Annotated in this window: 41 protein-coding genes, 2 pseudogenes and 1 riboswitch; of the genes and pseudogenes, 32 read left to right on the top strand and 11 right to left on the bottom strand. The window is 74.4% G+C overall.

All coding sequences use genetic code 11. The features are described from left to right. The first annotated feature begins 74 nt into the window (after positions 1-74). Both ACFT41_RS23280 and ACFT41_RS23275 read left to right on the top strand, forming a co-directional pair. The gene (locus tag ACFT41_RS23280) at positions 75-392 is read left to right on the top strand and encodes an antibiotic biosynthesis monooxygenase family protein (RefSeq protein ID WP_377589177.1); all 318 of its coding nucleotides are present in this window, start codon (positions 75-77) and stop codon (positions 390-392) included. Positions 393-773: 381 nt separating this feature from the next. Then, positions 774-2,168 carry a class I adenylate-forming enzyme family protein gene (locus tag ACFT41_RS23275; RefSeq protein WP_377589174.1) on the top strand — a complete coding sequence of 465 codons (1,395 nt, stop codon included), beginning with the start codon at positions 774-776 and terminating at the stop codon, positions 2,166-2,168. A gap of 50 nt (positions 2,169-2,218) precedes the next feature. Here ACFT41_RS23275 and ACFT41_RS23270 read toward each other — a convergent pair whose 3' ends face one another. Continuing rightward, a complete protein-coding gene (locus tag ACFT41_RS23270) occupies positions 2,219-2,827 on the bottom strand; it encodes a 4'-phosphopantetheinyl transferase family protein (protein ID WP_377589173.1) in 609 nt (202 codons plus the stop codon). Between the two features lie 15 nt (positions 2,828-2,842). On the opposite strand from ACFT41_RS23270, the gene ACFT41_RS23265 reads away from it, so the two are divergent. The 14 genes from ACFT41_RS23265 (at position 2,843) to ACFT41_RS23200 (ending at position 15,780) form a co-directional block, all read left to right on the top strand. Beyond that, a complete protein-coding gene (locus tag ACFT41_RS23265) occupies positions 2,843-3,109 on the top strand; it encodes an acyl carrier protein (protein ID WP_377589172.1) in 267 nt (88 codons plus the stop codon). Continuing rightward, on the top strand, positions 3,109-3,354 hold the full coding sequence (locus ACFT41_RS23260) for an acyl carrier protein (protein WP_377589171.1): 246 nt from the start codon (positions 3,109-3,111) through the stop codon (positions 3,352-3,354). The genes ACFT41_RS23265 and ACFT41_RS23260 overlap by 1 nt, the downstream gene beginning before the upstream one ends. After that, positions 3,347-4,441, top strand: coding sequence for a beta-ketoacyl-[acyl-carrier-protein] synthase family protein (locus ACFT41_RS23255; protein WP_377589170.1), 1,095 nt, complete (start codon positions 3,347-3,349; stop codon positions 4,439-4,441). The genes ACFT41_RS23260 and ACFT41_RS23255 overlap by 8 nt, the downstream gene beginning before the upstream one ends. A 68-nt stretch (positions 4,442-4,509) precedes the next feature. Next, a complete protein-coding gene (locus ACFT41_RS23250) occupies positions 4,510-5,052 on the top strand; it encodes a beta-ketoacyl synthase chain length factor (protein WP_377589176.1) in 543 nt (180 codons plus the stop codon). Further along, complete coding sequence (locus ACFT41_RS23245) at positions 5,049-6,665, top strand: class I adenylate-forming enzyme family protein (RefSeq protein WP_377589169.1); 1,617 nt, start codon at positions 5,049-5,051, stop codon at positions 6,663-6,665. The genes ACFT41_RS23250 and ACFT41_RS23245 overlap by 4 nt, the downstream gene beginning before the upstream one ends. Continuing rightward, positions 6,662-7,912, top strand: coding sequence for a beta-ketoacyl-[acyl-carrier-protein] synthase family protein (locus ACFT41_RS23240; RefSeq protein ID WP_377589168.1), 1,251 nt, complete (start codon positions 6,662-6,664; stop codon positions 7,910-7,912). The genes ACFT41_RS23245 and ACFT41_RS23240 overlap by 4 nt, the downstream gene beginning before the upstream one ends. A gap of 78 nt (positions 7,913-7,990) precedes the next feature. Next, positions 7,991-9,106: a 4-hydroxyphenylpyruvate dioxygenase gene (gene hppD, locus ACFT41_RS23235; protein ID WP_377589175.1), complete on the top strand. Its 1,116-nt coding sequence runs from the start codon at positions 7,991-7,993 to the stop codon at positions 9,104-9,106. Continuing rightward, on the top strand, positions 9,103-10,032 hold the full coding sequence (locus tag ACFT41_RS23230; protein WP_377589167.1) for a phytanoyl-CoA dioxygenase family protein: 930 nt from the start codon (positions 9,103-9,105) through the stop codon (positions 10,030-10,032). The genes hppD and ACFT41_RS23230 overlap by 4 nt, the downstream gene beginning before the upstream one ends. A 2-nt stretch (positions 10,033-10,034) precedes the next feature. Then, complete coding sequence (locus tag ACFT41_RS23225; RefSeq protein ID WP_377589166.1) at positions 10,035-10,853, top strand: DUF3050 domain-containing protein; 819 nt, start codon at positions 10,035-10,037, stop codon at positions 10,851-10,853. After that, positions 10,850-11,821: a thiamine pyrophosphate-dependent dehydrogenase E1 component subunit alpha gene (locus tag ACFT41_RS23220; RefSeq protein WP_377589165.1), complete on the top strand. Its 972-nt coding sequence runs from the start codon at positions 10,850-10,852 to the stop codon at positions 11,819-11,821. Before ACFT41_RS23225 ends, ACFT41_RS23220 begins: the two co-directional genes overlap by 4 nt. Continuing rightward, a complete protein-coding gene (locus tag ACFT41_RS23215; protein WP_377589164.1) occupies positions 11,821-12,792 on the top strand; it encodes an alpha-ketoacid dehydrogenase subunit beta in 972 nt (323 codons plus the stop codon). The genes ACFT41_RS23220 and ACFT41_RS23215 overlap by 1 nt, the downstream gene beginning before the upstream one ends. Then, positions 12,792-14,150 carry a hypothetical protein gene (locus tag ACFT41_RS23210; protein ID WP_377589163.1) on the top strand — a complete coding sequence of 453 codons (1,359 nt, stop codon included), beginning with the start codon at positions 12,792-12,794 and terminating at the stop codon, positions 14,148-14,150. The genes ACFT41_RS23215 and ACFT41_RS23210 overlap by 1 nt, the downstream gene beginning before the upstream one ends. A gap of 115 nt (positions 14,151-14,265) precedes the next feature. Further along, entirely contained in the window at positions 14,266-14,859 is a 594-nt protein-coding gene (locus ACFT41_RS23205; protein ID WP_377589162.1) for a TetR/AcrR family transcriptional regulator, read from the top strand. An 84-nt stretch (positions 14,860-14,943) separates the two neighbouring features. After that, positions 14,944-15,780 (top strand): TlpA family protein disulfide reductase, encoded by an 837-nt coding sequence (locus ACFT41_RS23200; RefSeq protein ID WP_377589161.1) that lies wholly within the window; start codon positions 14,944-14,946, stop codon positions 15,778-15,780. Positions 15,781-15,825: 45 nt separating this feature from the next. Here the strand turns inward: ACFT41_RS23200 and ACFT41_RS23195 are convergent, their stop codons facing one another. From ACFT41_RS23195 to ACFT41_RS23180, 4 genes are all read right to left on the bottom strand, one after another. Beyond that, complete coding sequence (locus ACFT41_RS23195) at positions 15,826-16,515, bottom strand: SGNH/GDSL hydrolase family protein (protein WP_377589160.1); 690 nt, start codon at positions 16,513-16,515, stop codon at positions 15,826-15,828. Positions 16,516-16,554: 39 nt separating this feature from the next. Beyond that, positions 16,555-17,538: an exo-alpha-sialidase gene (locus tag ACFT41_RS23190; protein ID WP_377589159.1), complete on the bottom strand. Its 984-nt coding sequence runs from the start codon at positions 17,536-17,538 to the stop codon at positions 16,555-16,557. Positions 17,539-17,765: 227 nt separating this feature from the next. Beyond that, positions 17,766-19,049, bottom strand: coding sequence for an MFS transporter (locus ACFT41_RS23185; RefSeq protein WP_377588783.1), 1,284 nt, complete (start codon positions 19,047-19,049; stop codon positions 17,766-17,768). Next, positions 19,046-20,635 (bottom strand): AMP-binding protein, encoded by a 1,590-nt coding sequence (locus tag ACFT41_RS23180; RefSeq protein WP_377588784.1) that lies wholly within the window; start codon positions 20,633-20,635, stop codon positions 19,046-19,048. Before ACFT41_RS23180 ends, ACFT41_RS23185 begins: the two co-directional genes overlap by 4 nt. Before the next feature lie 380 nt (positions 20,636-21,015). Here ACFT41_RS23180 and ACFT41_RS23175 point away from each other — a divergent pair, with 380 nt between their 5' ends. The 6 genes from ACFT41_RS23175 to ACFT41_RS23150 all read left to right on the top strand — a co-directional run bounded on the left by ACFT41_RS23175 (position 21,016) and on the right by ACFT41_RS23150 (position 27,442). Continuing rightward, positions 21,016-22,287, top strand: coding sequence for an SGNH/GDSL hydrolase family protein (locus ACFT41_RS23175; RefSeq protein ID WP_377588796.1), 1,272 nt, complete (start codon positions 21,016-21,018; stop codon positions 22,285-22,287). 69 nt (positions 22,288-22,356) lie between these two features. Continuing rightward, positions 22,357-23,574, top strand: coding sequence for a cytochrome P450 (locus ACFT41_RS23170; protein WP_377588785.1), 1,218 nt, complete (start codon positions 22,357-22,359; stop codon positions 23,572-23,574). A 12-nt stretch (positions 23,575-23,586) separates the two neighbouring features. Then, the gene (locus tag ACFT41_RS23165; protein ID WP_377588786.1) at positions 23,587-24,576 is read left to right on the top strand and encodes an alpha/beta hydrolase; all 990 of its coding nucleotides are present in this window, start codon (positions 23,587-23,589) and stop codon (positions 24,574-24,576) included. Beyond that, positions 24,569-25,741 (top strand): alpha-hydroxy acid oxidase, encoded by a 1,173-nt coding sequence (locus tag ACFT41_RS23160; RefSeq protein WP_377588787.1) that lies wholly within the window; start codon positions 24,569-24,571, stop codon positions 25,739-25,741. Before ACFT41_RS23165 ends, ACFT41_RS23160 begins: the two co-directional genes overlap by 8 nt. Positions 25,742-25,743: 2 nt before the next feature. After that, a complete protein-coding gene (locus ACFT41_RS23155; RefSeq protein ID WP_377588788.1) occupies positions 25,744-27,120 on the top strand; it encodes a PLP-dependent aminotransferase family protein in 1,377 nt (458 codons plus the stop codon). A 61-nt stretch (positions 27,121-27,181) separates the two neighbouring features. Beyond that, entirely contained in the window at positions 27,182-27,442 is a 261-nt protein-coding gene (locus ACFT41_RS23150) for a hypothetical protein (RefSeq protein WP_377588789.1), read from the top strand. A gap of 119 nt (positions 27,443-27,561) precedes the next feature. Here the strand turns inward: ACFT41_RS23150 and ACFT41_RS23145 are convergent, their stop codons facing one another. Next, positions 27,562-29,001, bottom strand: coding sequence for a glycine hydroxymethyltransferase (locus tag ACFT41_RS23145; RefSeq protein WP_377588790.1), 1,440 nt, complete (start codon positions 28,999-29,001; stop codon positions 27,562-27,564). An 18-nt stretch (positions 29,002-29,019) separates the two neighbouring features. Continuing rightward, a riboswitch (ZMP/ZTP riboswitch) is annotated at positions 29,020-29,109 on the bottom strand. 101 nt (positions 29,110-29,210) lie between these two features. Here ACFT41_RS23145 and ACFT41_RS23140 point away from each other — a divergent pair. Next, the gene (locus ACFT41_RS23140) at positions 29,211-30,062 is read left to right on the top strand and encodes a metallophosphoesterase family protein (RefSeq protein ID WP_377588797.1); all 852 of its coding nucleotides are present in this window, start codon (positions 29,211-29,213) and stop codon (positions 30,060-30,062) included. Between the two features lie 457 nt (positions 30,063-30,519). Here the strand turns inward: ACFT41_RS23140 and ACFT41_RS23135 are convergent. From ACFT41_RS23135 to ACFT41_RS23125, 3 genes and pseudogenes are all read right to left on the bottom strand, one after another. Next, positions 30,520-30,864, bottom strand: a pseudogene (locus ACFT41_RS23135) (transposase); the annotation flags it as partial. Positions 30,865-31,041: 177 nt separating this feature from the next. Then, positions 31,042-31,350, bottom strand: coding sequence for a S8 family serine peptidase (locus ACFT41_RS23130; protein WP_377613976.1), 309 nt, complete (start codon positions 31,348-31,350; stop codon positions 31,042-31,044). An 84-nt stretch (positions 31,351-31,434) separates the two neighbouring features. Further along, positions 31,435-33,480 carry an acyltransferase family protein gene (locus ACFT41_RS23125; RefSeq protein ID WP_377588791.1) on the bottom strand — a complete coding sequence of 682 codons (2,046 nt, stop codon included), beginning with the start codon at positions 33,478-33,480 and terminating at the stop codon, positions 31,435-31,437. A gap of 236 nt (positions 33,481-33,716) precedes the next feature. Here ACFT41_RS23125 and ACFT41_RS23120 point away from each other — a divergent pair, with 236 nt between their 5' ends. The 3 genes from ACFT41_RS23120 to ACFT41_RS23110 all read left to right on the top strand — a co-directional run bounded on the left by ACFT41_RS23120 (position 33,717) and on the right by ACFT41_RS23110 (position 35,337). Beyond that, positions 33,717-33,947 (top strand): hypothetical protein, encoded by a 231-nt coding sequence (locus ACFT41_RS23120; protein WP_377588799.1) that lies wholly within the window; start codon positions 33,717-33,719, stop codon positions 33,945-33,947. Positions 33,948-34,119: 172 nt separating this feature from the next. After that, positions 34,120-34,446: a hypothetical protein gene (locus ACFT41_RS23115; protein WP_377588792.1), complete on the top strand. Its 327-nt coding sequence runs from the start codon at positions 34,120-34,122 to the stop codon at positions 34,444-34,446. Between the two features lie 69 nt (positions 34,447-34,515). Then, positions 34,516-35,337, top strand: a complete 822-nt coding sequence (locus ACFT41_RS23110; RefSeq protein ID WP_377588793.1) for an SAM-dependent methyltransferase — start codon at positions 34,516-34,518, stop codon at positions 35,335-35,337. A gap of 67 nt (positions 35,338-35,404) precedes the next feature. Here the strand turns inward: ACFT41_RS23110 and ACFT41_RS23105 are convergent, their stop codons facing one another. Continuing rightward, the gene (locus tag ACFT41_RS23105) at positions 35,405-35,881 is read right to left on the bottom strand and encodes an Lrp/AsnC family transcriptional regulator (protein ID WP_377588800.1); all 477 of its coding nucleotides are present in this window, start codon (positions 35,879-35,881) and stop codon (positions 35,405-35,407) included. Positions 35,882-35,983: 102 nt separating this feature from the next. Here ACFT41_RS23105 and pdhA point away from each other — a divergent pair, with 102 nt between their 5' ends. The 5 genes from pdhA to ACFT41_RS23080 all read left to right on the top strand — a co-directional run bounded on the left by pdhA (position 35,984) and on the right by ACFT41_RS23080 (position 43,060). Further along, positions 35,984-37,216, top strand: coding sequence for a pyruvate dehydrogenase (acetyl-transferring) E1 component subunit alpha (gene pdhA / locus ACFT41_RS23100; RefSeq protein WP_377588801.1), 1,233 nt, complete (start codon positions 35,984-35,986; stop codon positions 37,214-37,216). Continuing rightward, positions 37,216-38,232 (top strand): alpha-ketoacid dehydrogenase subunit beta, encoded by a 1,017-nt coding sequence (locus ACFT41_RS23095; RefSeq protein WP_377588794.1) that lies wholly within the window; start codon positions 37,216-37,218, stop codon positions 38,230-38,232. The genes pdhA and ACFT41_RS23095 overlap by 1 nt, the downstream gene beginning before the upstream one ends. After that, the gene (locus tag ACFT41_RS23090) at positions 38,229-39,620 is read left to right on the top strand and encodes a dihydrolipoamide acetyltransferase family protein (protein ID WP_377613975.1); all 1,392 of its coding nucleotides are present in this window, start codon (positions 38,229-38,231) and stop codon (positions 39,618-39,620) included. The genes ACFT41_RS23095 and ACFT41_RS23090 overlap by 4 nt, the downstream gene beginning before the upstream one ends. 285 nt (positions 39,621-39,905) lie before the next feature. Continuing rightward, positions 39,906-41,585: a right-handed parallel beta-helix repeat-containing protein gene (locus ACFT41_RS23085; protein WP_377590252.1), complete on the top strand. Its 1,680-nt coding sequence runs from the start codon at positions 39,906-39,908 to the stop codon at positions 41,583-41,585. A 200-nt stretch (positions 41,586-41,785) separates the two neighbouring features. Continuing rightward, positions 41,786-43,060, top strand: a complete 1,275-nt coding sequence (locus ACFT41_RS23080) for an Ig-like domain-containing protein (protein WP_377590254.1) — start codon at positions 41,786-41,788, stop codon at positions 43,058-43,060. A 60-nt stretch (positions 43,061-43,120) separates the two neighbouring features. Here ACFT41_RS23080 and ACFT41_RS23075 read toward each other — a convergent pair whose 3' ends face one another. Then, positions 43,121-44,140: an SMP-30/gluconolactonase/LRE family protein gene (locus ACFT41_RS23075; protein ID WP_377590256.1), complete on the bottom strand. Its 1,020-nt coding sequence runs from the start codon at positions 44,138-44,140 to the stop codon at positions 43,121-43,123. A gap of 191 nt (positions 44,141-44,331) precedes the next feature. On the opposite strand from ACFT41_RS23075, the pseudogene ACFT41_RS23070 reads away from it, so the two are divergent. Continuing rightward, a pseudogene (locus tag ACFT41_RS23070) lies at positions 44,332-44,643 on the top strand (STAS domain-containing protein); the annotation flags it as partial. Between the last annotated feature and the right edge of the window lie 303 nt (positions 44,644-44,946).

Raw genomic sequence — 44,946 nt, 5'->3', positions numbered from 1 at the left:
CCGGGCGGCCGCGCCCGGCGCGACGAGAGGAGCGGCACGATGATCGAGCAACGGGCGACGAGAGCAGCGGCACGATGATCGAACAGCGGGCGCGGGTGGTCTTCCTGGTCCGGGTGCCCGAGCAGCGCACCGGGGACTTCCTGCGGGCGTACCAGGGGATCCGGCACCTGGTCGCCGAGGGGGTGCCGGGGCACCTGGTGGACCAGGTGTGCCGCTCGTCGGCCGACCCGGAGCAGTGGCTGATCACCAGCGAGTGGGTGAACCTGGCCGCGTTCGAGGCGTGGGAGCGCACCCCGGAGCACCGGGACCTGGTCAAGCCGATGCGGGAGTGCTTCACCGACGCCCGATCGCTGCGGTTCCTCGTCTACGCGCAGACGCCGGCCCTGGCCTGACTTGGCGGACGGGTCGCCCCGCCCGCTAAAAATCGTGTATCTTCGATGGGTGGTTGCCGGCGGGCAGCCACCCATCGGCCGTCAGGCCGAGTGCGGGTGGGCCGCCGGGCCGAATCAGGGCAGGCTGCCGCCCTGGTGTGCGGGCTCCACGGTGGGCAGGCTCACGCCCCGCGGCGGCGGCGTCGCCGACGGCCTCGCGGCCCCCGATCCTGCCCGGCGAACCGGCTGACCGGCAATCGGGCCGCACGACCTTTTTGATCTAGCCATTTGCATCTAGTAATGGTCTCGGCGGCTGTCGTAGTGTTCCGTCAGCACCCCGGAAGACGCACCACATTGGGCGGTTATGCCCTATTCGATGCTGGGCGGTAGAGCACAGTGACCATGGATCGTTCGGCAGCAGAATCTACAGTAGACCACCCTGGCTGGGTTGACGACCTTTTGTTGGCCGGTTCGGCGGCCGAAGTATGTCTGCGGCTGCCCGAGCCGGTGGACCGGGGCACCCTGCGTCGGCTCGTCGACGAGGCCCAGGCCCGGCTGGCCGGTGCCGGGCTGCGTCCCGGCGGCGCCGCCGCACTGCGTCTGCCGCCGTCGCTGTCGTACGTGGTGAACCTCCTCGCCACCTGGCGCAGCGGGGCCCAGGCGATCCTGCTCGACCACCGGCTCACCGACCACGAGGTGGAGCGCGCCCTCGCGCGGCTCACCCCGCAGGTCGTCGTCGCCCCGGTGCGCAGCGGCGGTGCCGCGCTGAAGATCTTCGTCGACGTCACCGAGGGCGTCACCGCCTACTCGGACCGCCCGGCCGGCAGCCCGCACGCGGTGATCCAGCTCAGCTCCGGCTCCACCGGGCCGTCCAAGGTGATCGGTCGCAGCGCGGCGTCCCTCGTCGCCGAGGTGCGCCGCTACACGCGCATCGACGGCGTGGCCCTGCCCGGCGAGCGGATCATCCTGCTGCCGTCCATGGTGCACGTGCTCGGCCTCGTCGGCGGGCTGCTCTACGGCCTGCACGCCCACGTGACGCTGGTGCCGCCGGCGCGGCTCAGCGGCGACGCCGTGCTGGCCGCCATCGCCGCCGACGACACCCCCGCCACCGTGCTCGGCGTGCCGTTCCACATCGGCCTGCTCGCCTCCACCCGCCCGACCGGCCCGCTGCCGCAGTTCAAGCGGATGACCACCGGCGGTGAGCTGGTCCCGCCGGCCGTCGTCACCGCGTTCGCCGACCGCTTCGGGGTGCCGCTGGGCAACATGTACGGGATGACCGAGGTCGGCGTCATCGGCACCGACCTGCACGGCTGGCACCGGCCCTCGATCGCCCCCGCTCCGGGCCTCACCGTCCGCGAATCGGCCACCGGCGAACTGTGGGTGAGCTGCCCGGACTCGCCGTACGTCGGGCTGTCCGACCCGGACCGCTGGGCCGACGGCTGGCTGCACACCCGTGACGCCGGCACCGTCGACCCCGACACCGGCCTGGTCACCGTGCGCGGCCGGCTCGACTCCCAGGTCTCCGTCGGCGGGATGAAGGTCGACCTCACCGAGGTCGAGGCCACCCTCGCCGGGCTGCCCGGCGTCGCCGCCGCCGTGGTCGTGCACGACGGCGACATCACCGCGTACGTGCAGCCGGACGGGCCCCTGTCGGAGGAGGTGCTGGAGAAGTTGCTCGCCGAGCGGCTCGCCCCCTACAAGCGGCCGCGCGTCCTGCACCTGCTCGACCGGCTGCCCCGCACCACCACCGGCAAGCTGGTCCGCTCGACCGAGGCGCTGCGGGCGGCCACGCCGTGACCGGCCCGCTCCGGCGGCCCGTCGTCGTGCCCGCCGCCCTGACTGATCGATCAGTCGACCACCAGCTCGACGCAGTCCACCGGCCCGTCCACCGCCACGGCCAGCACCAGGTCACCGGACAACGGGGGATGACCGACCCACAGCCCACCCGCCCCCGGGACGGGGCGCAGCAGCTCACCCGGCCCGCCGGGCACCGGCATCCGACGGCGCAGGCCGCCGTCGCGCAACCCGCGCCCGAGCGCCTTGCCCACCGCCTCCTTCGCCGTCCACAGCAGCAGGAACGCCTCGGCCCGCCGCTCGGCGGGGCGCCCGCCCAGCCAGGCGGCCTCCCCCGGGGCGTACCAGCGGCGGGCCAACGCCAGCGCGGGCAGCTCCCGGCGGCACTCGACGTCGACGCCGACCACGCCGGCGCGACGGGCCGCCACCACCACGACCCCGCCGGTGTGACTGACGCTCACCGGCAGCTCCACCGCGTCACCGGTGCCGACGAGCGGCCGCCCGGCCGCATCGCGTCCCAGCCGGATCTCCGCCTCCGCCCGGCCGAGCAGCGCGCCACCCGCGCGCCGCAGCAGCCGCCGGGCCGCCGCCGGCCGATCGCCGTCGGTACGGCCGAGGAACACGTACACGGTGTCCCGACCGGGCACCGCTGACTGGCTCACGGAAAGAGGTTAACCATGCGCGACGAGGTCCGTGCCTTCGTCATCTCCCAGCTCGACGACATGAACTACGACGTCGACGACATCGCCGACGACACCACCCTCGGCCCGGCCGGCGTCGACCTGGAGTCGCTGGCCCTGGCGGACCTGGCCGTCCGGGTCGAGGACCGCTACGGTCTGAAGTTCGCCGACGACGAGTCCGAGAAGCTGGCGCTGATGACGGTCGGCGAGTTCACCACGATGGTCGCCGACCGGGTCGCCGCGACGGCCGACGGCAACTCCTGATGGCCGGTCAGCCCGACCTGGGGCGAGCTGACCTGCTGACGATGCTCGCCGAGATGACCGCGAAGCCGGTCGACCAGATGTCCGACCGGGTGGGCTCGATGGAGCTCGCCTGGCTGGTGCACCTCGTCGAACAGCGCTACGAGCGCCGGCTCGACCTCACCGACGACCAGCTCGCCGGCATCCGTACGGTCGACGACGCCCTGGCGGTGTTCCACACCTGCCTGACCGCCCCCGCAGATGGCTGAGCGGGCCGAGGTACGGATCACCGGGGTCCACGCGCTCAGCGCCCTCGGCAGGGGCGCCGACGCCCAGCTCGCCGGGGTGCTCGCCGGTGCCCCCGCGTTCCGGCCCGTCGGCCGCTTCGACACCACCGCCCGCCGGGTCGGCGTGGCGGCCACGCTGCCGGACGCCGGGCCGCTGGCCGACGAACTGACCGAGGCGGTGCACGCCGCGTGCGCCGCCGCCCGGCTCGACACCGCCGGCCGGGCCGCCGCGCCGCTGCTGCTCGCCGCCCACGGCGGGGCGGGCGTGCCGGCGCTGGCCGGGGAGTTGGCCCGCCGGTGCGGGCTGGCCGGGGCGCCCCGCGTCTACACCAGCGCCTGCGTGTCGGCGTCCACGGCGGTCGCCGACGCCGCCGCGCTGATCGGCCGCGGCGACGTCGAACGGGTCGTCGTCGCCGCCGGGTACCTGGTCGAACCCGACCAGTACGCGCTCTTCGACGCCGGCCGGGCCCTCGCCACCGACGGCGCGGTCCGCCCGTTCAGCGCCGGGCGGCGCGGGCTGCTGCTCGGCGACGGCGTGGCCGCCGTGGTGCTGGAGTCCGCCGACGTGGCCTCCCGGCGGGGCGCCCCGGCGTTGGCCTCGGTGCTCGGCTGGGGCCGGGCCGGCGACGCCCACCACCCCTGCCAGCCCGACCCGCAGGGGCGCGGCCTGGCCCGCGCCCTCGGCGCTGCGCTGCGCCGCGCCGGCCTGCACCCCGAGCAGATCGGGTACGTCAACGCCAACGCCACCGGCACCGGCTACAGCGACGCGGCCGAGGCGGCGGCGCTGCGGCTGGCCTGGGGCGAGCACGCGCAGCGGGTACCGGTCAGCTCCACCAAGGCGCTGCACGGGCACGCGCTGGAGGCGTCCGGGCTGCTGGAGCTGGTGGTGACCGTGCTGGCCGTACGACACGGGAAGCTGCCGGTCAACGCCGGCTGGCTCGGCCCGGACGAGGCGTGCCCGCTCGACGTCATCCGCGACGCGCCCCGCCCGGCGGCCACCGGGTACGCGGTGAGCCTCAACGCCGCGTTCGGGGGCGCCAACACCGCCCTGCTGGTGGGTGCGGCGTGACCGGGGAAGCCGGCGTGTCCGGCACCACGGCGACGCCGGCAGCCGCCGGGACCGTGGCGGACGGCCGGCTGCGGGTACTCGCGCGGGCGCGCTGGCCCGAGCCGGGCGACGCCGCCCCGCCGACCCTGCCCGGGTTCGTGCACTCGCAGTTCAGCCCGGTCGTCGCGGCCGTCGCCGACCGGTGCCTCACCCGCCGGCACGGCGACCGGCCGGCCCCGGAGCCGGCCGGCGGGCGCACGGCGGTGGTGCTGGTCAGCGCCGCCGGGGACCGGGCCAGCGCCGACCATGTGCACGCCACGGTCGCCGCCGGTGGGCGACCCGGGCCGCTGTTCTTCTTCCAGTCGGTGCCCAACAGCGTGGCCGGGCACGTCGCCGCGCGCTGGGGGCTGGGCGGGCCGGTGGTCTGCCTCGCGCCGACCGGGGACCCGGTGGCCGAGGGGACGGCCGAGGCGGAACTGCTGCTGTCCGACGGCGACGCCGACGAGGCACTACTCATTGTGATCGAACAGGCACCCGACGACGCCGGTGTGGGCGTCGAGGCCGGGTCACCGGGCGAGCTGCCCGGGACCGCCGCCGTCGCGGTGCTGCTGGGGGGAGGAGACGCACGATGAAGACCAAGGGACTGCGCGGCGTGCTGGCCGCCGACACCGAGCTGGGCGCCGGCAACGTGCTGGCCCGGGTGCTGGCGCACGGCGCCGACCCGGACGGCCCCGGCCTGACCTTCGACACGGACGTGGACGGGCACCCCGCCGAGCGCCCACTGACGCTCGGTCAGCTCGACGAGCGGGTCGCCGCCCGCGCCGCCTGGCTGCGCGCCCGGGGCGTCAAGCCCCGCGACCCCGTCGCCGTCTGGGCCACCGCCGCCGCCGACATGGTGCTCAGCTTCCTGGCGCTGACCCGCATCGGCGCGATCCCCGCGCTGATGAACGGCAAGCTGCGCCCGGAGATCGCCGCCGAGTACATCCGCCGGCTGCGCGGCGCGGGCGTCCTCGCCGACGCCGCGCACACCGAGCTGCTCGCCGGGCACGACCTCGGCGCGCCGCTGCTCGGCACGCCCGCCGACGCCGGCACGGGCGACCCGGCCGCCGCCGGGGCGAACTACCGCCACCACCCCGACGACCCGATCGTCATCACCCACACCTCCGGCACCACCGGCGTGCCCAAGGCGGTGCTGCACTCGCACGCGAGCCTGTTCGCCGCCACCCGGCACCTGCTGTCCATGCCGCAGGCGCAGGGCACCCGCCGCATCCTCAACGCGTTGCCCGCCCCGCACACCGCGACCGTGCTCATGGTCAACCAGGCGCTGGGCAACCAGGCGGAGATGTTCCTGCTGTCCGACCAGGGCGGCGAGCGGGTCCTCGACGCGATCCAGCGGTGGCGGCCCGACGGCGTGTTCGGGTTCTCCGTCACCTGGGCGGAGCTGGCCCGGTTCGACCTGTCCGCGTACGACCTGGACTCGGTGCGGCTGTGGTTCAACACCGGCGACTGCTCGCACGAGCCGCACGTGCGCCGGCTCGTCGCGGTCGGCTCCCGGGACACCGTCACCCGCCAGGGCGTGGTGCGGGTGCCCGGCTCCGTGTTCATCGACGGGCTGGGCTCCAGCGAGATGGGCCACTCGATGTTCCACATCACCCACACCGCCGACACCGACCGGTACGGCCGCTGCGTGGGCCGCCCGTACCGGTTCACGAAGGTCGCGGTGCTCGACGCCGACGGCAACGAGCTGCCCCCGGGGCAGGTCGGCTTCCTCGGCATCGACTCGCCGTCGCTGTTCCGGGGCTACTGGAACGACTCGGTCACCACCTACCGGTTCCGGCTGCGCGGCTGGTACCTCACCGGCGACCTGGTCTACGCCGACGCCGACGGGCGCTACTACCACCTGGACCGGGCCGTCGACTCGGTCGAGCTCGGCGACGGCCGGCGGTTCTTCACCGCCCTGTCCGAGGAGCGGGTCCTCGCCGCCTGCCCCGACGTCACCGACTGCACGGTGGTGATCGTCAAGGAGGACGACCGCGTCGTCACCGACGTGCTGCTGGAACTGGCCGCCGGGGCCGACCCGGGCGTCGACCGCACCGAGGCGGTGCGCGCCGCGCTCGGCGTGGACGTCGGGGCGACCCTGCGCCGGGTGGTGCCGGTGCGCTCCGAGGACATCCCGGTCACCGTCACCGGCAAGGTCCGCAAGGTGGCGCTGCGCGAGCGCTACCTGACCGAGTCGCCGTCGTGACGGCTCTCATCACCGGGATGGGCCTGCTCACCCCGGTCGGGCGGGGCGCGGGGGAGACCCTCGACGCCCTGCTCGCCGGCCGGTCAGGGCTGACCCGCCCGCCGCAGGACCACCCCGCCCGCGAGTCGCTGGAGGCCGCCGGGCTGCTGCCGGAGATCGACCCGCGTACGGTCGCGTCCGGCCCGGAGACCCGGGTGCTGGACCGGATCGTCGTGCTCGCCCTGCTCGCCGCCGCCGACGCGCTCGCCGACGCCGGCATCGAGGTCGGCCGCGACGTCGACCCGGGCCGGATCGGAGTGATCGTCGGCGGCGTCGGCGGGATGGCCACCCTGGAGCGGCAGGTGCTGGCGCGGGCCGAGCGGGGCCGGGCGGCGGTCAGCCCGTACCTGCTCACCGGGATCCTGCCGAACATGCCGGCGGCGCGGATCGCCATCGCGCACGGCATCCGCGGCTACAGCTCGTCGGTCGGCACGGCGTGCGCCTCCGGCGCGCAGGCCGTCGCCGACGCGGTCCGGCTGATCCGGGCCGGGGAGGCCGACGTGGTGGTCTGCGGGGCCAGCGAGGCCCCGCTGTTCCCCACCTTCGCCGACACCTTCGGCAACGCCCGGGCCCTCGCCCGGGGCTGGGCCGACCCGGCCGAGGCGAGCCGGCCGTTCGACGCCCGGCGCAACGGTTTCGTCCTCGCCGAGGGCGCGGCGCTGCTGGTGCTGGAACGCGCCGAGCACGCCGCCGCCCGGGGCGTGGCCGGCTACGCCGAGGTCGCCGGGTACGGGGCGAACACCGATGCCCACCACCCGACCGCGCCCCGGCCGGACGGGGCGGGGGCGGCCGAGTGCATGCGCCGGGCCCTGGCCGGCGGCGGCGTGACGGCCGGGGACGTCGGCTACGTCAACGCCCACGGCACCGGCACCAAGCTCGGCGACATCGCCGAGATCACCGCGCTGACCGACGTGTTCGGCGACGGCGGGGTGCCGGTCAGCTCCACCAAGGCGCTCACCGGGCACCTGCTCGGCGCGTCCGGGGCGCTGGAGGCCGCCGCCACCGCGCTGGCGCTGGGCCGGGGGCTGCTGCCGCCGACCTGGAACCTCGACGACCCGGACCCGGCGTGCCCGGCGGACCACATCCGCAAGGAGGCCCGGCGGGCCGACGTGGAACACGCGCTGACCAACTCGTTCGGCTTCGGGGGGCAGAACGTGAGCCTGCTGCTGCGGCGCACCGCCGGTGCGGGTGCGCGCGCCGCCGACTGAGGAGGTGATCTCGCGTAACACCCCGGGCGGGGCGCGCCCGGGCGGCAGTCACGGGGGGACATGGGGAAGGGCTGGTACATGGACATCCGTTCTATAGATCACATCGAACTCTTCGTGGGGGACGCCCGGCAGGCCGCCTTCTACTTCGGTACCGCCGTCGGGTTCCGCCTCGCCGGGCAGGGCGGCCCCGAGACCGGGCTGCCCGGGCAGCGGTCGCTGCTGCTGCGCCAGGGCGACATCTCGATGGTGCTCACCTCCGGGCTGACCGCCGGGCACCGGGCGTCGGCGTACGTGCAGCGGCACGGCGACGGCATCGCCGTGGTGGCGCTGGAGGTCGACGACGCCGCCGGGGCGTACGCGGAGCTGGTGGGCCGGGGGGCCACGCCGGTGACGCCGCCGACCACCTGCACCGGCGCGGACGCCGAGGTCGTCACCGCCGAGGTGGCCGGTTTCGGCGACGTGCTGCACCGGCTGGTGCAGCGCCGGGGCGACCGGCGCGAGTTCCTGCCCGGCGCGTTCGAGTCCACCGAGCCCACCGAGCCGGCCGGCGACGACGGCCTGCTCGCCGAGATCGACCACCTGGCGATCTGCGTGCCGCCGGGGCAGCTCGACGCGACCGTCGCCCACTACGAGCGGGTCTTCGGCTTCGCGCAGATCTTCACCGAGCACGTCGAGGTCGCCGGGCAGGCGATGAACTCCACCGTGGTGCAGAGCCCGTCCGGGCGGGTCACCCTGGTGCTGCTGGAGCCCGACCGCGGCCACCGGCCGGGGCAGATCGACGCGTTCCTCACCGAACACGCCGGTGCCGGCGTGCAGCACCTGGGGCTGCGCACCGACGACATCGTCACCGCCGTCGGGGCGCTGCGCTCCCGGGGCGTCCGGTTCGCCGGCACGCCGGGGGCCTACTACGACGACCTGGAGCGGCGGGTCGGCCCGGTCGACGCGTCGCTGGACCGGCTGCGCGAGCTGAGCATCCTGGTCGACCGCGACCACGGCGGCCAGCTGTTGCAGATCTTCACCGAGTCGATGCACGTGCGACGCACCCTCTTCCTCGAACTCATCGAGCGACGCGGGGCGCTGACCTTCGGCAGCGGCAACATCAAGGCCCTCTACGAGGCCAAGGAACGGGAGCTGGCCGTGGCGGGGGCGACCCCCGCCGTCGCGGCCGGCACGGCACAAGGGGTTGGGGCATGACCACCACACAGTTCCATCCGGCGCTGACCGCGCAGGAGGAGGCGTTGCTGCCGTCCGAACAGGACGTGCGGCACTACGCCGAGCACGGCTGGTACCTGTCGAAGAAGCTGTTCACCGACGACGAGGTGGACGCCCTCGTGGCGGCCGCCGACCGCTACTACGACGGCGAGCGCGACCGCACCCTGCCGGTGCGCCCGCCGAAGCTCGCCTACTGGGACCCGTCGAAGGGGCCGGTGCAGCGGCACAACGACTACGTCCACTACGAGCACGACGCCATCGCCGCGATCCTGCGCAAGCCGCTGCTCGGGGCCGTCGCCGCCCGGCTCGCGCGGGCCGCGGAGATCCGGGTGTTCCAGTCCACGCTGATCTACAAGCCGCCGATCGAGGGCGAGCCGTCGAACATCGTGCCCTGGCACTTCGACAAGCACTACTGGTCGTCGTCGACGTCGGAGGACATGCTCACCGCGTTCATCCCGTTCCACGACTGCGGCGAGGAGATGGGCACCATCACCATGGTCGACGGGTCGCACCGCTGGAAGGAGATCGGTGCCGACGACACCGTCGTGCGGCACTTCGCCGAGCGCGACCGCGGCCAGCTCGAGGAAATGCTGGCCCGCAACGCCGCGCACAACAACATGGAGATCCGCAAGATCCCCATGGCGATCCCCAAGGGACATGTGAGCTTCCACCACTGCCGCACCTACCACGGCAGCGGCGCGAACGTCAGCGGTCGCCCACGCCGGGCGATCTCGCTGCACCTGCAGGACGGCGCGAACGCCTACCGGGAGTTTCCGCTCTCCGACGGCACCCTCGCCGCGTACAACCACGACGTGCTGGTCTGCCGCACCCACGACGGGCGGCCGGACTACGCGGACCCCGACTTCTGCCCGGTCATCTGGCGCGACCGCGCCCAGCAGGGAGGCTGACAATGTCACGGTACGACTGGGGTAAGACGCACCCGGGCATCGAGCGGTTGGAGCAGGCGGTGACCGACCGCCGCGACGTGGTGGTCAAGCACCCCCTCTACGCCAACCTGGACACCCACGAGGCGCTGGTCACCTTCATGGAGCACCACGTCTTCGCCGTCTGGGACTTCATGTCCCTGCTGAAGTCGTTGCAGCGGCAGCTCACCTGCGTGGACGTGCCGTGGATCCCCACCGGCCCCACCGGCAGCCGCCGGCTGATCAACGACATCGTGATGGTCGAGGAGAGCGACGAGCTCGGCGAGGGCTACATCAGCCACTTCGAGCTGTACGTGCGGGGCATGGCCGAGGCAGGGGCCGACACCACCGCCGTGGACGCGCTGGTCGACCTGCTGCGGGCCCGCACGCCGGTGACCGAGGCGCTGGTGAAGGCCGGGGTGCCCGGCCCGTCGGCGGCGTTCGCCGCCACCACCTGGAAGATCATCGAGTCGACGCCGGTGCACTGCCAGGCGGCGGCGTTCGCGTTCGGCCGCGAGGACCTGATCCCCGACATGTTCACCCAGGTCGTCGCCGTCAACGAGCGCAGCCAGAAGCTGCACACGTTCGTCGACTACCTGGAGCGGCACATCGAGGTCGACGGGGAGCAGCACACCCCGATGGCGATGCAGATGCTCGCCGACCTGTGCGGCGACGACGACACCAAGTGGCAGGAGTGCGCCGACACGGTCAACCTGGCGCTCGCCGCCCGCGCGCAGCTCTGGGACGACATCCTCGCCGCGATCAAGGAGGGTCGCCCGGTGATCAGGGAGGGTCTCCCGGCGTGACCCGCGACGATCCCGTCCGGCTGTACCGCACGGTGCGGCTGATCCGCCGGTTCGAGGAGCGGGCCGTCGAGCTGGTCCGCGCCGGGGCGATCGTCGGCGGCATCCACCCGTACCTCGGTCAGGAGGGGATCGCCGCCGGGGTCTGCGCGGCGCTGCGCGACGACGACCTGGTCACCGGCACCCATCGCGGGCACGGCCACGTGCTCGCCAAGGGCGCAGACCCGGCCCGCATGCTCGCCGAGCTGCTGGGCCGGGAGACCGGGCTCAACCGGGGCCGGGGCGGTTCCATGCACGCCGCCGACCTCGGCGTCGGGGTGCTCGGCGCGAACGCCATCGTCGGGGCCGCCGGCGCGATCCTCACCGGGGCGGTGTGGGCGCGTCGGCGGCGCGGCGACGACCTCGTCGGGGCCACCTTCTTCGGCGACGGCGCGGTCAACGAGGGCATGCTGCTGGAGGCGTTCAACCTGGCCGCGCTGTGGCGGGTGCCGGTGCTGTTCGTCTGCGAGAACAACGGCTACGCCACCACCATGCCCGTCGAGGGCGCGGTGGCCGGCACGATCCCCGGCCGCGCCGAGGCGTTCGGCATGCCGGCGGCCGTCGTCGACGGCCAGGACCCCGAGGCGGTACGCGACGCCACGGCCGCCGCCGTCGCCCGGATGCGCGCCGGGGGCGGGCCGGAGCTGATCGAGGCCCGCACCTACCGGTTCGACGCCCACCACACCTTCGAACACGCGGTACGCCTCGACTACCGCGCGCCCGAGGAGGTGGCCGCCGGCCGGTCCCGCGACCCGGTCGACATCCAGGGCGCCCGGCTGCCCGAGGCGGACCGGGCCGCCGTCGACGCCGAGGTCGAGGCCACCCTCGACGCGGCCCTGGAGTTCGCCCTGGCCAGCCCCGAGCCCGACCCGGCCGGCGCGCTGGAGCACCTGTACGCCAGCGGGCTCGTCGCCCGGACGGGAGGTGGCTGATGCCACGGCTGTCGTACCGCAAGGCCCTCACCCGGGCGCTGGCCGACGAGATGAGCCGCGACGAGTCGGTGTTCCTGCTCGGCGAGGACATCCGGGTGGCCGCCTCCACCGTCACCGCCGGGCTGCTGAAGCGGTTCGGGCCTGACCGGGTGGTGGACACCCCGCTGTCGGAGCAGGCGTTCACCAGCTTCGCCACCGGCGCGGCGCTGGCCGGGCTGCGCCCGGTGGTGGAGTTCCAGATCCCGTCGCTGCTGTTCCTGGTCTTCGAGCAGATCGTCAACCACGCGCACAAGTTCCCGCTGATGACCGGCGGGCAGTGCGCGGTGCCGGTCACCTACCTCGTGCCGGGCTCCGGCTCGCGCACGGGGTGGGCGGGGCAGCACTCCGACCACCCGTACAGCCTCTTCGCCCACGTCGGGGTGACCACCGTCGTCCCGGCCACCCCGGCCGACGCGTACGGGCTGCTGGTCTCGGCGATCCGGCACGTCGACCCGGTGGTGGTGTTCGCGCCGGCCGGGGCGATGGACGTGCGCGCCGACGTGGACTTCGCCGCCCTGGCCCCGGTGCCGATCGGCCGGGGCCGGGTGCACCGGGCCGGCGACGACGTGACGGTGGTCGCCGTCGGGCACCTGGTGCACGACGCCCTCGCCGTCGCGCAGGAGCTGGCCGGCCAGGTGTCGGTGGAGGTCTTCGACCCCCGCACGCTCTACCCGTTCGACTGGGACGGGCTGACCGCGTCCGTGGCCCGCACCGGCCGGCTGGTCGTGGTCGACGACTCCAACCGGTCCTGCGGGATCGCCGGGGAGATCATCGCGACCGTGGTGGAACGGGTGCGGCTGCTCGCGCCGCCCCGGCGGGTCACCCGCCCCGACGGCGCGGTGCTGCCCTTCGCCCCGGCGCTGGACCGGGCCGTGCAGCCCGGCCGCGAGCAGCTCACCGCCGCCATCCAACTCACCATGAAGGACGAGTGATGATCGACCCGAACTACCCCTGGCCGCCGCTGGACCAGGCGTGGAACGACCTGCCGGAGTCGACCCGGGCGGCGATGGTGGCCGCCGGGGCCGGCGCCTGGAAGGAGGTCTTCTACGGCTGCGCGACCTACAACCAGACGTGGCGGCTGGCCCGGCCCCCGGTGATGCCGGCGGACGCGTTCCGCGAGCTGAACGAGGTCTGCGACCGGCTCGCCCAGCTCATCCTGGAGGCGTGCCAGCGGCGTGCCCGCACCGCCGGGGAGTTGACCCGGCTGCTCGGGGTGCCGGCGCAGGAGACGAGGCTGCTCGACACCGACGAGGTGCTGTCCGAGGCGCTGCTGGCCGCGTACCGGCCGGACGTGCTGATCTCCGGCGGGGTGCCGAAGTTCGTCGAGTACAACATCGACAGCAGCCTCGGCGGCGGCTTCGACGCGGACACGGTCGTCTACCGGTACGCGAAGCTCTACGCCGAGCGGGGCATCCTCGATGGCCTGCCGGTGCGGCCCGCCCCGTCCCTGCTGGACCAGCGGTTCGTGGCGATCCGGGACGAGCTGGGGCTGGCCGACGGGGCCCGGGTGGCGCTGCTGCTGGACTTCGACGCCGACTACCCGGGCCTGGAGACGCCGGACGACTTCATCAAGATCCTGTCCCCGCTGGCCGACCGGGCCCGCCACTTCGGCATCGACCTGGTGATCGCCCAGCTCAAGCTGGCGACCCTGGACGAGCGGAACCGACTCGTCGTCGACGGCGCCCCGGTGGACGCGCTGTTCCGGCTCTTCGTGCCGAACCGGGTGCACGCCAGCGCCGGCCTGGACGCGGTCGCCGGGGCGCTCGCGGCCGGCACCCTGCCGATGTTCGTCAGCTCGGCGGCCTGGCTGCTCGGCAACAAGATCAACTTCGCCTGGCTGTGGGAGGACCTCGACACCCTGCCCGAGGCGGACCAGGCGCTCGTGCGCCGCTACGTCCCGCGCACCACCGCCCTCACCGCCGCCGAGCTGCCCCGGGCGCTGGCCGACCAGCACGATCTGGTCGCGAAGCCCGCCGACGGCTCCGCCGGCATCGGCGTGCTGCTGGGTCGGGAGACCGACCCGCAGAAGTGGGCGGAGGGGCTACGCGCCGCCATCGACGAGGGCGGCTACATCCTCCAGGAGTACATGCCCGCCGACCGGGTGGCGATGGACTTCGTGCGGATGGAGACGGGGGAGACCGTCACCGCCGACGTCCCGTACAGCCTCGCGCCCTACCTGTTCGGCCGGACCGGCTCGGGCGGCCTGGCCCGGGTGGGCTTCCCCGGCTGCGAGAGCGTGCTCAACCTCGCGCGCGGGGTCCTGCTCACGGGTATCCTGCTCACCGACTGAGCGCGGTGGGGCGGCTGTCGCAAGGCAGCCGCCCCGAGCGCCGCAGCCCACTCTTGACCGATCGGTCAAAAGCCGGCTAGCCTGTTGACCGTACGGTCAAGAAAGTGGGTGCGGCATGGCGCGGGACACGCGTGACAGGCTGGTCGGGGTCGCGCGCGACCTGGTGCACGGTGCCTCCCTGGCCCAGGTGAGCATCGACGACATCTGCACGGGCGCCGGAGTGCACCGGGGCAGCCTCTACCACTTCTTCCCCTCCAAGGAGGCGCTCGGCCTCGCGGTGCTGGAGGCCAACTGGGCGCTGATGCGGGCGCTGCTCGACGAGGCGTTCCAGGCGCAGGTCGAGCCGTTGGAGCGGATCGACCTGTTCGTGCGCGGCTTCGCCCGCAACCTGGAGCTGGCGCGCGAGCGGATGGGCGTCACCCCGGGCTGCCCGCTGGGCGGGCTGACCCTGGAGCTGGCGGCGCAGCCCGGCCCGGGCCGCGAGCGGGCGGCGGCGATCCTCGACGACTGGGCCGGCTACTTCGCCGACGCCATCCGCGAGGCCCAGGCGCGCGGCCAGCTCGACCGGGCCGTCGAGCCGGGCGCGGCGGCGCGCCGGGTGCTGGCCTATCTCCAGGGCATGGCTCTGCTGGCCAAGGTGCACGACCAGCCGGCGCACGTCACCACCGCCGCCGAAGGCGTGCGCCTGCTGCTGCGCCCCGCGAGCTGACCCACCGTCCCGCGCGACGGTGGGTTTCGCGCGCGCCTGCACTTGACCGAACGGTCAACTATCCGTCCATCGAGAGGAACCCCCATGAGCCACCTTCCGCGCACCGCCACACCCACCCGCCCCGACCCCGGCACGGCCTACCGGTTCGACCGGTTCACCGTCCGGCTTCTCGTGGACGACCTGACCTTCGGCCGCGACGCACCCGGCGGCGGGGACCCGGTGCCCGCCTTCGACCTGCCCACCCTGGACGGCGGCCGGTTCCGCAGCGACGACCTCGGCACCCGGCCCGTGCTGCTGGTCTTCGGCTCCCGCACCTGCCCGGTGACCGAGAGCGCCGGCCCGGTGCTGCGCCGGCTGCACCACGAGTACGCCGACCGCGTCCGGTTCGTGCTCGTCAACACCCGCGAGGCCCACCCCGGCGACGTGTTCGGGCAGCCGCGCACGGCCGGGCAGAAGCGGGCGCACGCCGAGGAACTGCGCGACCGGCACGGCGTGCCGTTCGAGGTCGCCGTCGACGCCGTCGACGGACGGCTGCACCGGGCGATGAGCCCGAAGCCGAATTCCGCGTACCTGATCGACCCCGGCGGCGTCGTGCGCCACCGCACCCACTGGGCCAACGACGAGCGGGACCTGCGCGCGGCGCTCGCGGCGGTCGTCGCCGGCCGCACACCGCCCCGGCCGCACAGCCGCCGCATGGTCGGCCCGCTGCTGCGCGCCGTCGGGCACCTGCCGGGGGTCACCGCCTTCGCCGGCCGCACGGTCGAGCGCGACGTGTGGCGGGCCGCGCCGCCGCTGGCCCTGCTCGGCCGCCTGTCCCGGCTGTTCCCCTGGCTCCCCGCCGACCGGCGCGGCCCGGCGGCGGTGGCGCTGCTCGGCGCGCTCCTGGCGGGCCTGGCGGCGGCCGTGACCGCGCTGACCTGACCCGGCGTGCGGTGCCGCGTCCGGCGTGCGGTGCCGCGTCCGGCGTCAGCGCGGGCCGGTCGCGGCCAGGTGCGCGCCGAGGCGGCGGATCGTCTCGGCGGCGGCGATGGCATCGCTGCGGGCGCTGCCGTGCCGGCCGTCGCCGCTGTAGAGCCCCGGGTCGGCCACCGCCGGATGGTCGGTCAGGTGCACGTGCACGGTGCCGAGCCGCTCGCCCAGTTCACGGGTGTGCGCCGACAGCCGGCGCATCCGCTCGCCCAGGCTCTCCCGCAGCCGCTGCGGCACCGCCGGGCTGTGCGACACGTCGAACATCCCCACCGTGACCACGTCCGCCCCCGCCTCTTGCAAGCCGGCGACCATCGCGGCCAGCTCCGCGTCGACGGCGTCGGCGTCGTACGCCTGGCGGAACGCGTCGTTGCCGCCGCACACCACCAGCGCCAGGTCCGGGCCGAACTCCACCGCCGGGGCCAGCTGCGCGGCGCGGACCTCGTGCGCCCGCAGCCCGCGCAGCCCCAGATTGAGGTACGCCAGCCCGGGGCGGGCCGCGGCCAGCTCGGCGGCGATCCGGTCGGCCCACTGCACGTCCGGGTACCCGGCGACCGGCTCGCACAGCCCCTCGGCGACGCTGTCGCCGAGCACCACGAACCGCCGCCACGGGTGCCCGGCGAGCAGCCGCGCGCTCTCGCCCGCGCGCAGGCAGTACGGGTCGGTCGCTTCGGTGAGGCTCGACGGCATGCCGGCACGCTAGCCGACCCGCCCGGGGCGTCGAAACCCCTACCGTTCGAGCGTCACCTCGGCCAGGTACACGCAGGTCCGCTCCTCGTGTGAGGAGTAGTAGCTGACCCGCAGCACCCCGTCGTGCCAGTCCAGCCCCGGGTAGCCGCAGTCGCCGCCGGAGGGCAGCGCCACCAGCTCGGACAGGCTGCCCCGGTGCGGGTCGACGGCGCAGACCGCCGTGCGCGGGCCACCGTCGAGCAGGCGTACCCCGGCGACCAGCCGGCCGTCGGGCAGCCCGAGCAGGGCCGGCCCGCCCACCTGCACCCCGAGGTCGGTCCACGTCCAGTGCCGGTACGGCGGTCGGGCCCGCCCGAGCTGGGCGGTGGCCGTCTCCCGGTCCCGGCGCAGCAGGCAGGTGGCGGTGCCGTCGGCGCCGAAGACCAGCCCCGACTCGTTGGGGTAGCCGCCGAGGAAGAGGGTGTCGACGACCGGGTGGAGGTCGAGCCCGTCGCCGCTGCGGTAGAGCCGGACGAACCGGGGCTCCCGGGTGGCGTAGCCGATGCCGTACATCGCGCCGGCGTGCCAGGCCGCCTGCCACACCCAGATGTCGCGCTCGCCGACCGGCGTCGGCTCGCCCCAGCGCTCCCCGTCGGCCGACAGCCAGGTCAGCGTGCGGAACGCCTTCGGGCCTGCCCCGCGCCCAGTCTCGTCCCCGGTGACCGCGCCGGTGCCCGTTGCGGTGACCGCGGCAGCGAGCAGTTGCAGCCGGCCGTCCGGCCGGGCCACGAACCGGGGGTCGCGCAGGTCGGTCGCCGGCCGCTCCAGCCTGGCGACCGGGGTCCAGTCCCGGCCGTCGGCGGAGGCGAGCACCCGGATCGCGCCGTCGTCGGAGAGATGCCCGGCGCCCTCCCGGAACGCGCACAGCCACCGGCCCCTGTGCCGGACCAGGTCGGTGAAGGCGTTGTGCCCGGCGGCGTCGCCGATCCGGCGCACGGTGCCGAGCCGGGCGGTGGCCACCGGGCTGTCGGTCGATGACGGCATGCGGTCTCCTCGCGGGTCGCTGGTCCGGTCGCGCCCGGGGAGGCAGTCGGGGCGACCCGACCGGCCACGGTAGGCGCACCGCCCGACGCGACGCGGACCCGTCGGCGAACGCCGGGCGAACATGCGAGGAAGCGATGTCGGCCAGGTGGGGGTATCCGCCCGCCGGGATACCCCCACCTGGCCGACATGGCGGGACGGGATGGGGCCGGGCGGGGCCGGGCGGCGGCCTACCCGGCTGCCGGCGCGGGCGGGGCCGGCCGCGAACGGCCCGCCCGCAGCGGTCCGGCGAGCAGCGGCCCCACGGTCAGCACCGCGCACAGCACCGCCATCACCAGCAGCGCCGGCTTGAGGCCCAGCGCGGCGACCGACCAGCCGCCCAGCAGCGCGCCGACCGGCAGGCCGACGAACGCCAGCGAGCCGGCGATGCCGAGCACCCGGGTCTGCAACGCATCCGGCACCCGTTCGTAGAGCGTCGCCCCGAGCAGCGGGTTGACGGCGGCGATGCCGATGCCGGACAGGAAGGTCACCGCGAGCACCACCGCCAGGTGGTCGGTGAGGGCCATGGTCAGCAGCCGGGGTGCGCCGCTGAGCGCCGCGCCGACGGCGAAGACGAGCGTGCGGGGCAGCCGGGGGCCGACCATCGTGAAGACCAGGTTGCCCAGCAGCGCCCCGGCGCCGAACACCCCCAGCACCAGGCCGAAGCCGGCCGGGTCGCCGAGCACGTCGCGTACCCAGACGGGGATCCACACGGCCGTGTTGGCCGCAGCCATCATGTTCAGCGCGGAGACCACCAGCAGCATGGCCAGCAACACCCGGTCGGTGCGCAGGTAGGCGAAGCCGGTGCGTAGCGCCCGGAAGTAGCTCTCCCGGGGCGCGGCCGGCGCGTCGACGGCCGGCGGGCGCACCAGCACCCCGACCAGCAGCGCGCAGAGCGCGAAGCTGCCCGCGTCGATCCAGATGGCCCGGGTCACCCCGACCCAGTCGATGAGCAGGCCGCCGATGACCGCCCCGAACAGGGTGACGCCCCGGGCCAGCCCGTCGTAGGCGGAGGTGAGCCGGATCAGCTGCACCCCGGCGCGCTGCGCCGCCGGCCGGAACATGACGTGCTTGACCCGGTCGCCGATGCCGCGCAGCCCGCCGGCCACCGCGACGAGGGCGACCAGTGCCCCGAAGCCGAGCCACGGGGTCATCGCCACCACCGCCATGGCCGCCGCGCTCGCCGCGTCCACCACGATGGACGTACGCCGCACCCCGAACCGGTCCGCCCACGGCGTGGCCAGGGAACTGGACAGCATGTACGGCAGGAACTCCGCCGCCGCGACGATGCCCATCTTCGCCGGGCTGCCCGTGGTGGTCAGCACCAGCCACGGGATGGCGATGACCGAGATGCGGCTGCCCAGGTTGGAGATCAGGTCGGCGGCGACGAGGGTGACCAGTTCCCGCCGCGCGGCGGCCCGCTCCTTCTCCACCGCGGGCCCGGGGACGGCCTCGGAGACGGCCTCGGCCGTCATGCGGAGCCGCCGACCGGGTCGGCGGGGCGGCCGGCGGCGTACCGGGCACGCAACGCCAGCTTGTCGACCTTGGCCGACCGGTTGAGCGGCAGCGCGTCGACGAACTCCACCGCGCCCGGTGCCCACGTGTCGCTCAGCTCGGCGGTGACCAGGTCGATCAGCTCCGCCGCCGGCACGGTCGCACCCGGTGCCGCCACCACGTACGCGTACGGCAGCTCGCCGGCCACCTCGTCGGGCACCCCGATCACGGCGGCGGCGCGCACCTGTGGGTGGCCGGCGAGCACGTCCTCGATGGGCCGGGAGTAGATCGGCCAGCTCCGCTGCCGGGTGAGGATCCGGTCGGCGAGCCGGTCGACGAGGTACAGGTAGCCGTCGTCGTCGAGGTGGCCGATGTCGCGGGTGCGTACCCAGCCGTCGACGAGGGTCTCGGCGGTCAGCTCGGGCTGGCCGTGGTAGCCGGCGAAGCTGAGCCTGGTGCGCACCCACACCTCGCCGTCGACGCCGGCCCGCAGCACCGCCCCGTCGGCGTCGCGGATCTGGACGGCCACGTCCCCGTACGGCCTGCCGCAGGAGCGCAGCCGCTGCGGGTGCGCCGGGTCCTCGGTCAGCCCCGGCTGGGCGGTGATCACGACGGCCTCGCTGAGCCCGTACACGATGCGCAGGACCGGGCCGAAGCGGGCGATCGCCTGCCGCAGCCGGGCGGGTGCGGCGGGCCCGGCGCCCACGTTGAACATGAACATGGCGGAGAAGTCCGCGCCGGGCAGGTCGGCGTGGTCGAGCACCTCGTAGAGCATCGGCGGGGTGACGAACGTCGAGTTGATCCGCTCCCGCCCGACGGTGGCGATGAACGCCGCCGGGTCCCACCGCTCGCGCAGGAACAGCACGCCCCCGCTGAACAGGTTGACCAGCGTGGTGATCTGCCCACTGGCCAGCCACATCGGCGAGTGCGACAGGTGCCGCAGCAGCGGGATCCCGCCGGAGCGGAAGCCGGCGGCGAGGGCGAGGACCTGGCGGTAGAAGCTCTCCCGGTGGTGCACCAGCTTCGGTGTGCCGGTGGTGCCGCTGGTCTGCAGGAACGACTCCGGCTCCGGCGCGTCGGCGGGCAGCCCGGCCGCCGCGTCCCCCTCGTCGGAGGTGAGGGCGGCGGCGGTGAGGTCCGGGCCCGCGCCACCCGGGCCGAGGCAGAACACCGGCACGCCGGGAAGGCCGGCGGCGATCTGTGCGCCGAGCCCGTCGCCGTCGCGGGCGTCGTAGACGAAGGCCTCGGGGCGGGACAGCCGGACGAAGTCGTCGACCTCGCGGCGGGAGGTGACCGGGGCGACCCACATCGTCCGGCAGCCCAGCAGGTGCAGGGCGAGCTGGAGCAGCGGCACCTCCACCGCGTTGCCGAGCATCACCAGGACGGCGGCGCCCGGCCGGACCCCGCCGCGCGTCAGCGCGCCCGCCATGCCGCGCACCTGCGCGGCGACGTCAAGGTAGGTCAGTCGGCGTCCGCCGCCCACGAGGGCCTCCCGGTCGCCGAAGCCGGCGAACAGCTCCAGCGCCTCGTGCACGTAGGTGGTCGGTCGGTCGGACCTGTCAGTCATCGCCAGCCCCCATCAGCTTCCGGCGGCGGTCGGCGGCGGCCCGGTGGGGCGCCCGCGTCGACCAGCCGCGAGCGGCGTCCCGGCAGCTCAGGGCCGGGACGCGGCGACGGCGGCGCGCTTCGGCGACCGCACCGCCGCCAGCTTCGAGCGTAGGCCGCGCGGCCCCGCGGGGCACCGGTCCGATCGGTGCACGGCCGCACCTCGACGTCATTTGATCTTGTCGATCAGGTTGATTGACGCCTGTCAGGGGCGCGGCTAGGTTTCTGGACCATCGTCCAGGAGGCTGTCGTCAGTGGACGACCCTGGGCTGCCAACATGGAGGTTCAATGTCGACTCCGAACAAGTGGCGCTTGATAACGGCCCCGAAGAGATGGCAGGTGATCGCCGCCGCGGCCACGGCGCTGGTCGTGGGAGCGCCGGCCGTGGTGGCCACCGCAGGCCCGGACACCGGGGAGCGTCACGGCGCGCCCGTGTGGGCAGGCAGCTGGGCCGCCGCGGTGACCCGGGGCAACACGGTCGGGCTGACCAACACCGGCCTCAACAACCAGAGCATCCGGATGATCGTGCACACCACCGTGGGTGGTCCCCGGCTGCGCGTGCGGCTGAGCAACCTCTACGGCGAGCAGGCCGTGAAGGTCGGCCGGGCCACCATCGCCCGGCCGGACACGTCCACCCCGAGCGACCTGTCCGACGTGACCGCGCCGACGGTGCGGGAGCTGACCTTCAACGGCTCCGCGTCGGTCACCATGAACAGGGGCGGGGAGCTGCTCAGCGACCCGGTCGACCTCCCGGTCGGTGACCAGGAGGACCTGGTCGTCACGCTGTACTTCCCCGAGCTGACCGGGCCGGTGACCTTCCACGGCCAGTCCCGGCAGACCACGTTCATCGGCGCCACCGACCTCACCGGTGCCGCCGCCGGGACCGGCTTCACCATCCGCCCCGACTGCTGCTGGATGTTCCTGTCCGGCGTGGACGTGCAGCGCAGGCTCAGCCCCGGCTCGGTCGTCGTCCTCGGCGACTCCATCGCCGACGGCAACGGCAGCACGGTCAACACCAACCGGCGCTGGCCCGACCTGCTCGCCGACCGGCTGATCGACGCCCGCCCCGACGTGCGTACCCCGGGCGTGCTCAACCTCAGCCTGGCCGGCAACCGGCTCAACCACGAGGGCACCGAGCCCGGCACGGGCGGCTTCCCCGGCTACTACGAGCTGGGCCCCAACGCCCTGGCCCGCCTCAACGAGGACGTCTTCCCGCAGACCGGCGTGCGGACCGTCGTGACCCACCTGGGCATCAACGACATCTGGATGTCGGACGACTCCGCCGAGAAGATCATCGCCTCGCTGCGGCAGGTCAACCAGCAGGTCAAGGCCCGGGGCCTGACCAGCCTGGTGGCCACGCTCACCCCGTACGAGGGGCACGGCAACCCGGGGGTGTGGACGCCGGAGAAGGAGGCCACCCGCCAGGCGGTCAACGCGTACCTGCGCGGCAGCCACGAGTTCGACGGGGTGCTCGACTTCGACAAGGTGCTGCGCGATCCGGCCCAGCCGAGCCGGCTGCTGCCGGCGTACGACACGGGTGACCACATCCACCCGAACGACCTGGGCAACCAGGCGATGGCCGACGCGGTGCCGCTGCGCCTGCTCGGTCTGTGACAACGGCGGGGCGGCGGGGGCGATCCTCCCGCCGCCCCGTCACCAACTTCCTGGGGAGGAAGCGCCACCGTGGACGTCCAAGAGCTGCTCTCCGGCCTGTACAGCGATCAGGGCCGGCAGAACCCGTACCCCTTCTACGCCGCCCTGCACGAGCTGGGCCCGATCCGTGAGATCCCGAACCGCCCCGTGCACAGCACCGTCAGCGCCGTCGCCGGCGGGTACGACGTCGTCGACCAGGTGCTGCGCGACCCGGAGTGGCTCAAGCAGTCCCCGCCCGGCTGGGAGCAGCACGAGATCCTGCGCACCTTCGAGTCGTCGATGATGTTCATCAACCCGCCCGACCACACCCGGATGCGGGCGGTGTTCGCGAAGACGTTCACCCCGCGCCGGCTGGGCGCGCTGGAGCCGGTGATCACCCGGGTCACCGAAACGCTGCTGGACCGGATGGCCGAGGCGGGCGCCGGTGGCGCCGAGGTCGACTTCGTGGCCGACTTCGCGTACCCGATCCCGGCGCTGGTGATGGCCGAGTTCATCGGCCTGCCCGAGGCCGACCTGGCCTGGTACCGGGAGCGGGTCGACTGGATCGACGACTTCCTCGACGTGGCCGGGGCGACCCCGGAGCGGCTGGCGAAGGCCGACACCGCCGCCGCCGAGCTGCGCGGCTACTACCGGGACCTGGTCGCCGAGCGCCGCCGCGCCCCCGGCGAGGACCTGATCAGCGGCCTGGTCGAGGCGCTCGACTCCGGCGACGTGGACCTCACCGAGGACGAGCTGATCAGCAACCTGATCGTCCTGTTCAACGCCAGCTTCGTCACCACCGTCTACATGTTCAGCAACGGCCTGCCGCTGCTGCTGGAGCACCCCGACGTGACCGCCGCCCTGCCCGGCGACGACGAGCTGACCCGGGGCTGCGTCGACGAGGTGCTGCGGATGCAGAGCCCGGTGCACTTCCTGGCCCGGGCCGCGCCCCGCGACACCGTCCTGCACGGGGTGACGGTCGCCGAGGGCGAGAACGTGATGCTGTTGATCGCCGCCGCCAACCGCGACCCGGCCCGCTTCACCGACCCCGACCGGTTCGACCCGCGTCGGTCCGGCCCGCCGTCGCTGGCCTTCGGCGTCGGCCTGCACTTCTGCCTCGGCTCGGCGGTGTCCCGGCTGGAGGGCCAGCTGGCCCTGCCCCGGCTGTTCGCCCGCTTCCCCGGGCTGCGGATCACCCAGCCGCCCGTCTACAGCGGCAGCCTGTTCCTGCGCGGCATCGACAAGCTGTTCGTCACCACCGGCACCTGAGGAGAACCACCCATGCCCCTGGACCCGCAGGTGGTCGCGTACCGGGCCGCGCGCGCGGCGGCCGGCGTCGCGCCGCTGTACACCCAGACCCTCGCCGAGGCCCGCGCCGCCGACCTGGCGGCGATCCGGGCCGGCGGTGGCGACGTCGAACCGGTGCACGAGGTACGCGACACGGTCGTCCCCGGCCCGGCCGGTGACCTGCCGGTACGCGTGCACCGGCCGGCCGGGGCCGGCCCGCTGCCGACCCTGGTCTACTTCTTCGGCGGCGGCTGGACCCTCGGCAGCGTCGACACCGCCGACGGGATCTGTCGGCGGCTGGCCAACGCCACGGGATGCCAGGTCGTCACCGTGGGCTACCGGCTCGCCCCCGAGCACCCGTTCCCGGCGGCGGTGCACGACTGCCACGCCGCCGTGCGCTGGCTCGCCGCGCACGCCGACGCGTTCGGGGCCGACCCGGGCCGGCTGGCCGTCGGCGGGGACAGCGCCGGCGGCAACCTTGCCGCCGCCGTCACCCTGCTGGCCCGCGACACCGGCGGGCCGGCGCTGGCCGCCCAGCTGCTGGTCTACCCGAACACCGACCAGCGCGAGCGCGCCGAGTCCGCCGAGTCCGCCGAGTTCGGCGGGGAGCAGGACCCGCTGCTGTTCAACCGGCACTCGGTGGCCTGGTACCGGGGGCACTACCTGCCCGAGGCGGCCGACGCGGCGAACCCGCTCGCGTCGCCGCTGCTCGCCGAGGACCTGGCCGGCCTGCCGCCGGCCCTGGTGATCACCGCCGAGTACGACCCGTTGTGCGAGGAGGGGGAGCGCTACGCCGACCGGCTGCGCGCGGCGGGGGTGCCGGTCGAGCTGGCCCGCTACGCCGGGATGATCCATGGGTTCTTCGCCATGCCGGGGGCGTTCGACGCCGGGCGGCACGCCCAGGACCGGGCCGCCGCGTTCCTGCGCGACCGGCTCGGTGCGGCCCCGACGGTCCCGGCCGACGCGGGCGCCGTCGATGGCTGAACCGCTCGCCCCGGCCGCGCTCGATGCCGCATCCGGCTCCGCAGCCCCGGCCCCGGCCGCGCCCGCCGCCTCGGCCGGTGCGGTGCCGTTCGCGGCGAGCCTCGCCGACTTCGCCGCGCTGGCCCGCGCCGTGCTGCCGCCCGAGGTGTACGACTTCGTGGCCGGCGGCAGCGGCGCCGAGACCGCCCTCGCCGCGAACCGGGCCGCCCTGGACCGGGTCGCCGTGCTGCCCCGGATGCTGCGCGGCGTCGACCGGCCCCGCACCGACGCCCCGCTGCTCGGCCGGCCGCAGTCCCTGCCGGTGGCGGTCGCGCCGATGGCGTACCAGCGGCTCGTGCATCCCGACGGCGAGCCCGCGCTCGCGGCGGCGGCCGGCGCGGCCGGGGTGCCCTACGTGGCGAGCACCCTGAGCAGCGCCACCATCGAGCAGATCGCGGCGGCCGGCGGGCCGGTGTGGTTCCAGCTCTACTGGCTGCGGGACCGGGGGATGGTGCGCGAGCTGGTGGACCGGGCGCACCGGGCCGGGTGCACCGCCCTCATGCTCACCGTGGACGTGCCGATCCTCGGGCCCCGGCTGCGCGACGTACGCAACGGGTTCGCCCTGCCGCCGCAGGTGGCCGCCGCGAACCTGCCCGGCAGCCGCGACGACCTGGCGCACGCCGGCACGCCCGGCACCTCGGCCGTGGCCCGGCACACCAGCGCCGCGATCGCCTCCGCCCTCACCTGGTCCGACGTCGCCTGGCTGCGCGGGCGCACCGACCTGCCGCTGATGGTCAAGGGCGTCCTCGACCCCCGCGACGCGGCCCTGGCTGTCGACGCGGGCGCGGACGCGGTGGTGGTGTCCAACCACGGCGGGCGGCAACTCGACGGCGCGCCGGCCGGGCTCACCATGCTGCCGGAGGTGCGCGCCGCCGTCGGAGACCGGTGCGAGGTGCTGGTCGACGGCGGTTTCAGCGGCGGTGTCGACGTGCTGCGCGCCCTGGCGCTCGGCGCGTCGGGGGTGTTGGTGGGCCGGCCGCTGCTGTGGGCGCTGGCCGTCGGCGGGCGGGCCGGGGCCGATGCGGCGTTCGCGCTGCTCGCGGCCGAGCTGCGCGACGCCCTCACCCTCGCCGGGTGCGCCGACCCGGCGGAGGCCCACGACCTGCGTACGATCACGGGAGGCTGAACATGGACGGTGGACGACCGGTGGACGTGAGCGCGGGGGTGGCCCCGGACGACGTGCGCGTCGACTGCGACCTGGACGTCGCCGACCTGCACCCGGCGGTCGGCGACCCCGCGCTGAACTCGATGAACTTCCTCAACGAGGTCGCCCAGCGCTACCCCGACGCGGTGTCGCTGGCCGCCGGCCGCCCGTACGAGGAGTTCTTCGACGTCGCCGACCTGCACCGGCACCTGGAGGCGTTCCGCGCCCACCTGGTCGACGACCTCGGCTACGGCCCGGTGCAGGTGCACCGCGCCCTGTTCCAGTACGGCCGCACCAAGGGCATCATCCACGACCTGGTCGCCCGCAACCTCGCCGTCGACGAGGAGATCACCGTCGACCCGGAGTCGATCGTGGTGACCGTCGGCTGCCAGGAGGCGATGCTGCTGGTACTGCGGGCGCTGCGCGCCGGCCCCGCCGACGTGCTGCTCGCCGTCGCTCCCACGTACGTCGGGCTGACCGGCGCGGCCCGGCTGGTGGACCTGCCGGTGCGTCCGGTGGCCGGCGGCCCGGCCGGCATCGACCTGGCGGACCTGCGCGCGCAGCTGCGCCGGGCCCGCGCCGAGGGGCTGCGCCCGCGCGCCTGCTACGTGATGCCGGACTTCGCCAACCCGTCCGGGGCGAGCATCGGCCTGGCCGACCGGCGGCGGCTGCTGGACCTCGCCGCCGCCGAGGACCTGCTGCTGATCGAGGACAACCCCTACGGGCTGTTCCACGCCGACGGGGCGGAGCGGGTGCCCACGCTCAAGGCCCTCGACACCGGGCGGCGGGTGGTCTACCTCGGCTCGTTCGCCAAGACCGTGCTGCCCGGGGCGCGGGTCGGCTACGTGGTCGCCGACCAGCGGGTGCGCGACGCCGACGGGAGCATCGGGCCGCTCGCCGACCAGATCGCCAAGATCAAGAGCATGGTCACGGTGAACACCTCGGCCATCGCCCAGGCGGTCGTCGGCGGGGCCCTGCTCGCCCACGGGTGCAGCCTCGTCGCCGCGAACATCCGCGAGCGCGCCGCCTACGCCCGCAACCTGCGCCACCTGGTCGACGGTCTGGCGCGGCGGTTCCCGGCCCCGTCGGCGGTGCGGTGGAACGTCCCCGCGGGCGGGTTCTTCGCCGTGGTGACCGTCCCGTTCCCCGTCGACGACGCGCTGCTGCGCCGTTCCGCCGAGGACTACGGCGTGCTGTGGACGCCGATGGCCCACTTCTACGACGACACCGCGCCGGTGGCCGCGTTGCGGCTGTCGATCAGCGCCGTGACGCCTGGGCAGATCGACGCCGGCCTCGACCGGCTCGCCGCGCTGATCACCGACGAGCTGGCCCGGTCGCCCGTTCCGGCGGCGCCACGCTGACCTCGTACTGTCGTCGTTCCGCCACCCCCCGTGCGCCATGCGCCCGGACGGACCGGCCATAATGGACCGCATGGTCGCATGGGAGTACGCACTGTTGGTCCGCCGCTACCAGGGGCAGGGGCGCAATTTCCACGTCTCGTTCGTCTGGTACGGCCCGGACGGGTCCCGCACCGACATCACCGCGTACGGCGACACCGCGATCGCGCACCTCAACCGGGCCGGCCGGGACGGCTGGGAACTGGTCTCCGCCGCCGAGGACGTGAACAACGTCCAGGGCAGCACCGAGGTCCACCGCTACCACCTCAAGCGCCCCATGCCCTGACCCGCCCACCCGACCCGCGTGGCCGCCGGCCCCGCCCCGCGCCGGTGACCAAGAGGTTTGCGTCAGGATCGGCCACGCCGCCGACGCAAACCTCTTGATCACCAACCAGCGGCGGGCGGTCAGGCCAGGGTGACCGAGGGGTAGAGGGGGTGGGCGGACAGGAGGTCGGCGGCCTGACGGGCCACCTTGTCCGCCAGGGCCGGGTCCAGGACGTACTTGGCCTTCGACGGGGTGCCGTCGCCGTTCGACCCCGACGTGGTCTGGCTGAGCACGCTGTGGATCAGCTCGGCCGTCGTGTCCATCTCGGCGGTGCCCAGGCCCCGGGTGGTCAGGGCGGGGGTGCCGATCCGGACGCCCGAGGTGTACCACGCGCCGTTCGGGTCCTGCGGAACGGCGTTGCGGTTGGTGACGATGCCCGAGTCCAGCAGCGCCTGCTCGGCCTGCCGGCCGGTCAGCCCGTACCCGGAGACGTCGATGAGCACCAGGTGGTTGTCGGTGCCGCCGGTGACCAGCTTCGCGCCCCGGCGCAGCAGCCCCTCGGCGAGGGCCTGGGCGTTGTCGACGATGCGCTGCGCGTAGTCGGCGAAGTCGGGCCGCCGAGCCTCGGCCAGGGCGACCGCCTTGGCGGCCATCACGTGCGGCAGCGGGCCGCCGAGCACCATCGGGCAGCCCCGGTCCACCTGGTCGGCCAGCTCCGGGCCGCAGAGCACCATGCCGCCGCGCGGGCCGCGCAGCGACTTGTGGGTGGTGGTGGTGACGATGTGGGCGTGCGGCACCGGGTCGAAGTCGCCGGTGAAGACCTTGCCGGCCACCAGGCCGGCGAAGTGCGCCATGTCGACCATGAACGTCGCGCCCACCGAGTCGGCGATCTCCCGCATGATCCGGAAGTTGACCTTCCTCGGGTACGCCGAGTAGCCGGCGACCAGGATCAGCGGCCGGAACTCGCGGGCCGCCTCGGCGACCCGGTCGTAGTCGATCAGGCCCGTGGCCGGGTCGGTGCCGTAGCTGCGCTGGTCGAACATCTTGCCCGAGATGTTCGGCCGGAAGCCGTGGGTGAGGTGGCCGCCCGCGTCCAGGGACATGCCGAGCATCCGCTGGTCGCCCAGCTCCCGGCGCAGCGCGAACCAGTCCTGCTCGGTCAGGTCGTTGACCTGGCGCACCTGTGCCCTGCGCAGCGCCGGGGACTCCACCCGGTCGGCCAGGATCGCCCAGAACGCCACCAGGTTCGCGTCGATGCCCGAGTGTGGCTGCACGTACGCGTGCGACGCGCCGAACAGCTCCCGGGCGTGCTCGGCGGCGAGCGCCTCGACGGTGTCCACGTTCTGGCAGCCGGCGTAGAAGCGCCGGCCGATCGTGCCCTCGGCGTACTTGTCGCTGAACCAGTTGCCCATCGCCAGCAGCGTGGCGGGGGAGGCGTAGTTCTCGCTCGCGATCAACTTCAGCGACTCGCGCTGGTCGGCCAGCTCCGCTCCGATCGCGTCGGCGACCCGGGGCTCGACGGCGCGGATCACCTCAAGGGCGCTGCGGAAGGCGGTGGACTCGGCGTTCGACGACGACATGCGACCTCCTGATGACGTGCGGAAGGCCCAGGCGCTCGGCAGACGTCCTGATGACGGGACCGCTTCCCGATGGTTGTCCATCCCCACGCGCCAGTCACGGCCCACGCCGATCCTACCCGGTCGGCTGGTACCCGGTCGTCGAGAGGCCGGGCCGCGCCGGCCCGCCTTCCGCGCGGTTCCCGCGCCGGGGGCCGCTCCCGTAGGATCGACTGGTGGTGGGGGAGGACGACGGGGCGCTGCTCGCGATCAGCGACCTGCATGTGACGTACGCGGAGAACCGGGCGATCGTCGAGGGCCTGCGCCCCCGTTCGCCAGCCGACTGGCTGCTGGTCGCCGGCGACGTGGGCGACACCGTGGCCGACATCGAGTGGGCGCTCGGCCTGCTCAGCGAGCGCTTCGCCAAGGTGGTCTGGGCACCCGGCAACCACGAGCTGTGGACCCCGTCGAGCGACCCGGTCACGCTGCGCGGGGTTGCCCGCTACCGGCACCTGGTAGACGTCTGCCGGAGCCTGGGCGTGGTCACCCCGGAGGACCCGTACCCGGTGTGGCGAGGGCGCGGCGGGCCGGCGCTGGTCGCGCCGCTGTTCCTGCTCTACGACTACAGCTGGCGGCCCGAGGGGCTGGCCACCCGCGAGGCGGCCCTGGCCGAGGCGTACGCCACGGGCATCGTCTGCACCGACGAATACTTCCTGCACCCCGACCCGTACCCGAGCCGACAGGACTGGTGCGCGGCCCGGCTCGCCGAGACGGCCGAGCGGCTCGACGCCCGCGACCCGGCGCTGCCGACGGTGCTGGTCAGCCACTGGCCGCTGGTGCGCGAGCCGACCCGGATCCTGCGCTACCCGATCTTCGCCCAGTGGTGCGGCACCGACGCCACCGCCGACTGGCATGTGCGCTACGGCGCCGTCGCGGCCGTCTACGGCCACCTGCACATCCCCCGCACGACGTGGCACGACGGGGTGCGCTTCGAGGAGGTGTCGGTCGGCTACCCCCGGGAGTGGCGACGCCGCGCCGTCCCACCGGGCCAGCTCCGTCAGATCCTCCCGCCATCCCCCAGCTGACGCCCGGCCCTGCCGCCTGGCTCCGGACCTTGGACAGTTGTCGTCACCGATGACGGCGGCCTGCAGTGCCCGCACTGCGGACGCCTCGACCAGGGGATCGATCCCGACACCGGCCAGGTCTCGTCGCAGTGGCAGCGGTTCCACTCGGCGGCCAAGGGCTGGACGAACGGTGGCCCCGCCGGGGCGGCGTGCGCCTACTGCGGTCTGCCCGTCGCCCTCAACGACTGGCAATGGGAATCCGAGCCGTGGGCGGTCGGGGCGGTGGGCTTCACGTTCTGGAACTGCCCGCCCCTGCTGCCCGCCTTCGTCGCCGAGGTCGCACGGCGACTCGGCCACCCCGTGCGGCTCGTCGGCGGCAAGTTCTGACCCAGAAACCGACCCGGTGAACGCGCCGGGCGCATCCCGGGAAGCCGGTGGGGTCCGACGCGCGCCGGACCCCACCGGTTCCTCGATGCTCCTATAGATGCCAAGCTGCGAGTTCAAGATCTTTTGAGGTGATGAGCTGGTAGAGCTCGCGGGCGACGTAGCGTTTGAGGCAGCGGATGATCTCCTTCTTGGACTGGCCTTCCTTGGTGCGTCGTTGCATGTAGTCGCGGGTGCGGGGGTCCCAGCGCAGCCGCACGAGCACGACGCGGTAGAGGGCGGCGTTGGCCTGCCGGTCGCCGCCGCGGTTGAGGCGGTGGCGGGTGGTTTTGCCGGAGCTGGCGGGGATCGGGGCGACGCCGCAGAGCATGGCGAACGCCGTTTTGGAGGTGAGCCGGTCGTGGTTCTCGCCTGCGGTGACCAGGAGTTGGCCGGCGACGTCGGGGCCGACGCCGTGGGCGGCGAGCAGGCTCCTATTAGGTCACAACGCCACGTCCGGTGAGTGCATGAGCACCTCCCGACCGAGGCCGACAAATCGAGTTAAGGACCCGAAGTCAGTCAGGCGGTGGGTCAGACCCGGCGGGAGGTGCTCACGAACATCATCTCTGTCAGGCGGTCACTTGACCGCGTTGTACGCGTTGACGGTGCCCGCGCCGTAGAACCCGTTGCGGGCCCCGCCGGAGCAGGTCGCGTCGTACGCGTGCGGGCCCGTCGGGATCAGCGGGACCGGGTTGTACACGCCCGCCGGGCAGGACCGCGCCTCGGCGGTGCGCTCCAGGAACGACGCGAGCTGTCCCGGTGTCATACCCGGGTGGGCCGACAGGGCCAGGGCGGCGACCCCGGTCGCGTGCGGACCGGACATCGACGTCCCCTGCTTGTAACCCCACCCGTTGGTGCGGGTGGCGGTGTTGAAGGTGGTGGACAGGATCGCGTCGGTGCGCTCCGACCGGTAACCCCGGCCCGCGCCCGCCGATCGGCGGGCGGCCCAGCCGGAGCATTGCCGTGCGGCCTACTTCAGTAGCCCGGCCAGGCGGGGACGGAGGCGGTCGGTGAGGGTGCCGACGTAGGTCGCGGTGAGGTGGTTCTGGTCGCGGTAGACGAGGACCCCGCCGATGACCGGGGCACACGGGTCCGCCGGGCAGATGGCGTCGTTGAGGTCGACCAGGTGCACGTCGTCCTGCCCGCCGGCCGTCTTCTGCTGCGTCGCGCCGGCCCCCTTGCCCAGCGCGTAGTCGCGCGACGACGCGCACCTGGTCAGCTTCCTCAGGTTGGTCGAGACGCACTCCGGGACGTTCGTCTCCTGGTACGGGTTGTCGCGGAGCACGACGACGGGAACTTGCGCCCGGGTCATCTCCCGCCAGGTGGAGCGGAAGGCATCGATCACGACCGTCCCGGCCCGGTCTCTCGGCACGTCGTCGGGTGGGGGGAGGTATTCGGCGTTGCTCACCACGAGCAGGCTCGGCTTACCGGAGCCCGTGAGCGCGGCGCGGACGCTGCGGTTCCAGGTGGTGCAGGCGACGTTGGTGGCACCTCGACGGGCCACGTCGATGTTGATGTACGGGCAGGCCGACATCGTGTACGACAACAGCCGCCAGCCCTCGGCGAGCGCGATGAGGCGCAGGGCCGGCAGCCACTGCTCGGCATGCGAGTCTCCGGCCAGGACGACCGTGACCGGCGAGTCCTTGTCGCCGTATTCGCAGGGCACCGCCTCGTCGTCACGCTGCGTCGGCCGGCAGAAGCCCGGTAGCCATTCCGGACCGTCCTTCAGGGCGAACATGGGGTCGGGGACGATCGACGCGACGCGGTCGACCGCCCTGCCGTCGGGGTCACCGGCCGGCGGATCGCCGAGGACGGCGGCCCCGGGCGGGCCGGCCGGGGCGGCGGTGGCGCTCGCCCCCGCCAGAGGAGGCAGGGCCACGGGGGTCGGCGGCGCCTGCCGGGGCGGCCATACCGTGAGCTGGAAGAGCAGGCCGGCGGCGACGGCGGCACCCGTGCAGAGGGCGCCGACGCGCAGGGCGGCGGCCGGTTCCCAGCGCAGGGCCTCGGACCTCCGGATCGGGTTCTCCACGAACCGGTACGTGAGCACGGCCGGCACGGTGGACAGCGCCACCACGCCCAGGCCCGCCGACGTGCTCAGCTCACCGAAGCGCGCCTCGGCGGCGACCAGTAGCGGCCAGTGCCACAGGTAGAGCGAGTAGGACAACGCGCCGACTGCCCGGATCGGCCGCCACCCGAGCGCGCCGGCGGGGCCGCCCCGGCCAGCGGCCTGCGCGCCCGCGATCACGGCCGCGGTGCCGACCGTCGGCAGCAGCGCCTGGTAGCCGGGGAAGGCCCGGTCGGGGTCGACGAGGAAGGCGGACGCGGCCACCATGGCCAGCCCGGCCCAGGCGAGCGCGGCGGCCACCGGACGGGGCAGCCGGTGCCATCGGGTGCCGGCGATGGCGACGGCCCCGCCGAGGGCGAGTTCCCACAAGCGGGTGGTGGTGACGAAGTACGCCGGCCCGGGATCAGTCTGGCTCTGGTGGACCGACCAGGCGAACGAGGGCAGGGCGACGAGGGCGAAGCCGACCATCAGGGCGCCCCGGCGCAGTCGGCGACGCCCGGCGACGACGGTGAGGCCGAGCAGGAGCAGCGGCCACACGAGGTAGAACTGTTCCTCGACGCCGAGGGACCAGAAGTGCTGGACGATGCTGGGCGCCGCGTCGGCCGCCCAGTAGTCGGTGGCCTGGACGGCGAGCCGCCAGTTCAGCCCGTAGACCGCGCTGGTCACCACGTCCCAGGCGGTGTCCGCCCAGCGGGTGCGGGGCAGCAGGAGCCAGGTGAGCAGCAGGCTGGCCACCAGCACGACGGCCGCGGCGGGCAGCAGGCGCTTGGCCCGGCGGGCGTAGAAGCCGGCCAGTCCGATGCGCCCGGTGCGTTCGAGTTCGGCGACGAGCAGGCCGGTGATGAGGAACCCGGAGATGACGAAGAAGACGTCGACGCCGGCGAAGCCGCCCGGTACGAGGTCGCGCCCGGCGTGGCCGACGAGGACCATGACCACGGCGAGGGCCCGCAATCCCTCGATATCCCCCCGGAAGGTCGACCGGGCGGATCCTTCCGGCGTGACTGGCAAGCGCATCCCGTGCCCCGTTCCACCTAGTATTGCTCGGTTCGCGAGGTGTACAACGGGGTGGGGCGACAGAGGTTATCCCCGCCTGGGCTCGCGGGCTCACCGGCGCGTACGGCCGGGCCGGGCGGGTAAGCGCAGGGCCGCACCGTAGCCGAGACACGGGGAGGTTGGCCGTGGCCACGATGGTCAGGGAGATCAGCAGTCCGGTGAAGGACAAGAACTACGACCTGATCCACGCACTGCAGATGTCGCTGGAGCACGTCTACCGGATGGAGACGTACATCTCCGACGCCGAGGAGCGCGGCGACAAGGAGCTCGCCACCTGGTTCCGCAAGATCCAGGAGAGCAACCGCAAGGCGGGTGAGCAGGCCAAGCAGATGCTGATGGACCGGCTTCAGCGCGAGAACGGCTGAGTCGGCTGAGTTGGCCGGGTGGGCGGGTGTCCACCCGGCCGACGCGCACCCGCGGACCGGGGCAGCGCCGTGCCCGTACGCCCGGCAGAATGTCACCCGCGCCGTCGGTGGCCCCGGCGGCGCGGGTGTCGACGGGCGCCGGCCGCCGGCCGGCCGAAAGGGGTGCGCGGCGATGACGGTGGTCAGGGGTCTGCGCGAGGCGCTCGTGCTGTTCGTCGTCGCGCTGGTGGCGGTCGCCGCCGCCGCGGGCGTGTGGACGGCGGTCAGCGGCGGCGACTTCGTCTTCCGGCTCGGCGTCGCGCTCATCGTCGTCGGCACCCTGCTCGGGCTGACCGGCGACCTGACCCTGAGCCGGATCGGCATGCTGCCCGCCCGGGCGGCCTTCGGGTTGGCCCCCGAGCGGGAGGACGCAGGGGGTGGGCGGGTGCTCACCGGGGTCGGCATCTTCCTGTTCGTGTCGCTGCCGCTGATGGCCGTCGGGGTGGCGCTGCTGTCCTGACCCGGCCCGGGCGGGCCGCTCGGCACGGAGCTAGGCTGATCGGACATCCGCGACAGCCGAGGAGTTTTCGTGTCAGAGTCCGGCGACGTCGGGGTCCGCGGCGGCGAGCGGGTCGAGCCCATCGACACCTCGGTGGCGCACAACGCCCGGGTGTGGAACCACTGGCTTGGCGGCAAGGACAACTTCGAGCCGGACCGCCGGGTCGGCGAGCACGTCCGCGCGATGTTCCCGGTCATCGGGGAGGTCGCCCGCGCCGACCGGCGCTTCCTCGCCCGCGCGGTGCGGCACCTGGCCGGCGAGGCGGGCGTGCGGCAGTTCCTCGACATCGGCACCGGCCTGCCGAGCGCCGACAACACCCACCAGGTCGCGCAGTCCGTCGCCCCCGACGCGCGGATCGTCTACGTCGACAACGACCCGATGGTGCTCGTGCACGCGCGCGCCCTGCTGACCAGTTCCGCGGAGGGAGCCACGGACTACGTCGAGGCGGACGTCCACGACCCGGCGTCGATCCTGGCCGCCGCCGCCCGGACGCTGGACCTCGACCGGCCGGTGGCCGTGATGATGCTGGGCATCCTCAACTTCGTGCTCGACACCGACGAGGCCGTGGCGATAGTCCGCCGGCTGCTGGACGCTATGCCCCGCGGCAGCTACCTGGCGCTCACCCATCCCACCGTCGAGCTGGGCGGCGAGGCGAACGTGGCCGCGATGGAGTTCTGGAACGCCAACGCCGCACCGCCGATCCGCGCGCGCACCGGGGCGGAGATCGCCCGGTTCCTCGACGGCCTGGAGCTGGTGGAGCCGGGCCTGGTGTCGTGCGCGCGGTGGCGTCCGGCCGACGGCGAGGAGGCGACCGTCGTCCCGCAGTACGGCTGCGTGGCCCGCAAGCCCTGACCGCCGCCGGGCCGACCGCGCAGACTTTCCCGCGCCCGTCCTGCGGCCCCACGCCCGCCTGCGGCGCTCACTCCCAGGGGCTGCGGGTGCCCTCGAACTCCTCGAAGACCAGCCAGCTGCGGGTGGACAGCACCCCGGCGATGCCCTGCACCCGGTCCAGCACGACGTCCCGCAAGGTGGCGTTGTCCGGCGCCCGGACCAGGGCCAGCACGTCGTGCTCGCCGCTGAGCAGCGCGACGTGCTCGACGTAGCGCACCCGGGCCAGCTCCGCGGACACCTCCCGCCAGGTGTTCTGCTGGATGGTCAGCGCGATGTACGCCGACGTGCCCAGCCCGGCCGGCTCCGGCGCGACCCGGGCCCGGAAGCCGGTGATCACGCCGTCGCGCAGCAGCCGCTCCACCCGCGCGTACGCGTTGGTGCGGGAGACGTGCACCCGTTCGGCGAGGGTGCGGATGGAGATTCGCCCATCGCGGACCAGCTCGTCGAGGATGCGCCGGTCCACCTCGTCGAGCGGCCCGGCCGAACGTCCCGTACCGCCCGCCATGCCCGGCTCCCTGTTGGTCTCCTGGCTCACCTTGGACCCCTTCCCGTGCCGTTCGTCCCGCGTTCATCGGGCATGTTGAGTCAATCATCCAACGGCAGGACCATAGGCCCACCACAAGTCCAGGAGGTCCCCGCCGTGACGACCACACCCCAGGCGGTCCGCAGGGCATCCCCGCGCACGCGCCCGCCGGCCAAGAAGCCCACCAAGGCACCCGCCCGCGAGCAGGCGACGACCGACCCGTCCGCCGCCCTGCTGCCGCAGACCGAGCCGGTGCGGCTGCTCGACCCCGACGGCACCGCCCGGCCGGCCCGCGCCGACTATCCCGAGCCGCCCGTCGAGGCACTGCGCGAGATGTACCGCCGCATGGTCGTCGGCCGCCGCTTCGACACCCAGGCCACCGCCCTGACCAAGCAGGGCCGGCTCGCCGTCTACCCGTCCTCGCGCGGCCAGGAGGCCTGCCAGGTCGGCGCGGTGCTCGCCGTCCGGGACACCGACTGGGTCTTCCCGACCTACCGCGAGTCGATGGCGCTGGTCTCCCGGGGCATCGACCCCGTCGAGGTGCTCACCCTGCTGCGCGGCGACTGGCACTGCGGGTACGACCCCACGCGGGTGCACACCGCCCCGCAGTGCACCCCCCTGGCCACCCAGTGCGTGCACGCCGCCGGTCTCGCCTACGGGGAGGCCCACCAGGGCCGCGACACCGTGGCGCTGGCCTTCATCGGCGACGGCGCAACCAGCGAGGGCGACTTCCACGAGGGCGTCAACTTCGCCGCCGTGTTCCGGGCCCCCGTCGTGTTCTTCGTGCAGAACAACAAGTACGCCATCAGCGTCCCGCTGTCGCGGCAGACGGCCGCCCCGTCACTGGCGTACAAGGGCGTGGGGTACGGCGTGCCCAGCGAACAGGTCGACGGCAACGACCCCGTCGCCGTGCTCGCCGTGCTCACCCGCGCGGTCGCGCACGCCCGCGCCGGCAACGGCCCGTACCTGGTCGAGGCGCACACGTACCGGATGGAACCGCACACCAACGCCGACGACGCCACCCGCTACCGCGACGGCGCCGAGGTCGACACCTGGCGCGACCGCGACCCGGTCGCCCGGCTGGAGACGTACCTGCGTGCGCACGGTGCGCTCGACGACGCGGCGGTCGCCGCGATCGCCGCGCAGGCCGAGGCGTACGCCGCCGACCTGCGCGAGCGGATGCACGTCCAGCCCGAGGTCGACCCGCTGAGCCTCTTCGAGCACGTCTACGCCACGCCGACCCCGCAGCTGGTCGAGCAGCGCGAGCAGGTCCGCGCCGAGCTGGCCGCCGCCCGCGAGAGCGACGGTGAGGACTGATGGCGGCGACCACCATGGCGAAGGCGCTCAACGCCGCGCTCGCCGACGCGCTGGCCGACGACGAGCGGGTGCTGGTCTTCGGCGAGGACGTCGGCAAGCTCGGCGGCGTCTTCCGGATCACCGACGGCCTCCAGGCCCGGTTCGGCGAGAAGCGCTGCTTCGACACCCCGCTCGCCGAGGCCGGCATCGTCGGCTTCGCCGTCGGCCTGGCCATGTCCGGGCTGCGGCCGGTGGTGGAGATGCAGTTCGACGCGTTCGCGTACCCGGCGTTCGAGCAGATCGCCTCGCACGTGGCGAAGCTGCGCAACCGCACCCGGGGCGCGCTCGGCGTGCCCATGGTCATCCGGGTGCCGTACGCGGGCGGCATCGGCGGCGTCGAGCACCACTGCGACTCGTCCGAGGCCTACTACGCGCACACCCCGGGCCTGAAGGTCGTCACCCCGGCAACGGTCGCCGACGCGTACTCGCTGCTGCGCGAGGCCATCGCGGACCCGGACCCGGTCGTGTTCCTGGAGCCGAAGAAGCTCTACTTCTCCAGCGCCGAGGCGGACCTGCCGGCGGCCACCGAGCCGTTCGGCCGGGCCGTCGTGCGCCGGCCGGGCGCCGACGCCACCCTGATCGCGTACGGGCCGGCGGTGCCGGTCGCCCTCGACGCCGCCGAGGCCGCCCGCGAGGAGGGCTGGGACCTGGAGGTGGTGGACGTGCGCACCATCGTCCCGCTCGACGACGCCACGATCGCCGCGTCGGTGCGCCGCACCGGCCGGTGCGTGGTGATCTCCGAGGCGCAGGGCTTCGCCGGGGTCGGCGCGGAGATCGCCGCCCGGGTGCAGGAACGCTGCTTCCACGCCCTGCACGCCCCGGTGCTGCGGGTGTCCGGGCTGGACATCCCGTACCCCGCGCCGATGCTGGAGCACACCCACCTGCCCGGCGTGGACCGGGTGCTCGACACGGTGGCCCGGCTTCAGTGGGACGACCGGCCCGACGCGCGCTGGCTGCCGCAGGGGAGTGCGGCATGAGCGAGCGGGTGTTCCTCCTGCCGGACCTGGGCGAGGGGCTGGGCGAGGCGGAGATCGTGCAGTGGCGGGTCGCCGTCGGCGACACCGTGACGGTGGACCAGAGCGTGGTGGAGGTGGAGACCGCGAAGGCCGTCGTCGACGTGCCCTGCCCGTACGCCGGGCGGGTCGTCGCCCTGCACGGCGCGGCGGGCGAGACGCGCCCGGTCGGCCAGCCCCTGATCACCATCGCGCCCACCGACGGCGGTGCCGGTGTCGGCGGCGAGACCGTCGGGCACGCCACCTACCGGGAGGAGGAGCGCGCCGGCAGCGGCAACGTCCTCATCGGGTACGGCACCGGCCACGGCGCGGCGGGTCGGCGGCGTCGCCGACCCCGGCTCGCGGTCGCCCCCGAGCCGCCGGCCCCCGCCCCCGCCCCCGCGCCCGCGGCGGAGGCTTCCGGACCGGCGGTGGTCCCCGGGGGCGGGGTCGCCCTGGTGATCTCCCCGATCGTCCGGCGGCTGGCCCGGGAACACGGCATCGACCCGGCCACCCTGCGCGGCACCGGTCCGGGTGGGGTGGTGCGCCGGGCCGACGTGGAGGCGGCCCTCGCCGGTGCGGCCCCGTCTCCCCGGCTCGCCCCGGTGCCCGACCGCCCCGGGTCGACCACGGCCGGCGGGCCGGTCACGGCGGGACGGGTCGCCGTGCCGGCGGGCGAGGAGGACCTGGTGGTCCCGCTCACCGGCGTCCGCAAGGTGATCGCCGACAAGCTCTCCCGCAGCCGGCGGGAGATCCCCGAGGTGACCATCTGGGTCGACGCGGACGCCACCGCCCTGGTGGAGACCCGCCGGGCGATCAACGCCGCGACCCCGGACGCGCCGGTGAGCCTGCTGGCCCTGCTGGCCCGGATCTGCCTCAGCGGGCTGCGGCGGTTCCCGCAGCTCAACGCGCGCGTCGACACCGAGGGGCAGCGGATCATCCAGTCCCGGGGGGTGCACCTGGGCATCGCCGCGCAGACCGACCGGGGCCTGGTCGTCCCGGTGCTGCGCGACGCGCAGCTGCTCACCACCCGGGAGTTGGCCGTGGCGCTGGCCGAGACCACCGTCGCCGCCCGGGCCGGCACCCTGCCGCCGGCCCGCCTCACCGGTGGCACGTTCACCCTCAACAACTATGGCGTGTTCGGCGTCGACGGCTCCACCCCGATCATCAACCACCCCGAGGCGGCGTTGCTCGGCGTGGGGCGGATCGTGGACAAGCCGTGGGTCGTCGACGGGCAGCTCGCGGTGCGCAAGGTGACGCAGCTCAGCCTCACCTTCGACCACCGGGTCTGCGACGGCGGGGTCGCCGGCGGCTTCCTGCGGCACGTCGCGGACTGCGTGGAGCAGCCCGCCCTGCTGGTCGCCAACATGTGAGCCGGTCCCGGCGGCGCAACCCGCCCGCCGGGACCGGAAACGTCCGTCTCCAGTTCGGCCCACGCCCCTGTCGTCCCCTTTCGCGCGCCGCCGGCCGAATGCGCCGGGAAATGTGTTCCCGGCCCGGATCTCCGCTAATTCTCACGACCATCCCGTCAGGTCGCGCCGATCCGTTTCCCACCCCGTTTCTCCCCGCCGTGGCCGGGAAATCGGCGCCGACGACGACCACCCGGTCGCCCGCCCGCGACCACACCCGGTCGCCCGCCCGTCCGAGGGGAGAGCGCAGTGCCTTTCCAGGGCCTGCCCGCCGCCGTCCGAGACCGCCGCCCGGCCGTCGCCGGGGCACCGCTGCACTGCGACGCCACGGAGTACGGGCTGCGCGGCGACGGGGTCACCAACGACCAGCCCGCGCTCGCCGCGCTGGTGGACCGGCTCGGCGACGGCTACGCCGCCGACGGGCGGGCCCGCGTCATCTACTGCCCGCCCGGCATCTACTCCATCCGCGACGCGGGCACGGTCTGGCGCAGCGGCGTGTCCCTGATCGGGGCCGGCCCCGGCGCGACCCGGTTCCTGCTCAGCAACGAGGGCAACCGGGCCGACCCGACGCCGCTGGCGTTCTGGACCACCCTCCAGCACGGCGCCGACCGCGACCGGCACATCGCCGACTGCACCTTCGCCGACTTCGAGATCGACGGCTCCGGCGTGGCCATGGCCGAGTACAACTACCTCGCCAAGGGCCTCGGCCTCCAGTACGTGGTGCGCGGCGTCTTCCGCAACCTCTACCTCCACCACACCGCGGCGACCGGCCTGGGCTGCGACTTCCTCCAGGACAGCCTGATCGAGGGGGTGGTGGTCGTCGGCTGCGGCCGGCTGGACAACGGCCAGGAGATGGGCGGCGCCGGGATCGGCGTCGGCATCGGCGGCTGGGGCACCGTGGAGCGGCTCACCATCGCCAACTGCACCGCCCTGGGCAACGGCACCAACGGCATCTTCCTGGAGTTGCAGAAGGCCGCCTGGGCGCCGCCGCGCGGCTATCGGATCATCGGCTGCCACAGCCAGGGCAACCGGTTCGGCATCTCCGACTGGGGCGCGGACGGGCTGATCGTCTCCGCGTGCACCATGACCGGCAACCTGGAGGCCGGCTTCGACGTCTCCGCCGAGGGGACCTCCGGGGTCGCCGGCCGGGGTGGCCTGCTGGCCGACTGCGTCATCGACGGCAACGTCCGCGACGGCATCAGCATGGGCAACACCCCGGGCCCGTACACGGTCCGCGGCAACCGGATCAGCGGCAACGGGGCGTACGGCTACCACGAGCACGACCTGGGGCACGGCTACCGGGGCGCGGCCACGGACGTGGTGATCGACAGCAACGACTTCTGGGGCAACGGCCTGGATGCCATCCGGATCGACCGGCCGATGGTCGACGCGGTCCTGCTCAACAACCGCATCCGCAACAACGGCCGGCAGTGCTCCGGCGCGCACACCGGGGGCGGCGAGTCGGTCCGCTACAACGAGCGGTCGCTGGTCGACCGGACGGCGGGCTGGCAGCACGACGGGCACCGGGGCAAGGTGCTGCGGGTCGGCAAACGGGTCGCCCTGGTCGCCGCCAACGACGACACCGGGCTCACCCTCGCCCCGGTGCGCCCGGACGCGTACACCAGCTGGAGCGGGGACACCCCGCTGCCCGGGACGGCGTACGAGCTGCCGGCGGCACCACGCTGCCGGGCCGGGATCACGGTCAATGCGCACTTCGACTCGGCCACCGTCCGGGGCAACCGGATCTGGGACAACCACGACGAACGCACCCAGACGCACGGACTCTGGATCACCGAGCGGGGCAGCTGCGTGGCCTGCCGCGTCGAGGACAACGACCTGGCCGGCAACGCGGTGGCCGCCACCCGCCTGGACACCCCGCCGGTGGGCGGCCGGTGGGACCGCAACCACGGCGACCAGGACTGGGACTGACGGCGGAGGGCGAAACCGGTCGCCCGGGGTGGACCTTCCGATCGGTGACACCCGGGGCGTCGGAGTGCGCCGCACAATCTTCGGCCCGCCGTCGCCGAAACTGTCGACAATGGCGCCGCGCCTTTTCCGGAAACTGCACCGGACCTCCCGGGACGCCGTACAGAATGTGGCCAAAGGGGAGCGGAAAAGGGGTGCGGAACATGGACGTGAGGCGGCGATTGACGCTATTGGCGGTAACCATCGCAGCCACACCACTGGTCCTCGGCGGATGCACCGCCGAGGGGAAGAAGGCTGCCGAGCGGGCCGCGCGGGCGGCACCCCCGCCGACGGTCGAGCTGACGCCCGCCGACCGGGCCCGCGACGTCCCGGTCAGCGCCGAGGTCGGCACCAGCGTGGCCCACGGCAGGGTCACCGGCGTCCGGCTCACCGACGACAAGGGCCGGCAGGTCCCGGGGGAACCCCGGGAGGACGGGACGAGCTGGGTGCCCGGCGCGCCGCTGACCGGCGGGCGGACGTACACCGCCGAGGTGACGGTGACGGGTGACGGCGGGAGGACCGCCACCCGCAGGACGACGTTCACCACCGCGCCGAAGCCGACCAAGCCGGCGATCACCAGCACGCTCTACTTCGCGGGCAGCCAGACGTACGGCACCGCGATGCCCGTGACGGTGTCCTTCGACCCGGGCGTGCCGAAGGAGGCCCGCGCGGCGGTGCAGAAGCGGCTGTTCGTCAGGACCGACCCGCCGCAACCGGGCACCTGGTCCTGGCTGGAGGACGGCAGCCAGGCCTACTACCGGGCGCCCGACTTCTGGCGGCCGGGCACCAGGATCAGCGTCCGCGCGGCGCTGGAAGGGCTGCCGATCGGCAAGGACCTGGTGGGCGACGCCGAGCGCCGGGCCACCTCGACGATCGGCCGGCAGGTCTCCGTCGACATCGACAACGCCACCAAGCAGATGTCGGTCTTCCGCGACGGCAAGCTCGTCCGCCGGATTCCGGTCAGCCTCGGCAAGCCGAGCACGCCCAGCTCCAGCGGCAAGATGGTGATCATGGAGAAGCACGAGCGGACGACGTTCGACACCCGCGGCGAGCCCGACGGCGGCTACGTCGTCGACGTCGACGACGCCCAGCGGCTCACCTGGGGCGGGGAGTTCATCCACTCCGCACCGTGGTCGGAGGGCGACCAGGGCAGCACCAACGTGTCGCACGGCTGCGCCAACGTCTCCGCCGTCTCCGCCGACTGGCTGATGGGAATCACCCAGGTCGGCGACCTCGTCACCGTCACGGGCACCGAGGTGCCGCTGCAGGCCGGCAACGGCTGGACGGCCTGGAACGTCAGCTGGGACGAGTTTGCCAAGGGCAGCGCCCTGCCCGTCCCGGCCGGGCTTCGGCCCAGCCCGCACACCGCGTCGCCGCACCCGGGGGCGGTGGCCGGCGGGGGCTCGCCCGCGCCGGCGCCGTCGGCCAGCGGCGGCTGACCGGCGGGAGGAACGACCGCCGGGTCGGCCGGCCGGGCCACGTGTCGCGTCGGCCGGCCGTCAGCCGAGCGGCACCCGGGCCACGCCGGAGCCGACCAGGGAGCCCAGCCAGAGCCGGTCGCCGTGCTGGCGCACCCCGGTGATCATCCAGTAGGCGCCGCGCGGGCCGTGCAGGGTCCGCAGCACCGCGCCCGCGCCGTCGACCAGCGCGACGAGGCCGTACCGGCGCGGCTGCGGGCGGACCGCGTCGGGCAGCAGCGCCACCAGCTGCCGCAGCCGAGGGTGCGGCAGCAGCCGCTCCACCGCCGGCAGCCGGGGGCTGGGCAGGGCGATCCAGTACGTCCCGTCGCCGACCCCGCAGAGGTTGTCCGGGTAGGCCGGCAGGTCCGCCAGCACGGTGGCCTCCCCGCCGGGCAGGTCGACCCGGAGCAGCCGGTGGGTGGTCGTCTCCACCAGGATCAGCGCGGACTCGTCGGGGGTCAGCGCGACGCCGTTGGGGAAGTAGAGCCCGGCGGTCACCACGTCCGTCCGCCCGGTGCCCGGATCGTAGGCGAGCACCCGCCCGTTGGGCCGGTGCTCCAGCAGGTCGTGCTTCCAGTGGGACAGGGGGAAGCGGTCCGAGCTGTCGGTGAAGTAGATCGTGCCGTCGCGGGCCACGGCGGCGTTGTTGGCCAGGTGCACCGGCGGGACGGTGCCGGTCAGCTCCCGTACCGCCCCGTCGGGGGTGACCCGCAGCAACCCCCGGTACGCGTCGCAGACGACCAGGCTGCCGTCGCGCGGGTCGAGTTCGATGCCGAGCGGCCGGCCCCCGGTCTCCGCCAGCAACCTGCCCGGGGTGCCCGCCGGCGCGTCGACCGCCCACCACCAGAGCCGGCCGTCCTCGTCCCCGCTGATCACCCGGCCGGTGTGGTCGACCACGACGTCCTCGGGTCCGTGCGCGTCATCGGGCAGCGGCAGCAGCTCCACCTCGTCCAGCCGACGGTCGTCGGGCGCCCACAGCCCGGTCAGCGGGGGCGGCACGGTGGCCGGCTCGCGGACGGGACGGATGGGCCGGGGCGCGCGGGGGCGGGGTACCACCATCTGCCCATTCTCACCTGCCGCCTCGCCTGGGAGGCGGCGCTCGGCGGGCGTGTCGGCCGGCCTCGGCAGCGCTTCCCCCGGGCCTCCTGCCAGGGGAGTATCCGGGGCGGCTCAGGGTCAGACCCTGGGTGTACCCGGAGTCACTCCCGGGCAGGGCGGAAATGTCGGTGGGTGGGGCTAGATTCGTGGTCATGGAGCAGCGCAGCGATCGGTTCCACGTGCAGGTCGACGTGGGTGACGACGTCGTGGAGATGCGGGCGACCGGCGAGGTCGACATCGCCACGGTCGGCGTGCTGCGCTCCGCGCTCTGGGCCGCCCCGGCCCGGCCACTGCTGCGGCTCGACCTCTCCGGCGTCCGGCTGCTCTCCGCCGCCGGGGTGCGGGCGCTGGTCGCCGCGCACCGCCGGGCCCGCGTCCGGGGCGGCGAGTTGGTGCTCGTCGACCCGGCCCCGATGGTGGCCCGGGTGCTGCACGTCACCGGCCTGGATCGGGTCATCCCAGTCCGGGCGGGTGCCGCTGCCGCCGCAACCGGGCCGCTCGCCCTCGCGCCGGCCCGCACCGGTACCGCGGCGGCGCCCCCCGTCCCGGCAGTGCCCGTCCCGGCAGTGCCCGCGCCGCTTGCGTTGCCGCCGGGGCTGCTGGTGCCGCTCGTCGCCGAGCGGGGCAGCACGTCCGCGCCGCTGGTGCCGGCCTGACCCGCCCGCCGGCGCCTGCGCCCGCCCCGCGCCGGCGGGGCGGCGGCCTGACCGACGTCGGTGGGGCGGCCTGAGCCGCGTCCGTGCGCCGCTGCCACACCGCATTGCCTG

This window comes from Micromonospora sp. NPDC057141 (assembly GCF_042670805.1).
Taxonomy (GTDB): Bacteria; Actinomycetota; Actinomycetes; order Mycobacteriales; family Micromonosporaceae; genus Micromonospora.
Note: the sequence above shows the minus strand (reverse complement) of the source record. Positions and strands in the feature narration are given on the sequence as shown.

Coding starts and splice junctions, on each gene's coding strand:
- ACFT41_RS23120 (WP_377588799.1), top strand. CDS start 33,717: ATGGTCAGGGAGATCAGCAGTCCGGTGAAGGACAAGAACTACGACCTG.
- ACFT41_RS23205 (WP_377589162.1), top strand. CDS start 14,266: ATGGCGCGGGACACGCGTGACAGGCTGGTCGGGGTCGCGCGCGACCTG.
- ACFT41_RS23265 (WP_377589172.1), top strand. CDS start 2,843: ATGCGCGACGAGGTCCGTGCCTTCGTCATCTCCCAGCTCGACGACATG.
- ACFT41_RS23155 (WP_377588788.1), top strand. CDS start 25,744: ATGGACGGTGGACGACCGGTGGACGTGAGCGCGGGGGTGGCCCCGGAC.
- ACFT41_RS23225 (WP_377589166.1), top strand. CDS start 10,035: ATGTCACGGTACGACTGGGGTAAGACGCACCCGGGCATCGAGCGGTTG.
- ACFT41_RS23080 (WP_377590254.1), top strand. CDS start 41,786: ATGGACGTGAGGCGGCGATTGACGCTATTGGCGGTAACCATCGCAGCC.
- ACFT41_RS23190 (WP_377589159.1), bottom strand. CDS start 17,538: ATGCCGTCATCGACCGACAGCCCGGTGGCCACCGCCCGGCTCGGCACC.
- ACFT41_RS23150 (WP_377588789.1), top strand. CDS start 27,182: ATGGACCGCATGGTCGCATGGGAGTACGCACTGTTGGTCCGCCGCTAC.
- ACFT41_RS23215 (WP_377589164.1), top strand. CDS start 11,821: ATGCCACGGCTGTCGTACCGCAAGGCCCTCACCCGGGCGCTGGCCGAC.
- ACFT41_RS23275 (WP_377589174.1), top strand. CDS start 774: ATGGATCGTTCGGCAGCAGAATCTACAGTAGACCACCCTGGCTGGGTT.
- ACFT41_RS23280 (WP_377589177.1), top strand. CDS start 75: ATGATCGAACAGCGGGCGCGGGTGGTCTTCCTGGTCCGGGTGCCCGAG.
- ACFT41_RS23075 (WP_377590256.1), bottom strand. CDS start 44,140: ATGGTGGTACCCCGCCCCCGCGCGCCCCGGCCCATCCGTCCCGTCCGC.
- ACFT41_RS23195 (WP_377589160.1), bottom strand. CDS start 16,515: ATGCCGTCGAGCCTCACCGAAGCGACCGACCCGTACTGCCTGCGCGCG.
- ACFT41_RS23160 (WP_377588787.1), top strand. CDS start 24,569: ATGGCTGAACCGCTCGCCCCGGCCGCGCTCGATGCCGCATCCGGCTCC.
- ACFT41_RS23095 (WP_377588794.1), top strand. CDS start 37,216: ATGGCGGCGACCACCATGGCGAAGGCGCTCAACGCCGCGCTCGCCGAC.
- ACFT41_RS23180 (WP_377588784.1), bottom strand. CDS start 20,635: ATGACTGACAGGTCCGACCGACCGACCACCTACGTGCACGAGGCGCTG.
- ACFT41_RS23145 (WP_377588790.1), bottom strand. CDS start 29,001: ATGTCGTCGTCGAACGCCGAGTCCACCGCCTTCCGCAGCGCCCTTGAG.
- ACFT41_RS23105 (WP_377588800.1), bottom strand. CDS start 35,881: ATGGCGGGCGGTACGGGACGTTCGGCCGGGCCGCTCGACGAGGTGGAC.
- ACFT41_RS23230 (WP_377589167.1), top strand. CDS start 9,103: ATGACCACCACACAGTTCCATCCGGCGCTGACCGCGCAGGAGGAGGCG.
- ACFT41_RS23185 (WP_377588783.1), bottom strand. CDS start 19,049: ATGACGGCCGAGGCCGTCTCCGAGGCCGTCCCCGGGCCCGCGGTGGAG.
- ACFT41_RS23210 (WP_377589163.1), top strand. CDS start 12,792: ATGATCGACCCGAACTACCCCTGGCCGCCGCTGGACCAGGCGTGGAAC.
- hppD (WP_377589175.1), top strand. CDS start 7,991: ATGGACATCCGTTCTATAGATCACATCGAACTCTTCGTGGGGGACGCC.
- ACFT41_RS23090 (WP_377613975.1), top strand. CDS start 38,229: ATGAGCGAGCGGGTGTTCCTCCTGCCGGACCTGGGCGAGGGGCTGGGC.
- ACFT41_RS23165 (WP_377588786.1), top strand. CDS start 23,587: ATGCCCCTGGACCCGCAGGTGGTCGCGTACCGGGCCGCGCGCGCGGCG.
- ACFT41_RS23260 (WP_377589171.1), top strand. CDS start 3,109: ATGGCCGGTCAGCCCGACCTGGGGCGAGCTGACCTGCTGACGATGCTC.
- ACFT41_RS23255 (WP_377589170.1), top strand. CDS start 3,347: ATGGCTGAGCGGGCCGAGGTACGGATCACCGGGGTCCACGCGCTCAGC.
- ACFT41_RS23200 (WP_377589161.1), top strand. CDS start 14,944: ATGAGCCACCTTCCGCGCACCGCCACACCCACCCGCCCCGACCCCGGC.
- ACFT41_RS23245 (WP_377589169.1), top strand. CDS start 5,049: ATGAAGACCAAGGGACTGCGCGGCGTGCTGGCCGCCGACACCGAGCTG.
- ACFT41_RS23115 (WP_377588792.1), top strand. CDS start 34,120: ATGACGGTGGTCAGGGGTCTGCGCGAGGCGCTCGTGCTGTTCGTCGTC.